Origin of the sequence: Methanofollis fontis, assembly GCF_004297185.1 — an archaeon.
In the GTDB taxonomy this organism is placed as follows: Archaea; Halobacteriota; Methanomicrobia; order Methanomicrobiales; family Methanofollaceae; genus Methanofollis; species Methanofollis fontis.
This window is the reverse complement of record NZ_PGCL01000003.1, coordinates 342,002-397,255: the sequence shown is the minus strand read 5'-3', so window position 1 is coordinate 397,255 and position 55,254 is coordinate 342,002. Positions and strand designations below refer to the sequence as shown.

General features: G+C 58.0%; 59 protein-coding genes and 1 tRNA gene (2 of these 60 only partly in view). 19 read left to right on the top strand and 41 right to left on the bottom strand.

Going from position 1 to position 55,254, the window contains the following annotated elements:
* Window positions 1-1,005 carry the 5' portion of a serine--tRNA ligase gene (gene serS / locus CUJ86_RS08835; protein ID WP_130647200.1) on the bottom strand. The gene continues 273 nt to the left of window position 1, outside the view, so 1,005 of the gene's 1,278 nt are visible here — the first part of the coding sequence; the start codon lies at window positions 1,003-1,005; its stop codon lies beyond the left edge, outside the window.
* Window positions 1,006-1,200: 195 nt separating this feature from the next.
* On the opposite strand from serS, the gene CUJ86_RS08830 reads away from it, so the two are divergent.
* From CUJ86_RS08830 to speD, 12 genes are all read left to right on the top strand, one after another.
* A complete protein-coding gene (locus CUJ86_RS08830) occupies window positions 1,201-1,383 on the top strand; it encodes a hypothetical protein (protein WP_130647199.1) in 183 nt (60 codons plus the stop codon).
* Window positions 1,384-1,696: 313 nt separating this feature from the next.
* Window positions 1,697-3,454 carry a sensor histidine kinase gene (locus CUJ86_RS08825; protein WP_165394846.1) on the top strand — a complete coding sequence of 586 codons (1,758 nt, stop codon included), beginning with the start codon at window positions 1,697-1,699 and terminating at the stop codon, window positions 3,452-3,454.
* Window positions 3,451-5,961: a response regulator gene (locus tag CUJ86_RS08820; RefSeq protein ID WP_130647197.1), complete on the top strand. Its 2,511-nt coding sequence runs from the start codon at window positions 3,451-3,453 to the stop codon at window positions 5,959-5,961. Before CUJ86_RS08825 ends, CUJ86_RS08820 begins: the two co-directional genes overlap by 4 nt.
* Window positions 5,958-6,983: a response regulator gene (locus CUJ86_RS08815; RefSeq protein ID WP_130647196.1), complete on the top strand. Its 1,026-nt coding sequence runs from the start codon at window positions 5,958-5,960 to the stop codon at window positions 6,981-6,983. The genes CUJ86_RS08820 and CUJ86_RS08815 overlap by 4 nt, the downstream gene beginning before the upstream one ends.
* Window positions 6,984-6,985: 2 nt before the next feature.
* A complete protein-coding gene (locus CUJ86_RS08810) occupies window positions 6,986-7,696 on the top strand; it encodes a response regulator (RefSeq protein ID WP_165394845.1) in 711 nt (236 codons plus the stop codon).
* Between the two features lie 107 nt (window positions 7,697-7,803).
* Window positions 7,804-10,038, top strand: coding sequence for an efflux RND transporter permease subunit (locus CUJ86_RS08805; RefSeq protein ID WP_130647194.1), 2,235 nt, complete (start codon window positions 7,804-7,806; stop codon window positions 10,036-10,038).
* A 157-nt stretch (window positions 10,039-10,195) separates the two neighbouring features.
* Window positions 10,196-10,618, top strand: coding sequence for a HAMP domain-containing protein (locus CUJ86_RS08800; protein ID WP_130647193.1), 423 nt, complete (start codon window positions 10,196-10,198; stop codon window positions 10,616-10,618).
* 12 nt (window positions 10,619-10,630) lie between these two features.
* Window positions 10,631-10,855, top strand: a complete 225-nt coding sequence (locus CUJ86_RS08795) for a hypothetical protein (protein ID WP_130647192.1) — start codon at window positions 10,631-10,633, stop codon at window positions 10,853-10,855.
* A gap of 6 nt (window positions 10,856-10,861) precedes the next feature.
* The gene (locus CUJ86_RS08790) at window positions 10,862-11,215 is read left to right on the top strand and encodes a roadblock/LC7 domain-containing protein (RefSeq protein WP_130647191.1); all 354 of its coding nucleotides are present in this window, start codon (window positions 10,862-10,864) and stop codon (window positions 11,213-11,215) included.
* Window positions 11,212-11,916, top strand: a complete 705-nt coding sequence (locus CUJ86_RS08785) for a hypothetical protein (RefSeq protein ID WP_130647190.1) — start codon at window positions 11,212-11,214, stop codon at window positions 11,914-11,916. The genes CUJ86_RS08790 and CUJ86_RS08785 overlap by 4 nt, the downstream gene beginning before the upstream one ends.
* Before the next feature lie 32 nt (window positions 11,917-11,948).
* Window positions 11,949-14,780, top strand: a complete 2,832-nt coding sequence (locus tag CUJ86_RS08780) for a M1 family metallopeptidase (protein WP_130647189.1) — start codon at window positions 11,949-11,951, stop codon at window positions 14,778-14,780.
* Window positions 14,781-15,326: 546 nt separating this feature from the next.
* Complete coding sequence (gene speD, locus CUJ86_RS08775) at window positions 15,327-15,770, top strand: S-adenosylmethionine decarboxylase (RefSeq protein WP_130647188.1); 444 nt, start codon at window positions 15,327-15,329, stop codon at window positions 15,768-15,770.
* Window positions 15,771-16,130: 360 nt separating this feature from the next.
* Here speD and CUJ86_RS08770 read toward each other — a convergent pair whose 3' ends face one another.
* Window positions 16,131-17,543, bottom strand: a complete 1,413-nt coding sequence (locus CUJ86_RS08770; RefSeq protein ID WP_165394844.1) for an aldehyde dehydrogenase family protein — start codon at window positions 17,541-17,543, stop codon at window positions 16,131-16,133.
* A gap of 60 nt (window positions 17,544-17,603) precedes the next feature.
* Between CUJ86_RS08770 and CUJ86_RS08765 the strand changes: the two genes are divergently transcribed.
* Window positions 17,604-18,305 carry a ribonuclease III family protein gene (locus tag CUJ86_RS08765; RefSeq protein ID WP_130647186.1) on the top strand — a complete coding sequence of 234 codons (702 nt, stop codon included), beginning with the start codon at window positions 17,604-17,606 and terminating at the stop codon, window positions 18,303-18,305.
* Window positions 18,306-18,413: 108 nt separating this feature from the next.
* On the opposite strand, the gene CUJ86_RS08760 is transcribed toward CUJ86_RS08765, so the two are convergent.
* From CUJ86_RS08760 to CUJ86_RS08730, 7 genes are all read right to left on the bottom strand, one after another.
* Complete coding sequence (locus CUJ86_RS08760) at window positions 18,414-18,830, bottom strand: hypothetical protein (RefSeq protein ID WP_130647185.1); 417 nt, start codon at window positions 18,828-18,830, stop codon at window positions 18,414-18,416.
* Window positions 18,827-19,909, bottom strand: a complete 1,083-nt coding sequence (locus CUJ86_RS08755) for an MFS transporter (RefSeq protein ID WP_130647184.1) — start codon at window positions 19,907-19,909, stop codon at window positions 18,827-18,829. The genes CUJ86_RS08760 and CUJ86_RS08755 overlap by 4 nt, the downstream gene beginning before the upstream one ends.
* Window positions 19,909-21,798, bottom strand: a complete 1,890-nt coding sequence (locus CUJ86_RS08750) for a beta-CASP ribonuclease aCPSF1 (protein WP_130647183.1) — start codon at window positions 21,796-21,798, stop codon at window positions 19,909-19,911. Before CUJ86_RS08750 ends, CUJ86_RS08755 begins: the two co-directional genes overlap by 1 nt.
* Before the next feature lie 21 nt (window positions 21,799-21,819).
* Window positions 21,820-22,458, bottom strand: coding sequence for an archaeal proteasome endopeptidase complex subunit beta (psmB, locus tag CUJ86_RS08745; protein ID WP_130647182.1), 639 nt, complete (start codon window positions 22,456-22,458; stop codon window positions 21,820-21,822).
* A gap of 77 nt (window positions 22,459-22,535) precedes the next feature.
* Window positions 22,536-23,387 (bottom strand): CBS domain-containing protein, encoded by an 852-nt coding sequence (locus CUJ86_RS08740; RefSeq protein ID WP_130647366.1) that lies wholly within the window; start codon window positions 23,385-23,387, stop codon window positions 22,536-22,538.
* Between the two features lie 20 nt (window positions 23,388-23,407).
* Window positions 23,408-23,833, bottom strand: coding sequence for a universal stress protein (locus CUJ86_RS08735; protein WP_130647181.1), 426 nt, complete (start codon window positions 23,831-23,833; stop codon window positions 23,408-23,410).
* A 32-nt stretch (window positions 23,834-23,865) separates the two neighbouring features.
* Window positions 23,866-24,915 carry an amidohydrolase family protein gene (locus tag CUJ86_RS08730; protein WP_130647180.1) on the bottom strand — a complete coding sequence of 350 codons (1,050 nt, stop codon included), beginning with the start codon at window positions 24,913-24,915 and terminating at the stop codon, window positions 23,866-23,868.
* 51 nt (window positions 24,916-24,966) lie between these two features.
* On the opposite strand from CUJ86_RS08730, the gene CUJ86_RS08725 reads away from it, so the two are divergent.
* Window positions 24,967-25,125: a preprotein translocase subunit Sec61beta gene (locus tag CUJ86_RS08725; protein WP_207231402.1), complete on the top strand. Its 159-nt coding sequence runs from the start codon at window positions 24,967-24,969 to the stop codon at window positions 25,123-25,125.
* Window positions 25,126-25,242: 117 nt separating this feature from the next.
* Here the strand turns inward: CUJ86_RS08725 and CUJ86_RS08720 are convergent, their stop codons facing one another.
* Complete coding sequence (locus CUJ86_RS08720; RefSeq protein ID WP_130647179.1) at window positions 25,243-25,983, bottom strand: coenzyme F420-0:L-glutamate ligase; 741 nt, start codon at window positions 25,981-25,983, stop codon at window positions 25,243-25,245.
* Window positions 25,984-26,704: 721 nt separating this feature from the next.
* On the opposite strand from CUJ86_RS08720, the gene CUJ86_RS08705 reads away from it, so the two are divergent.
* Both CUJ86_RS08705 and CUJ86_RS08700 read left to right on the top strand, forming a co-directional pair.
* The gene (locus CUJ86_RS08705; protein WP_130647177.1) at window positions 26,705-27,061 is read left to right on the top strand and encodes a NifB/NifX family molybdenum-iron cluster-binding protein; all 357 of its coding nucleotides are present in this window, start codon (window positions 26,705-26,707) and stop codon (window positions 27,059-27,061) included.
* 59 nt (window positions 27,062-27,120) lie between these two features.
* On the top strand, window positions 27,121-27,390 hold the full coding sequence (locus tag CUJ86_RS08700) for a DUF1922 domain-containing protein (protein ID WP_130647176.1): 270 nt from the start codon (window positions 27,121-27,123) through the stop codon (window positions 27,388-27,390).
* A 152-nt stretch (window positions 27,391-27,542) separates the two neighbouring features.
* Here CUJ86_RS08700 and CUJ86_RS08690 read toward each other — a convergent pair whose 3' ends face one another.
* From CUJ86_RS08690 to CUJ86_RS08605, 18 genes are read right to left on the bottom strand one after another with little or no spacing between them, the layout of a single operon-like run.
* Complete coding sequence (locus CUJ86_RS08690) at window positions 27,543-28,313, bottom strand: formylmethanofuran dehydrogenase subunit C (RefSeq protein ID WP_130647174.1); 771 nt, start codon at window positions 28,311-28,313, stop codon at window positions 27,543-27,545.
* Window positions 28,310-30,010 carry a formylmethanofuran dehydrogenase subunit A gene (locus tag CUJ86_RS08685; protein WP_130647173.1) on the bottom strand — a complete coding sequence of 567 codons (1,701 nt, stop codon included), beginning with the start codon at window positions 30,008-30,010 and terminating at the stop codon, window positions 28,310-28,312. Before CUJ86_RS08685 ends, CUJ86_RS08690 begins: the two co-directional genes overlap by 4 nt.
* Window positions 30,007-31,302, bottom strand: coding sequence for a formylmethanofuran dehydrogenase subunit B (locus CUJ86_RS08680; protein ID WP_130647172.1), 1,296 nt, complete (start codon window positions 31,300-31,302; stop codon window positions 30,007-30,009). The genes CUJ86_RS08685 and CUJ86_RS08680 overlap by 4 nt, the downstream gene beginning before the upstream one ends.
* Window positions 31,302-31,697, bottom strand: a complete 396-nt coding sequence (locus CUJ86_RS08675; RefSeq protein WP_130647171.1) for a molybdopterin dinucleotide binding domain-containing protein — start codon at window positions 31,695-31,697, stop codon at window positions 31,302-31,304. Before CUJ86_RS08675 ends, CUJ86_RS08680 begins: the two co-directional genes overlap by 1 nt.
* A complete protein-coding gene (locus CUJ86_RS08670; protein ID WP_207231401.1) occupies window positions 31,694-32,299 on the bottom strand; it encodes a 4Fe-4S binding protein in 606 nt (201 codons plus the stop codon). Before CUJ86_RS08670 ends, CUJ86_RS08675 begins: the two co-directional genes overlap by 4 nt.
* Window positions 32,300-32,302: 3 nt before the next feature.
* Window positions 32,303-33,388: a hydrogenase large subunit gene (locus tag CUJ86_RS08665; protein ID WP_130647170.1), complete on the bottom strand. Its 1,086-nt coding sequence runs from the start codon at window positions 33,386-33,388 to the stop codon at window positions 32,303-32,305.
* Window positions 33,385-33,843, bottom strand: coding sequence for an NADH-quinone oxidoreductase subunit B family protein (locus CUJ86_RS08660; protein ID WP_130647169.1), 459 nt, complete (start codon window positions 33,841-33,843; stop codon window positions 33,385-33,387). The genes CUJ86_RS08665 and CUJ86_RS08660 overlap by 4 nt, the downstream gene beginning before the upstream one ends.
* Entirely contained in the window at window positions 33,840-34,229 is a 390-nt protein-coding gene (locus CUJ86_RS08655; RefSeq protein ID WP_130647168.1) for a DUF1959 domain-containing protein, read from the bottom strand. The genes CUJ86_RS08660 and CUJ86_RS08655 overlap by 4 nt, the downstream gene beginning before the upstream one ends.
* Entirely contained in the window at window positions 34,226-34,474 is a 249-nt protein-coding gene (locus CUJ86_RS08650; protein ID WP_130647167.1) for a hypothetical protein, read from the bottom strand. Before CUJ86_RS08650 ends, CUJ86_RS08655 begins: the two co-directional genes overlap by 4 nt.
* Window positions 34,471-35,313 (bottom strand): respiratory chain complex I subunit 1 family protein, encoded by an 843-nt coding sequence (locus CUJ86_RS08645; protein ID WP_130647166.1) that lies wholly within the window; start codon window positions 35,311-35,313, stop codon window positions 34,471-34,473. The genes CUJ86_RS08650 and CUJ86_RS08645 overlap by 4 nt, the downstream gene beginning before the upstream one ends.
* A gap of 5 nt (window positions 35,314-35,318) precedes the next feature.
* Window positions 35,319-35,522 (bottom strand): hypothetical protein, encoded by a 204-nt coding sequence (locus tag CUJ86_RS08640; protein WP_130647165.1) that lies wholly within the window; start codon window positions 35,520-35,522, stop codon window positions 35,319-35,321.
* A gap of 5 nt (window positions 35,523-35,527) precedes the next feature.
* Entirely contained in the window at window positions 35,528-36,184 is a 657-nt protein-coding gene (locus CUJ86_RS08635; protein WP_130647164.1) for a hypothetical protein, read from the bottom strand.
* Window positions 36,177-36,773 (bottom strand): EhaG family protein, encoded by a 597-nt coding sequence (locus tag CUJ86_RS08630; protein WP_130647163.1) that lies wholly within the window; start codon window positions 36,771-36,773, stop codon window positions 36,177-36,179. Before CUJ86_RS08630 ends, CUJ86_RS08635 begins: the two co-directional genes overlap by 8 nt.
* Window positions 36,770-37,222 carry a DUF2106 family protein gene (locus tag CUJ86_RS08625; protein WP_130647162.1) on the bottom strand — a complete coding sequence of 151 codons (453 nt, stop codon included), beginning with the start codon at window positions 37,220-37,222 and terminating at the stop codon, window positions 36,770-36,772. The genes CUJ86_RS08630 and CUJ86_RS08625 overlap by 4 nt, the downstream gene beginning before the upstream one ends.
* Window positions 37,219-37,455: an EhaE family protein gene (locus CUJ86_RS08620; protein ID WP_130647161.1), complete on the bottom strand. Its 237-nt coding sequence runs from the start codon at window positions 37,453-37,455 to the stop codon at window positions 37,219-37,221. The genes CUJ86_RS08625 and CUJ86_RS08620 overlap by 4 nt, the downstream gene beginning before the upstream one ends.
* A complete protein-coding gene (locus CUJ86_RS08615) occupies window positions 37,445-37,681 on the bottom strand; it encodes a DUF2108 domain-containing protein (protein WP_130647160.1) in 237 nt (78 codons plus the stop codon). The genes CUJ86_RS08620 and CUJ86_RS08615 overlap by 11 nt, the downstream gene beginning before the upstream one ends.
* Window positions 37,674-37,925: a DUF2109 domain-containing protein gene (locus tag CUJ86_RS08610; protein ID WP_130647159.1), complete on the bottom strand. Its 252-nt coding sequence runs from the start codon at window positions 37,923-37,925 to the stop codon at window positions 37,674-37,676. The genes CUJ86_RS08615 and CUJ86_RS08610 overlap by 8 nt, the downstream gene beginning before the upstream one ends.
* Entirely contained in the window at window positions 37,913-38,398 is a 486-nt protein-coding gene (locus CUJ86_RS08605) for a hypothetical protein (RefSeq protein WP_130647158.1), read from the bottom strand. The genes CUJ86_RS08610 and CUJ86_RS08605 overlap by 13 nt, the downstream gene beginning before the upstream one ends.
* A gap of 327 nt (window positions 38,399-38,725) precedes the next feature.
* Between CUJ86_RS08605 and CUJ86_RS08600 the strand changes: the two genes are divergently transcribed.
* Both CUJ86_RS08600 and CUJ86_RS08595 read left to right on the top strand, forming a co-directional pair.
* Window positions 38,726-39,748: an AI-2E family transporter gene (locus CUJ86_RS08600; protein WP_165394843.1), complete on the top strand. Its 1,023-nt coding sequence runs from the start codon at window positions 38,726-38,728 to the stop codon at window positions 39,746-39,748.
* Between the two features lie 76 nt (window positions 39,749-39,824).
* Window positions 39,825-40,670, top strand: coding sequence for an alpha/beta fold hydrolase (locus CUJ86_RS08595; RefSeq protein ID WP_130647156.1), 846 nt, complete (start codon window positions 39,825-39,827; stop codon window positions 40,668-40,670).
* Between the two features lie 176 nt (window positions 40,671-40,846).
* Here the strand turns inward: CUJ86_RS08595 and CUJ86_RS08590 are convergent, their stop codons facing one another.
* Window positions 40,847-41,272, bottom strand: coding sequence for a phosphate-starvation-inducible PsiE family protein (locus CUJ86_RS08590; protein ID WP_130647155.1), 426 nt, complete (start codon window positions 41,270-41,272; stop codon window positions 40,847-40,849).
* 109 nt (window positions 41,273-41,381) lie between these two features.
* Here CUJ86_RS08590 and CUJ86_RS08585 point away from each other — a divergent pair.
* Window positions 41,382-41,466: transfer RNA gene (locus CUJ86_RS08585), tRNA-Leu, on the top strand.
* Window positions 41,467-41,698: 232 nt separating this feature from the next.
* Here CUJ86_RS08585 and CUJ86_RS08580 read toward each other — a convergent pair.
* The 12 genes from CUJ86_RS08580 to CUJ86_RS08530 form a co-directional block, all read right to left on the bottom strand.
* On the bottom strand, window positions 41,699-44,950 hold the full coding sequence (locus CUJ86_RS08580; RefSeq protein WP_130647154.1) for a type I restriction endonuclease subunit R: 3,252 nt from the start codon (window positions 44,948-44,950) through the stop codon (window positions 41,699-41,701).
* The gene (locus CUJ86_RS08575) at window positions 44,947-46,710 is read right to left on the bottom strand and encodes an ABC-three component system protein (RefSeq protein WP_130647153.1); all 1,764 of its coding nucleotides are present in this window, start codon (window positions 46,708-46,710) and stop codon (window positions 44,947-44,949) included. The genes CUJ86_RS08580 and CUJ86_RS08575 overlap by 4 nt, the downstream gene beginning before the upstream one ends.
* The gene (locus tag CUJ86_RS08570) at window positions 46,707-46,934 is read right to left on the bottom strand and encodes an ABC-three component system middle component 6 (protein ID WP_130647152.1); all 228 of its coding nucleotides are present in this window, start codon (window positions 46,932-46,934) and stop codon (window positions 46,707-46,709) included. The genes CUJ86_RS08575 and CUJ86_RS08570 overlap by 4 nt, the downstream gene beginning before the upstream one ends.
* Complete coding sequence (locus CUJ86_RS08565; protein ID WP_130647151.1) at window positions 46,931-47,704, bottom strand: HNH endonuclease; 774 nt, start codon at window positions 47,702-47,704, stop codon at window positions 46,931-46,933. Before CUJ86_RS08565 ends, CUJ86_RS08570 begins: the two co-directional genes overlap by 4 nt.
* On the bottom strand, window positions 47,701-48,909 hold the full coding sequence (locus CUJ86_RS08560; protein ID WP_130647150.1) for a restriction endonuclease subunit S: 1,209 nt from the start codon (window positions 48,907-48,909) through the stop codon (window positions 47,701-47,703). Before CUJ86_RS08560 ends, CUJ86_RS08565 begins: the two co-directional genes overlap by 4 nt.
* On the bottom strand, window positions 48,906-49,055 hold the full coding sequence (locus CUJ86_RS11850) for a hypothetical protein (protein ID WP_165394842.1): 150 nt from the start codon (window positions 49,053-49,055) through the stop codon (window positions 48,906-48,908). Before CUJ86_RS11850 ends, CUJ86_RS08560 begins: the two co-directional genes overlap by 4 nt.
* The gene (locus tag CUJ86_RS08555) at window positions 49,052-50,074 is read right to left on the bottom strand and encodes a PDDEXK nuclease domain-containing protein (protein WP_130647149.1); all 1,023 of its coding nucleotides are present in this window, start codon (window positions 50,072-50,074) and stop codon (window positions 49,052-49,054) included. The genes CUJ86_RS11850 and CUJ86_RS08555 overlap by 4 nt, the downstream gene beginning before the upstream one ends.
* Window positions 50,071-52,185 carry a class I SAM-dependent DNA methyltransferase gene (locus tag CUJ86_RS08550; protein WP_130647148.1) on the bottom strand — a complete coding sequence of 705 codons (2,115 nt, stop codon included), beginning with the start codon at window positions 52,183-52,185 and terminating at the stop codon, window positions 50,071-50,073. The genes CUJ86_RS08555 and CUJ86_RS08550 overlap by 4 nt, the downstream gene beginning before the upstream one ends.
* Window positions 52,186-52,748: 563 nt before the next feature.
* Window positions 52,749-53,150: a SpoIIAA family protein gene (locus CUJ86_RS08545; protein WP_130647147.1), complete on the bottom strand. Its 402-nt coding sequence runs from the start codon at window positions 53,148-53,150 to the stop codon at window positions 52,749-52,751.
* A gap of 84 nt (window positions 53,151-53,234) precedes the next feature.
* On the bottom strand, window positions 53,235-53,801 hold the full coding sequence (locus tag CUJ86_RS08540) for a YeeE/YedE thiosulfate transporter family protein (protein WP_130647146.1): 567 nt from the start codon (window positions 53,799-53,801) through the stop codon (window positions 53,235-53,237).
* Window positions 53,798-54,298 (bottom strand): YeeE/YedE thiosulfate transporter family protein, encoded by a 501-nt coding sequence (locus tag CUJ86_RS08535; protein ID WP_130647145.1) that lies wholly within the window; start codon window positions 54,296-54,298, stop codon window positions 53,798-53,800. Before CUJ86_RS08535 ends, CUJ86_RS08540 begins: the two co-directional genes overlap by 4 nt.
* 10 nt (window positions 54,299-54,308) lie before the next feature.
* Window positions 54,309-55,254, bottom strand: the 3' portion of a protein-coding gene (locus CUJ86_RS08530) for an MBL fold metallo-hydrolase (RefSeq protein ID WP_130647144.1). It continues 419 nt past the right edge of the window; only the last 946 of its 1,365 coding nucleotides appear in the window; its start codon lies off the right edge, out of view; its stop codon occupies window positions 54,309-54,311.

The window sequence follows — 55,254 nt, the reverse complement described above, 5'->3', positions numbered from 1 at the left end:
TTTTTTGGCGGCGACGGTCCCGATATCGCCGGTGCAGATCGAGACGACATGGTAGGGAAGACCGAGCCTTTTGAAGACCTCCTCGGCATTGTCCAGCAGTTCGTCGAGCAGATCCCACGAATCCTCGGGTCTGCAGAAGACGAACTGCTCGATCTTGTTGAACTGGTGGACGCGGAAGAGCCCCTTCGTGTCGATGCCGTGGGCGCCGATCTCGCGCCTGAAGCAGGGGCTGATTCCGGCCATCTTCAGGGGCAGGTCCTTCTCCTCGAAGATCTCGTCGAGGTACATCGCCGCCATCGGGTGCTCGCTGGTGGCGATGAGGTACTCGTCCTCGCCGTCGATCTTGTACATCACGTTCTCAAAGTCTGCAAGGTCGGTCACTCCCTCGTACGCCGATCTGTTCATCATATAGGGCGGCATCACCGGAGTATATCCGCGCTCCATCAGGATGTCGAGGGCAAAGCGCTGGAGGGCGAGGTCCATCAGGGCGAGGCGCCCCTTCAGGGTATAAAACCCGGAACCCGCGATCTTTGTCGCACGCTCAAAATCCGCCCAGCCCTTTTCTGCGGCGAGCGCCCCGTGGTTCTGCAGTTCAAAGGCGGGGACCACTGTTTCGCCCCACCGTTTTGTCTCCACATTCTCGGAGTCGTCTTTTCCGACCGGTACGCTCTCGTGGAGGATGTTCGGGATTCGCATCTGGTGATGCGTTATGGCCGCCTGTATCTCCTGGAGTTCGGCCTCGCCCTCCTTGATCTGGCGCGGCAGGTCGGCGGCCTCCTGGCGGAGGGCAGAGGTGTCCTCACCTGCCTTGCGTGCGGCATTGATCTCACGCCCGATGACATTGCGCCGGTTGCGCAACTGGTTTAAATTCGTCTGGATTTCCCTGCTTTTTACGTCGTTTTCGAGCAGTTCGTCCAGCAATCTCATTTTTTCCAGATCCCCTCTCTTTGTCAGGTCGGCCCTGACGATTTCGGGGTGTGTGCGGAGGAACTTCAGTTCAAGCATATGCAACCCTTTTCTCGTATATGGCGCATTGTGAATAAAACTGATTCACGTTTGTGGTTCCAGCAGGGATCTTCTGCACAGATCCCGTCCTTTTCAGGTAGACGCGGGGATGGGCGGGGTGTCTGTCATGATCGGGTGGCGATGCCCTGATCCACAAAACGAATGGAATATACCCTCCGGGTGAGAGGAGGATCTATGTGTCTTTTGCGGATTGTGGGTGCTCTCCTCTTCCTGCTGCGGTGTGTGGTATCGATCGCCTCCATGGTGATCATGATTGTCGGGCCCTTCCGCATCCTGAGTGTCCTTGTGAGGGTGGTGCCCACCTCCTGTGCCGGACCCGCCGCACCCCTCCTGTTTGTGCTCAAAAAGGTTCTCTGAACGCCGGGATCAGGGGGAGTGATCTCTCCTGCATTTCCCCCTGATCGATATGTGGGTGTATTTTGGCCCCAAATTTTGTTTTAATTAGAACCTGGCAGAAATAAATTGTAATTATTCTCTAAATGCGGGCGATTAAAAAATAATCTATATATGTTATTGAGTAAGTTTTACTCATTGTATTGATTATTTTCCTGTGGGCTCGGGCGAGCAGATGGCGCTGCCTCAGATCCGGTGCGGCAAAAAACTGTCGGCCCTCAGGGCTTCAATACGATCAACTGGAATGCCGATAACAGTGCGGAAGGTGGAGAGTGATATGATCCGGTCGTGGTGGAGGAATACCGGTGTCCTGGGGGCATCCGTTGCGACGTTTATCATCGCCGAGGTCATGCTCTATCTCTTCTCTTCTGAACAGGCACTGCTGATTGCAAACCTCCTGTTCCTCGTCATTGTCCTCCTTTCTGTTCGTTACCCGGAGCATGCAACGGTGCTCTCGGGCATCATCGGTTGTGTCTATCTGTGCCTAGCAGTCGTCCTGATCCCGGTCCCTGATATATCCTCCTATATCTCGTTGATAATGCAGGGGGTTGTCTTTGCCTCGGCGGGCACGGTCATATCCTCTTATATCCTGACGCTTGAGAACAGCGATATCAGGTATCGAGAGATCTTTGATCGCGCCCTCTGCGGCATCTGCATCGCCGACCGGCGATGTATGTATCCTCTCGAGTATAACCGCCCTTTTGCCGCCATCCGTGATGGTGACCCCGATTCCCTCACGCGGGAGATCATCGTTGCACTGCAGGAGGGAGGCGGCATGGATGGCGATGACACTCTCTCGACGATCAACAGGGAGATCGCCGTCGGGGAGCAGAGCGGGAAAATTAAACACCTCCTTGTTTCAACCGCCCCCCTTGCCGGCGAACGGATATTGATCCAGTGCACTGACATCACTTCTCTCAGGGAGACGGAAAAAGATCTGAAATTGAGCCAGGAACGTCTCAGTCTGGCGGTGGAGGGTGCTGGTGTTGAAATATGGGACTGTGACCCCATATCGGGCACCATGGAACTCGGCTCTGACCTGACCTCCCTGAAGGATTGGGGAGATGGAGAGGCCTCCATCCCGATTGCGGCATGGATGGGCCGGATCAACCCGGACGACCGTGAGGTCGTTGAACAGGGTATCAGGGATCACCTGGAGGGGAGGCATCCCGAGATCAGATGCGAGTACAGGCTCAAGAATGGCGACGGCGGATGGCGGTGGATCCAGTCCTCCGGACGGGTGACAGAGTGTTCCGATGACGGAACACCCCTTCGCATCACCGGCATTCATCTGGACTCGACTGAATCGGTGACCATCAGGGGGGCGCTCAGGGCCGCAAACCATAAAAATGCCATCCTTGCCGGTATCAGTCGGCATGATATTCTCAATCAGGTTACCGCCATGCTCGGGTATCTCCACCTTCTTGAGGAGCGGATCGTCGCTGATGCGGTGGGAGGGCAATATCTCAGGAGCCTGAGGGATCTCTGTCTGCTGGTCAATCGTCAGACCGTCGTCTCCGGTGAACTCTACGCAATCGGGTCTGTCGATCCGGTATGGCAGAGCCTTGAGGCGGTTATCATGCGGATACGGGCCTTTCTCTCACTCGATGAGATACACCTCAACGAATTGAGAGGAAATGTGGAAATTTTTGCGGATCCGCTATTGTACAGGGCATTTACAGAGATATTCATGAATTCTGTTCAGCATGGTAGGGGCGCACGGTGCATCGACTGCGCAGTCTCGGTTTCGGGTTCCGTCTGTTCCGTTATCATCACCGATGACGGCACGGGCATCCCTGCAGAGAAAAAGGAACTGATCTTCAAGCGTGGATATGGTGAGGGTGCTGGAATGGGTCTTTTCCTCGCCTCTGAAATCCTTTCTGCAACCGGGATCAGCATCTATGAAAATGGGGAGGCCGGTGCCGGGGCGCGATTTGTCATAACGATCCCGCCGGGCTGTTTCAGGACCATCAGTTGTGCCGGGGTTATTGCCGGAGGTCTCGGTACGACGGATGCAACAGGAGAGGTTCAATGACCCGGGACGAGGGGATACGCCTCCTGCTGGTCGATGACGAACCGGCATTTCTGGATCTCAGCTCAATCTTTCTGGGGCGATCGGGATCGTTTCATGTTGATACGGTTCAGTCGCCCCATAATGCACTTGAGCAGTTATCTTCGAACCATTACGACGCTGTTGTTTCCGATTATCTGATGGCTGAGATGGACGGCATCTCATTTCTCAAGGCGGTTCGGTCCTGCGAACCCGACATCCCGTTTATCATATTCACCGGCAAGGGGCGGGAGGAGATCGTGATCGAAGCCCTCAATTCCGGTGCCGATGCCTATCTCCAGAAGGGGGGGGAGCCCGTACCGCAGTATGCCGAACTGGCCCGGACCGTCCGAACCCTTGTCGACAAGAGGAGGGCGTTCAGGGAGCTCTTCGGCGAACAGGAACGGATGAGGGTGACGCTCAACTCCATGGCAGACGGGATGATCATCACCGACACCGACAGCAGGATCACCCTGATCAATGCCGTGGCGCAAAATATCACTGGATGGTCAGAGGACGAGGCCGACGGCAGGGTTCTGTCTGATGTTATGCCTGTCATCCCGGCAGGAGAAGGGGGGTCAGATATGAAGGGCATAGTCACCTTCGTCTCCCGGAACGGTGATCATTTCGATCTCTCCTATACGGTCACGCCCCTCCGAGGAGTGGATGGGGGTCAGGTCGGGAATGCGGTGGTCTTTCATGACGTTACCGCCGAGAAAAAGGCGAGAAAATATCATAAACTCCTCGCCTCGATCGTAGAATCGACCGACGACGCTGTTCTGGTCATGAACGGCGATGGAATCATTCGCAGCTGGAACCGTGCCGCCGAACGGATCTATGGCTATGCTGCTGCAGAGATCATCGGGAAGCAGGTGTCTGTTCTGCTCCCGTCCGGGCAGAACGATGAACACAATCAGATTTTCTCCCGTCTCCACGCCGGTGAGCAGGTGAAACACTTTGAGACGGGGCGGATCAGAAAGGACGGGCAGATGATCATCGTCTCGGTTACGGTTTCCCCTCTCAGGGATGCAGTGGGGAGAGTCACCGCTTTTTCCTCGATTGAACGCGATGTCACGGCACAGAGGGAGGCTGAAAACGAACTCAGGCTGAGCGAGGAAAAATATCGGATGCTCTTTGACAATGCCAACGACGCCATCGTTCTCAACCAGATCCAGCCCGACGGACGCCCGGGGAGGGTAATCGATGCAAACCCCCGGATGCTGGAGATAATCGGTTGTACCCGCTCCGATCTCTGTCAGAGATCGATCCAGGATATTATTGACCGGAATTTCTGGGAGCAATACCCGGATATGGACGACCCCTCCCTTGCACAACAGGGATGCCGGTTCACCGGATCCATCAGGACGTCAGACGGTTCCCCCCTGCCTGTTGAGATTGGCGCCCATCGTTTTGATATGAAGGGGACGCCGGTCCTCCTCAATATAATCAGAGATATATCAGAACGGATCGCTGCCGAACGGGAACTCCGTATTAAAGAGAGCGCAATGGAATCCTCGCTGATAGGGTCCATGATCCTGGACCCGGACGGGAGGATCACCTATCTCAACGGAGCGGCGGCACAGGCATGGGATTGCAGTGATAAACGGGAATTGCAGGGGGCGCTGTTCGGGAAGCCCTTCATTCCGGACGGGGAGTGGGAACAGGAGATCCTGCCGCAGCTCCGCCGTGGTGGCGTCTGGAGTGGCGAGGCGGCGGCACTCTCCTCCGCCGGTCGGGCGTTCACGATCGATCTCTCTGTTTCAAGCGTTCTGGACGCTCCGGATGTCCCGATCTGTTATGTCGTCTCTTTTGCCGACATCACGTCAAGAAAGCAGAATGAACGCGATCTGGAGGCTTCAATTGAGGAAAAATCCATTCTTCTCACCGAGATCCATCACCGGGTGAAGAACAACCTCCAGATCATCTCCGGTATGATCCGTCTTCAGATCAGGGAGATCGTTCAGGAAGAGGCCGCGGCCTCCCTGAGGGAGTGTGAAAACCGGATCATTACCATGGCGCTGGTCCATGAAAGCCTGTATCAGTCCGGCAACCTTGGGGAGATCCGGATGCGTGAGCATATCCGGACACTTGCGGACAATCTTGTGGCCGCGGAGATGTACACATGCCCTCTCCATCTGGAGCTTGATATCGAGGATATCTGCCTGGATCTGGATACTGCCATACCGTGCAGCCTGATCATCAATGAACTCATGACAAATTCCATAAAGCACGCCTTTCTGGACAGTGACGAGGGGAGGATCTGGATATCCATGCACCGGGATCGGCCGAACTGCATCCGTCTTGAGGTGGGCGATGACGGTCCGGGTCTGCCCGGGGGGTTTGATATATCGTCTGCCCGGTCCCTGGGCCTCAGGCTTGTCTACCGTCTTGTCACACAACAACTGGGGGGGGAGATCTCGGTCTCGTCGTGTGACGGCACGACCTATGTGATCCGGCTTCCGGCAATGGATAAGGGAGGGAATGAACGATGAAGGGTTCTAAAATTCTGGTTGTTGAGGATGAGGCGATCGTGGCGATGGCCCTTGAAGATACTCTCATATCCCTTGGCTACACCGTGGCCGGGTCGGTGCGTACCGGTCATGATGCGATTCAAAAGGCCGGGGAGACGCGTCCGGACCTGATCCTGATGGATATCCGGCTTGACGGCGATATGGATGGTGTTGAGGCGGCAGGACGCATTTATGCCCGGTTTTGCATACCGGTCATCTATCTCACGGCACATTCGGACGAAAAAACACTTGAGCGGGCAATGCAGACACAGCCCTATGGCTACCTGATCAAACCCTTCAGGCAGCGGGAGCTCTATGCCGCCATCGAGATGGCGATCCACAAACATCGCATCAGGCAGAAGACCCGTCCTGCTCCGGTTTCTCGGGCTGAAAAAAAACTCGTCGAGGAGGTGAAAGAGGTGAAGGAGTCCGGGGCGACCCCGATCATCCGGGGGATCGATCTTCCCATCTCTGTTGTCTCTCCGGAGTATGCCCTGACCTCATGGAACCGTTCGTTTGAAGGGCTCTGCAGGGCGTTCGGGGCCCCCCTCCCCTCGGCGGGAACCCCGATCTATCGTTATGATCCCCCCGAGGTCTTCGGCACCTCCGGGGAGTACGGGGAGGTCTTCACCAACCGTCAGGGGCGGGTGCGCCGACTCACTGTCGAGAGACGGGGGGTTCCGTTCCATCTTCAAATTTCCCGCCGCCCGGTGATTGAAGATGGGAAGGTGACAGCCGTCGTATCGGTCTACCAGGACATGAGCTACGAGGCCTCTCTGAAATATGCCGTCGTCTCCTGTTCGCAATCTCTGGAAGGGCTGGTAGACACACTTTCATCGCTCAGTGATGAAAATGCATCTGTTGGAATGCCGAACTCTGCCATACTGGATAGGTACATTGAGGATGTGATCTGCGCCGTCTCGCGTCTGGACATCGAACGGATGGGTATTGGCCAGATCGATACCGCCGGAGCGGTATGGGAGCAGAAAATGGAGGAGGGATGAACGTGGCCGGTGAACGAATTCTGGTTGTTGAGGATGAGGCGATCGTGGCGATGGAGCTGGAGGCGGTGCTCCGGGGCTGTGGATATGAGGTGATGGGGCCGGTCGGGCGCGGCAACGACGCCGTCCGTATCGTTCACGACTCCTGGCCCGACCTCATCCTGATGGACATCCGCCTGAAGGGGCCGATGGACGGTACTGAGGCCGCCCGGCGGATTCTGGCCATCCATGACATCCCGATCCTGTTTCTTTCGGCCTTTTCTGACGAGGTCACCCTTGAACGTGCAACGGATACGCATTCGTACGGCTACCTCACAAAACCCTTCAACGAACGGGTGCTCTGTGCAAATATCGCCCTTGCCCTCCGTCGCCACCGCATGCGGATGAAGCGCGAGATCGGGGTGCGTATCCTCCGCTCTGCGATGAGTTTGATGCCGGATGCGGTGATTGCTGCTGATGGTTCTGGCCAGATCGTTGCGGTCAACGAGGCGATGACCGAAATGACGGGTTGGCGCCATGCAGATCTTGCAGGGCAATCCCTTGCTGCCATCATACCCGAACATGCGTCAGGTAATGCGACGGTCTCTCTCCTCACGTCCGACAGATGCGAGATCCCGGTGGGCCTGAAAGCAGCCCCGACGATGGATGATGGGTTGACGGACGAAGATGTGCATCTCATTGTGATCCGGGCGGTCCGGCCCATGCATCCGTCCTGATGGCGGGGTTCGCTCGCCATGCCCGGCCGACTTGTGTTGTCGTCGTCGCAACACTTCTTTTATACTGCCTGCCGCGCAACCTCTGATCCACGTATGGAGGATCTGCAGTGAACTCGCCGTTTCGTGCGATCGCCGATGCGATCGTCGCCCGCCCTGCCACGGTTGCCGCCATTTTCATCGCCCTGCTGCTCGTCAGTCTTTATGGGATGAGCATGGTCACCATGGAGACGGGGTCCGACACCTACCTCGACAAATCAACAACCCGGGGCATGCTCTATGACAAATATTCAGACACCTTCAATTCGGACGCCATCATGCTCATCGTCGAGACCGACGATGTCCTCAACCCGGATGTGCTCGCATATCTCGGCCGCCTGGAGGATGATATCGGAAACGAACGCTATGTTGCCTCCACCTCCAGCATCACCGACCAGATCCGGGCGGTGAACGGCGGCCTGATGCCGACCTCGTACGGGGAGGTTCAGCAGATCCTTGCGGCTGTGCCGCCTGATCTCCTTGAGCGGTATGTGCCGTCGAATATGATGACGATCGGCATCGTCAGGCTGGACCCCGGCACGACACCGGAGCAGCGCGAGAGCATCCTTGAATCGATCAACTCCATCGTGACGATATCCGACCCCCCACCCGGTGTTGAGGTGACGGTCAGCGGTGATGCGGCCTTCAACCAGCAGATGCAGCAGGAGATGGGATCGTCGATGGGCGTACTCATCGGGGCGGCGATGCTCATGATGATCCTCGCCGTCAGCCTCCTCTTCTCCCATGTGAGGTACCGCCTGCTCCCGGTGTTCATCGTTGCAATGGGCCTGATCCTCACCTTTGGCATGATGGGGCTGACCGGCATCCCTATCACGATGACGGTGATCGGTGCGTTTCCGGTGCTCATCGGCATCGGTATTGACTATGCCATCCAGTTCCACTCCCGCTTTGAGGAAGAGATGCGCCGTTCCGACATCCGGCAATCGGTGTTCACGACCGTCACAAAGGCAGGGCCGTCGGTGCTGTATGCGATGCTCTCAACCTCGATGGGCTTTATTGCGATGTGGATCTCGCCCGTTCCGATGATCGTCGGTTTCGGGGTCGTCTGTGTTATCGGTGTGCTGATGTGTTACCTCTCCGCCCTGATCATCGTCCCGACCTTCGGGGTGCTGATCCGGTACCGGCCGAAAAAGGAGGAGACCGCATCGTCTTCCGGTGCGATCGAGTCCTACAACCAGTTCCTCGGCAGTCTTGCGGTGAAGATCGCAAGGAACCCGGTGCCCATTCTCCTCGTGCTTGCCCTCGTGGCCGTCGTCGGCATCCAGATGGACAGCGAGGTGCCCATTTCCACCGATGAACAGACGTTTGTTCCCTCTGATATGCCTGCCGTCGTCGATCTCAAGAAGGTGACCCGGACGATGGGTTCGACCTCGACGCTGCCTGTCTATGTGCGCGGCGACGATGTGGCCTCCCTCGACGCCATTCAATGGATTTATGACTTCGGGGAGTACGAGATGACCCATAATGACAAGGTGACCGGTGTCGAGAGCATCGCCACCGTTGTGCTCCAGTATTCGGGCGGCAGCATGCCTGCAAGCGATGCGGCCCTCAGAGAGGTGCTTGCATCAATACCGGACCAGACCCGCGATCAGTATCTCTCCGGGAATATGGAGGCGGTGCTCCAGTTCTCCCTGATCGATCTCGAGATGGAGCAGCAAAAGAGCCTTGTCGATGAGGTGCAGGGAGATCTCCTCTGGAATCCCCCGCCGCCGGGCATTGTGGCGGATACCACCGGTGACGTCGATCTCTTCACCTATCTGATGGATCAGATTGCCAGGGGCAAGACCCAGATGACGCTCCTCGGGTTCGGGCTCATTCTCGCCTTCCTCTTCCTGGTGTACCGGCGGATTGGAAAGGCTGCATCGCCGCTCATCCCCATCATGATGATCGTCGGCTGGAACGGGCTGATCATGTACGTCCTGGGTATCGACTACACTCCGCTCACCGCCACCCTGGGTTCCATGACCATCGGTGTGGCATCCGAGTACACGATCCTGATCATGGAGCGGTGCTATGAGGAACTGGAGCGGGGGGCCGACATCTTTGATGCCATCGGGCAGAGTGTGTCGCATATTGGAACGGCGATCACCGTCTCGGGTATGACGACGGTCTTTGGTTTCTCGGCACTGACACTCTCCACATTCAATATCATCAAGAACTTCGGGACGGTGACAGTGATCACCGTCGGCTTCTCGCTGATCGGTGCGATACTGGTGATGCCGGCAGTGCTCTCGCTGATGGCCAGACGGTCGGAACCATCCGAAAATTCGGCTGGTGCGGCCTGATCTCTCCCATCCCCTGCCATTTTTTAATCTGTTTTCGTCAATGTCCGATCAAATTCTCCAGTATCGCCAAAAATATTATTAATTTTGTAATTAATTTGTCTTGGCTGGATAAATTAAAAAAGCAACATTTATATCTGGAATGTGCAAATGATCTGCCATGGATGGAATGATCAGGAGCGGGATAGGAGGGGGCACCCTGACTCTCCAGATCCCGATCTTTTACAAACTCTTTGTGAGCATGCTCTTTGTGGCGGTGATCCCCATCGTACTCATCGGCATCATGGCTGCCGGGGATACCGGAGGTATCGTCTCCGCCATCGGTCTCCCGGCAACGATCTTCCTGTTGACACTGACCACACTCTCTATTGTGGTGATGTGGAGCTTTTTCCTTGCGAGCAGCATCACAAGCCCCATCACCCGCCTTTCGGAGGTGGCCCGTTCAGTCTCCATGGGCGACCTGCGCAACGCCGAGGTCAGTGTAATGACCAACGACGAGATCGGGGATCTTGCATCATCATTCAACAGGATGATCAACTCCTATAAGATCCTGGACGCACTGGCGCGTGAAGACGGGGAGTGAGAAAGGATGCGCATGCCGCTGAACGACAGAGTGATCGCTATCCTCGGGGAGGAGGTCGGCCCGTCTGCCAGGGTCGTCCTCTCACGCTGTTCACGTACCTCCCTTGGAAAGACGCCGGACGATCTGGTGCCAACAGATCTCCCGGTGCTTGCTGATGCCGTCCATGCAGCAGTGAGGGCCACCCTCGGGGAGGGGATCGCTGCACGGATCAGGCAGGGTATTCTTGCCCTCAGGTGAGGCGGCATGCAGGGCTCTTCCATGCTGGCATTTGTGCTGAACAGAATTCTTGCTGCCGGGGCGATCGGGATCAGCGTCACCTCGCCCGGGGGAGAGATCCTGGGTGAGGCCGGATCCCGCGATTGGACCGGCATCGCCCGGCTCATCCCGTCAGCCGCCGGCAGCTGGGGGACGCTTGCCGACTCCCTCGGTGCTGAGAATTTTTCCGGTGCCCTTATCGAGGCAGGGACGCACCTGCTCCTTGCGATGCCCCTCCCGGACGGCGGGACACTTGCCGCTATCCTCGAACCTGATGCAAACACCGGGAGGGTGCGGTATGAGATGAGAAAGAATCTGGATCTGATCACCTCGGTCCTATGAACCCTGCACTACCTGAAGGCACCAGCCTTGGAAGTACGGAGGCTCCGCTTCCCTGGATCTTCTCTCATACTGTTCGATTTCTTGGAAAGGTCGACGTCAGCGTCAAGGATGGGGACGGGTTTATCCTGATCCGTCGGGGCGAGGCGGTGGCCTTCTGTTTCCGATCGGCAGGTATGACGCTGCGCGGAAATGCAGCTCGAGAATATCTTGGTTCACAGGAGGCGGTGACATTCACCCTCCGTAAATATACCGGGGACGAGTTTGCGGCGGCGATCCTCTGGTGTCGTGAAAACGGCGTGCACGTCCACGATGCGCCCCTGGAGCGGTCCCCTGGCATATCCCCTTCTCCACCCGTCCAGGAGGTGAAACCGGCGCGGGCAGACCCTCAATCCCTCGACCCGATCTCGGCACTCTCAGGCGAGGCCGGGGTGTTGATGGTCGGTCGCTGTGCCGGTGACGACCTCACCATCTCTTCTGGATCCCGTCCCGCCGGTCTTTCCTGTCGTGCTGTCATCGACGCCGTCGGCGCGGCGGAAACGCTCGCCGCGCCGGAGAGTGTGGGTGGCTTCATTCTTGAAACATCGGGCGGCATTCTTCTTGCCGTCCCCGGAAAGGACTCGACGCTCTGCATCCTCTTTGAAGGTGCCGTTCCACTCGGCCGCATCCGGACCACACTGCAGAACCTTCGAACAGAACAATAATGGGCCGTCCGGCCCCACCACTGGTGAGGCCGATGACCCGTCTTTTTATCTACTATCCTGAAGATTTTGGCGATCTGCCGGTGGATGTCATCCACATGGACCTCCGTTTTTCGGTCCATGACGAGTATACCGATGTCTCATCGAGGATGCATGTGCGGGTGCGGGATGCCGCCGTCACTCGCCTTGATCTCAATGCGCGTGATCTCGAAATTCAGCGTGCCGAGTGTGAGGAATTTCCTGCCCTGACGGAATATGACCGTGGCCGTCATCTCCTTTCCTTCCTCTTCGAGCGCCCTGTCCCGGGCGGGACAGACCTCCATCTTGTCACCGAGACACGCTGCAGACCTACCGATCACCTGCTTGAGGGTCTGTATTATGATGTCACGCCGCCCGGTGCTCCCCCGACCCAGATCACCCAGTGTCAGCAGTGGGGGTTCCAGCGGATCGTTCCCTGCTTTGACGATATGACAGCAAAATGCACCTATCAGACGACGATCATCGCCGACGGGCGGTATACTGATCTCATCTCCAACGGTGACCCCCTCTCTGAAATACAGCCCGGCAGTGGCGGACGGGCATCGATCACCTATTCAAATCTGAAGACGCCGATGGCCCCCTACCTCTTCTTCCTTGGTGTCGGCACCTATGCCTCCTTCAGGAGGGAGTTTGAGTACCCGGATGGCCGGACCTTCCTCCTCGAACTCCTGGTGCCGCCGGGTTCGGACGCCGGTGTCGTCCAATCGGCACTGGAGGTGCTTGCCGACGGGGTGCTCTGGGTCTATCTCTTCACCGGACCGGAGATGTACCGGGACCGCCCTCGCCGCCGCCGCATCTACGACCTCTGCAGGGAACGTGACCTGGCGAAGGCATCCGGCGACCGGGAAACTACTGATGAACTGCGCCGCAGACTGGCCGGGGAGATCAGGGAGATCACGCCGGGTTATGCCTATACCGGAGCGATATACCGCGAGATCGGGATGCAGAACTCAGACTATGGGGGCATGGAAAATGTCGGCAACACCACGATCACCACGAACCGGATCATGCCCGTCCCGCAGATGACCGACCGCGCCTATGAGTACATGGTGCGGGTGAAGGTGCACGAGTATTATCACAATCTCAATGGCTCTGAAGTAACCGGCAAGAGTCCGTTTGAGCTCTGGCTGAACGAAGCGGTGACCGTTCATGTGGAGGACGCATACTTCGCCTTTCTCTTTGGCGATGCCTATGCCCGCCTCCAGACGGTGATCGATCTCGTCGCTCCGGAGGGGGGGACCTTTGCCCTCGATGCCGGGGCGGCCTCGATGCCGATCGAGCCCGACGGTTTCAATGACCCCAATGAACTGATCACCGGCGTCACCTACGTGAAGGCCCCTGAGTTTGTCAGGATGATCGAGCGGATCATGGGACCGGAGGCGTTTGCCCGTGCCCTTGCGCGGTATCATCACCGGTTCGCCCATGCAAACGCCTCACGGCAGGACTGGCTGGATGCGATGGAGGAGGAGGCCAACCGCAGTTTCGGGCGGATGGCCAATCTCTGGCTGAAACAGACCGGTTTTCCGACGCTACGCCTCTCGAGACGCTATGATCCGGAGATGCGGACCTGCACTCTTATCCTGGATCAGGAAACGCCCCATGATGCTGAAACGTGGGAGTTTCCCCTTGTCATCGCCCTGATGGACCGAAACGGCACGCCCCTGGCAGAGCGAACGCACATTGTCACCGGGCGGCATGAGGAGGTGGTGTTCGAAGGGGTCGACCGTCCCGCATTTGTCTCGGCCAACCGGGGCTACTCGTTCTACGGACGACTGGATGACGATGCTTCTGTAGAAGAACGTTTCATGCAGGTCCGTCTCGATTCCGATGTGATCGGCCGGTTCTGTGCACTCCAGGCGCTTGCCGAACGGGAGATGATCGCCCTGCTCGAGGATCGCTCTGCGGTCCCCTCGGAGGGGTTCTGTGACCTCTGGTATGAGTGCGTATCCGACCCTGCCCTGATGGCTGAGGCGGGTGGACAGTTCCTGACGATCTTCGAGACGGTGAACGATCCCCGATATGCCCATCACTATACCGCCCTTTACGAGGCGCGGAGGCGATTGATACACGGTATTGCAGGGCGGCACCAGGACGGTCTCCTGCATCTCTACACCACCTATGCGGCAGCCCCTCAGGGCCGGAGCCCGGCGGCAATCAAGGCCAGGCAGGTGAAATCCGTCCTCCTCTCCACTCTGGCCGCTCTTGATACCGGCGAGGTGCACACCATTATCAGGGATCAGTTTGAGACGGCGGTCTGCGCCACCGACCGCCTTGTTGCCTTCGCCCTGTATCTGGACTCCTCGGCGCCCGACCGTCTCTCCATGCTTGAGTCGTTTGAGAGGGATTCATGCTCCCATCCGGTCTCATGGGAGTCCTATCTGGCGACCGTCGGCGGCATCAGGGCCCCTGACGCCCTGCACCTGATCCGCCGGGCCGCCGCCTCCCCCACCTTCAGGATCGAGCAGTCCAACGATCAAAGAGCTCTATTCGGCCGGTTTGCGCGGAACCGGGCGATCTCTCTTGAGACGGAAGAGGGGAGGGACTATCTTGCCGATGTGCTCTCTGACCTCGCAACGGTGAACGAGTACAATACCGTCGGTGCCCTGGAGGTCTTCGGAGCCCTTGACCTGATGGAAGATGTGTATCAGGCGCCGCTTGTCGGGGTGCTCCTCCGCATCATGCGTTCTGCCGATCCCGTTCAACAGCCGAGCGTCTATAATACGGTGCGGCGTCTTCTCCATGGCGCACCCCGTGCAGTGGAGAGCTACCGCAGGGAGTGCGGCCCCGCCCCGGAGTGTGCGGAGGTGCCGCCGCCGCCTGCCCCCTGACCCTGAAGATGAACAGTGATGTGCATCGACGTCCACAAAATTCTCATATTATTTTTCATACTGAATTCGACAATTGCCGGTCCGATTCAGAATCGCATCCAATATGGCACGATAGAGGATATTTGGTCCAAAAATTCTTTCTTGATTCTTTTTTTGGCAAATTAAAACAGAATTTGCCAGAATGTGGCAAATAAAACCCGTTCATTTGCTTTTTGGTTCGTCAATCTCGCGCCAAATTCAGATCTGGCCAATTATTGAGCGCAGAACCGATCGGGGGTGTGAGCGTCGCCGATCGAATATGGCGATCCGAAAAGCGGTTTAATCTGGGCTTTGTTGGAATTGTTGGCAATATTGGGGACAATATTGGAAATTGACGCTTAATGGTCAATAATATTCAATTATTGCTTCATATTGCTGTCATTATCCGGAACGCTCCAAGGTATCTCGATAGATATGTTTAAATCCTCAATTCGAGTTGTAATTACATCAATGCCTTCCGGTCCGCTCCGGAGGGGGATCGTGATGAACATGACTGAGACCGAGACTATGCATCAGACTGACCTGCTGAATGTGAACGAGACCATGAACTACTGGGACACCCTTTCCGACGATGAGATCATCAAGAAGTTCAAGGAACAGGGATCCTGGGGTCTGTACACCAGCGTTGACCTGAAGGACTGCGACCCGGCGACGATCAGAGACGCCGACAGGATCAAGCAGTTCATCGTAGAACTCTGCGACCTCATTGACATGAAGAGATTCGGCGAACCGACGGTTGTCCACTTCGGCCCGTGCGAGAAGGTCGCCGGCTACTCCATGATGCAGCTCATCGAGACCTCCCTTGTCTCCGGTCACTTTGCGAACGAGACCAACGGTGCCTACCTCGACATCTTCTCGTGCAAGGAATACGGCCCGAAGGTCATGGCAGAGTTCTGCAAGCGCTTCTTCGGCGCCAGCTCCATGACCACCCATGTGCTCTTCAGGGACTGAAAAGCACCTATTTTTTCCCTCACCACACCTTTGACGGTCGAATTTGCCGAACCGTTTATCCGGGAATAGACGTCTGCCATGCCGGAAACAACCTGAAGTCTGAAAACTGATCAGGCATGGCCGTGACCCGATCGTCGAGCGCTCTGTTTTGCGATAGTGCTCCTGCAGGGCGGCACTCCTGCCGGGGAGATCTCCCGCATCTGTCCCCTCTGCAGTATGATTTCCGAACGGATTGAACACTCCCGTCTGCCTCTGTTCGTCGTGGAGAACGTGGTGGAGGCGGGGCACAATTATCCGGGTTTATGCCGGTATGCCCCTCCGGACCCTCCCCCTCAGCAAACCCGGCAGGGGATTGTTCAGTTAGATCCTGACAAGGATCGAGCGCTCTTCGGTATAACGATCAAGCGCTCCGGGGCCGTTTTCCCTCCCGATGCCGCTCCCCTTCACCCCGCCGAACGGGGCCTCGGGCGGGATCTTCAGGTGCTGGTTCACCCATACGATGCCGGCCTCCAGTTCCCGGCAGCCCTGTTCTGTGCGGGAGAGGCTATTTGTCCAGATTGACGCTCCCAGCCCATAGCGTGTGCTGTTTGCCTCTGTGATCGCCTCGTCAAGGGTTTCGACCTCGACGATCGGGAGCACCGGACCGAAGACCTCTTCGCGGAGGGGGAGGGCATCCGGTGAACACCCGCAGATCACCGTTGGGCGGTAGAACCATCCCCTGTCTCCCTGACGTTCTCCTCCGGCGATAATCTCCGCTTCGCCCTTCATCTCATCGACGATCTGCTCGATATGCGTATATCCGGCGGCATTGGAGAGCGGTCCCATTCGAACCCCCTTTTCCATGCCGTTTCCGACAGTGATCTCCTCTACACGCTGTGCCACCCGTTCCCTGAAGCGTTCGGCGATTTCAGAGAACACATATACCCGTTTCACTGCCGTGCATGTCTGCCCGCAATTATAGAACCGGGCCGCCACCGCACCATTTGCGGCCGCATCAAGGTCGGCATCGTCGCAGACGATCATCGGATCGCTCCCGCCGAGTTCAAGGGTGAGATATTTCATTGTCGGTGCCGCCGCCTCGGCGATGTGCCTGCCGGTGTCGGTCGCACCGGTGAAGGACACTTTCCTGACCCCCGGGTGCGTCACCAGCGCTTCCCCGAGCGACTCTCCCGGTCCGGTCACAATATTGAGGACACCCGGTGGCAGACCGGCGCGGACGAAGAGTTCTCCGATGGCAAGTGTCGTCAGCGGTGTGTTGCTCGCTGGTTTGAGGACGAGCGTGTTTCCGGCCATGAGGGCCGGACCGATCTTCCATCCGGCGATGATCACCGGCATGTTCCAGGGCACGATCGCAGCACACACCCCGATCGGCCGTTTTTCCGTGATGATCCGGCCGTATGCCCCGGTCCGGACGGCGTCGCCGCGGAGTGATGAGGCAAGTCCGGCATAATACTCGAGGATATGGGCAAACCCCCTGATTTCGTCCCGTGCTTCTCGCAGGGGTTTGCCCTGCTCGCTCACCAGCAGTGCCGCAAGCCGTTCTGTCTCTTCCCTGACCAGGGAGGCGGTGCGGGTCAGGCGCCCGGCCCGTTCGAGCACGGGCAGGTCCCCCCATCCCCTGAGTGCATCGGCTGCCGCCTCCACGGCAGCCCCGGCATCGTCCGGTCCACCGAGCGGCACCTGATCGATCTCCTCCCAGGTGGCCGGGTTGACCACGCCGAGCCTTCGACCTGCTGTCGCATCGCTCCATGCGCCTCCGATGAGCATCTTCATAATGCGAACAATCCAACTCTAAAAGGGAAAATATGTTTCCCTGGACCCGGAGACCGCACGATGGAATGGACACGCAAACACGAACTCCTCCGTTTTCTCACCCAGCCCCAGATCGGGATCGCAGACATTGACGATGAGGCGCTGCTCCGCTACGACCGGGCGTTCACCCATCGTTCGTATGCCCATGAGCATCCGCTCGGCCCCCTCCCCCGTCCGGACTATGAACGCCTTGAATTTCTCGGCGACCGGATACTCAACTTCATCGTCGCCGAATACCTTGCCTGCACCTTTTCCTGTTCTGTGGGGGCGCTCTCCAAACGGATGGAGGCGACAAAAAACGAGCATCTCAGCACCATCGTCCCGGGCAGCGGTATCGGGCTTGAAGAACTCATCCTTCTCGGCGGCGGTCAGGCGCTCACGCCCTCGATCATCGCCGATGTATTTGAGGCGTTCATCTGTGCCCTCTATCTCCATGTCGGTCTTGACCGCACACGAGAGATCGTGCTCGGTCTCATCGGAGACGACGTCCTCCATTTTGACCTTGGCGAGAATACAATCGGCAGACTTCAGGAGTGGTTCCAGCAGGAGCGTCTCGGCCTGCCGGACTATCTTCCCCTGATGCGGGAAGGCCCGGACCATGCCCCGACCTTTCTGTGTGCGGTCAGCATACCCGGACGGTTCTCGGCGATCGGGAGCGGCCGAAGCAAGGCCGCCGCAAAACGGGAGGCGGCAGGGATCGCCCTTGAATTGCTGGGATTCTGACCTGAAATCAACATAGATGTGGCCGGCCCTGAAATAGCGGCAATCTGTGCCGGTGAGAGCATGGCCTAAAAAGGGTGATCCGTATGTCAGGACCCCTGATCAGCACATCTACTTGTGGATCTCGGGCTCCTCAAATGTCTCCAGTTCGTCGAGGAAGGGCATCAGACCGATCACATGGGGTCTGGCGCCGATCATCCCCACCCCGATGATCTCGATCATGAGGGGGCACTCCTTCAGCCTCAGTTCAAATGAGTAGGGGTCAAACTCCCGTGCGAAGGATAAGAAGGCATCAACCGAGACGAAGGGTCGCTCGGTCTCGGGTACGTTCGCATATTCTGCATCATCAGCGGCGAGGTCGTTTTTCCTGGCCATCTCCTCCTCAAAGTAGACCGCCGCACGGAAATTGTAGCGGCGCTGGAGGCGCTGGAGGTCAAGGATGTCTATTCGCGCTCCGGCCTCGATCCCGATTGAGGCAAAGCGTTCGGCAACAGAGGTGCCGTCCAGGTTCTCAAATGTTTTGCTCATACTCTTTCACCTGAATGTGTGGTTCTGCACCGGCATCTCCCGACAGTCAGGGCCATGCAGGCGGCGAGCACGGTGACGATGAGGAAGGCCGCCGGGAATCCCCGGGCCTCTGCCACCACTCCTGCCATGAACGGCAGAATGGTCATGCCGCCATAGCTCGAGGCATTGAAGAGCCCCATGATCGCTCCCTGATCTGTTGGATGTGCTGATAGAAAGTTGATCTGGGCGATGATCACCACGCCGGCAATCCCGCCGATCAGCACGAATGCTGCCGGGGTGAAGAATGAACACGCCACCGCCACGGCCATCAGCACGGCCGAAGCCCTGATCGTCGGGATCGGAGCGAGACGGACCCGTGAGGAGGCGATCGATGTGACTATCGTGGCGACGTTCATCATCCCGAGTTGCAGGCCGATTGTGGTTGGACTCTCGCCCGTGAACTCCGGGTAGATCGCCGTCACGGCACCGGTTGCGCCGACGAGTATGACTGCCGAGATATACAGCCAGAAATAATCGCGGCCGATGTCGATGAAGTCGGCGGCGCCTCCCCGCACTGCCCCCCCCACATCGACGATTCCCAGGCTCAACAGCAGGGGGAGAAGAGAAATGACGGTAAAAAGGACGATGCCACCGAATATCCCTGCCTGACCGGCAATCCAGCCGGCCCCCACAAGCCCGCCTACAAGCCCGACATTCAGGGCAGCGATAAAGTTGCCGCTCAACCTCTCGTGATCAGGTTGAAGATTGATCCAGGACATCGCCGCCGGAACAAAGAGGCCGGCCCCGATCCCCTCGATAGAACGGGCGGTAAGCAGGATGGACGGATCCGGGAAGAGATAGATCAGCCCGCCGCTCAGCACCGTCAGCAGAAGCCCGCCCTGCATCAGCGGCACCCGGCCGAGACGATCGGAGAGGATGCCGGCGGGCAGCACCGTCAGCATCGCCCCAAAGAAATAGGCAGAGAATATCGCCCCCTGAACGGCGGTGCCGCCTGCGAGGGCGGGCAGCACCGGTACAACGGCGTTCGAGAGCGCCATGATGGCGAAGACGCCGAGAAGGATCGGGAGGCGCTGTTTCATTATACCATACGGTAGGTCTCGAGGTTCATCGGCGAGCGCGTCTCAATATGGAAGCGTTTGTAGATCGAACTCGCCAGATCGATGGTGTTCCCCTCGTCGCCATGGATGGTGTAGACCTTCTCCGGCCGCGGCTGGAGGTGCTGGACAAAACTCATCAGCTGCTTCCTGTCCGAGTGACCGGAAAAGCCGTCGACGGTCTCGATATCCAGCTTCACGACCATGGTGTCCCGTGTGCCGATCGGGATCTCGCGCCACCCCTTCTGGAGGCGCCGCCCGAAGGTGCCGTCGGCCTGATAGCCGACGAAGACCAGGGTGTTGCGCTCGTCGGGTGCGAGGGAATAGAGATATTCCATCACCGGACCGCCGCTGAGCATACCGCTCGTGGTGACGATCACACAGGGTTCGCCGCCGATCACCTTTTCCCTGAGGTCAGGTGAGTCCACCTGAACAAAGCAGTCGGAGAGGAAGGGGTTCATCCCGTCTCTGAAGATCTGGTTTCTTAGATCATTGTTGAGATATTCGGGATATACGGTATGGATGGCCGTTGCTTCCTTGATCATGCCGTCAAGATAGACCTTCACCCGCGGGATGCGCTGTTTGCGCATGCCCTCTTCGAGGGCGAGCATTACCTCCTGCGACCTACCGACGGCGAAGGCCGGTATGATCACCTTGCCGCCGCGCTCGATCGTCCTGTTCACGATCTCATAGAGTTTGTTCTCGGCGATATCACGAGGGGGCTGGAGTGCGTTTGAACCGCCATAGGTGCTCTCCATGAACATTGCCTCGAGCCGCGGGAAGGTCGAGACCGCCGGGGAGAAGAGGCGGGTCTTCTGGTAGTTGAAATCCCCGGTGAAGGCGATGTTGTAAAGGCCGTCCCCGATGTGGAAATGCGCGATGGCCGAACCGAGGATGTGCCCCGCATTGTGGAAGGTGAGTTTGATGTCGGGTGCGATGTCGGTGACCGACCCGTAGTTGAGGGTGATCGAGTGCTTGATGTACTCCTTCACCTCGTTGGAGGTATAGGGTTGCCTGCCGCTGTCCTTCTTGACCACATCAAGGTAATCGAGCTGGAGCATGGTGGCAAGGTCACGGGTCGGCGGTGTGGAGTAGACCGGGCCATCGTAACCATATTTGAAGAGGAGGGGTACGAGGGCGCAGTGGTCGAGATGTGCGTGTGTGAGGACGACGGCGTCAAGGGACGTCAGGGGCGATATTTCAGGAACATACAGATAGGGGGTGCTTGCAGTGTTCCCTGGTTTCTCGCCGCAATCGATCAGCACCTTGCTCTCCGGGGTCGTCAGCAGGAATGCGGCGCGTCCGACCTCCCTGCAGCAGCCCAGGGTGGTCACGCGCACCCACTGGTCCTTCATGATCACGTCACGGTGGATACGCCTTCCGATAGTTCTCAGGAACGTTTTTCGTTCGTCTTTAACTGAGCGCAGGAACTGACGGACCTGCTTGACCGTTGAGCTCTCGATCGGCGGGGTGCGCACGACCTTCGGTGTCCAGCAGGTGTTTTTGGTGATCTCCCTGAGGGTCGCCCCGTTCTTGCCGATGACGACGCCCGGTTTTTCGGCCTCGATCAGCACCTCTCCGGTGTCAGGATCAAAGAAGATATCGGTGATTCCTGCGTTCTCCGGCACGACGCCCTGAATCTTGGTGGCTGCAGTCTCCGGATCTTCGAGAATATTCGGGCGGACAACGATGCGTTTGCGCAGTTCCCGTGCAAGGACCTTGATCAGGTCCTCCTGGTCTGCAAACTTCTTGGGGTCATCGGTGTAGATGACCAGTTCTGGTCCTTCAAACTCGACATCAGAGATGGAGATCCCGGCAGGGACCTTGGCGTTGATCTTATCCCTGAGTTCCTTTAGTCTGTCCTCAATTAACATCAATATCGTCCTAAAAAAGAATTATTGGGTGAGTTCTGGGTTCTTCTGTGTGACCGCAAGGGCTCGTTCTTCATATTTGTCTTTCGTGATCACAACAACGCTGATATCTTCGCCGGATGCTGAGTCCCGGCGCATTGCAGCCTTGAGAGCGCGCGTTGCAAGCTCCGCTGCCTCACTTTCAGGCATATTGGGGTGGTATCGGTCCTCGAGCACGCCATAGGCCATCGGGGATCCCGATCCGGTCGAGACGATCTCGTCCTCTTTCGAGGCGCCGCCGAGGGCGTCCACCGAGTAGACCGACGGCCCCTTCCTGTCCACGCCGCCGACCAGGAGCTGCACATAATATGGATAGTAGCGGTTCTGCTGCAGATAGTTGGAGAGCAGGGTGGCTGCCGCCCCGACAGAGATGGGTTTGCCGTGGCGGACACTGTAGAGGCTGCATTCCACCTGCATGAGGCGGGCGAGTGACTGGGCGTCGCCGACGCCTCCTGCGGTGGTCATGCCGATTCTATCGGCGATCTGATAGACCTTCTTTGCCTTCTTGCTGGCGATGAGGTTGCCCATTGTTGCGCGCTTCTCAGTGGCGAGGACGATCCCCTCATCAAATACAAGGCCTACTGTCGTAGTGCCCTTCATAACTTCCTGATATATCTCAGGCATTGAAATACCCCCTAAAATTACACGCTGAAAATGTGTAAAAGCGTTATCCCTATTACTGATATTGAAAAATTTAAAGGTTATTGATCCTGCTCCATGCAGAGAACCCTGATCAGTTCCCTGTCAAAGAGCATGGCGATGAGACGCTTATCGCCATTGACCACCGGCAGCTGGTCGAGACGGGCCCGTTTCATCATCAGAGCACATTCTGAGATTCCGGCATTCTTGGGGACGGTAATCACGTTGGAGACCATCGCGCCCCGTACCGGTTTTTCCGGGAGCTGCACCTTTGAGACGCCGTAACTCATCACATGCATGTCCCTGATGCTCTCCCATGTCCATTCGTCGTCGTCGGTGCCGTTGGAAAAGTCTGAGACCTCGACCGAGTCCTCGATATGGGAGTTCCTGATCAGGTCCCGTTCTGAGATGATCCCTGAGATCCTGCCCCGTTCATCCATGATCGGGACGGCCTCGACATCAGAGATCTCCATGATCCGCCCGACGAGGGGGAGGGGGGTCTCCTCCCAGAGGGCGAATGTGGTGCTCAGGTAAAAATCCCTGATCTCGTCCTTGATCCTGAGTTGTGCGATGGCTGCAACGAGATCGGCCACACTGATCAGACCGACCAGAATGCCATCGTCGTCCACGACCGGCAGACGCCGGAATGAGTGCCCGGTCATGATGGCGGCCGCCTCCACGAGACTGGCATCAGGGCTGATGACGATGGGCTTCTGCGACATCAGCAGGGCGACCTGTGTCTCCTCGGATTTGCGTAGCAGATCCTTTCTGGTGACGACACCCACAACACGCCCCTTCTCCGTCACCGGCACACCTGAAATGCCGGTATGTTTGAGGATCTTGAGGATGTCATCTCTGTTGCTTGGAATCTCGACTCCTACGACATCCTTTGTCATATAGTCGGAGACCAGCATCTCTGAGGGGGTCAATGGAATTATCTCACCACCATTGTCGTGCAGTGGCTGTTTCTGACGACATGCTCCGATACGCTCCCGAGGAGCAGGCGATCGATATTGCTCTTTCCGCGGGATCCGATTGCGATCAGATCGGCGTTCAACTCTTCGGCAAGGGAGAGGATCTCATTCCCTGCATGGCCATCTTTCAGGTGGGTGATGAGCGAAATCCCGTCCTGTGCGGCGAGATCCTTGCTCTTCTGGAAGACGTCCTGCCCCTCCTTCTCCAGGAGCGAGTAGATGATCTCCCATGTGTTGTCCATGGGGATGGAGGAGAACATACTGGTTTCGACGACATAGATCACATGAAGTTCTGCATTCCAGATTCTGGCCTCTGAGAGCGCAACTTCCAGCGCCTTCATGCTGATCTCTGAGCCGTCGATGGCAACGACGATTTTATGGAACATTCCTGCACCTCACAAAAACGGAATCTGCTATTTTATTCGCAGTCTCGGCATATAACAGTTTCTAGAATCTCTTTCCCCCCAACCCGGCGAACGATTGAGGCGATTGGATTGGTTGAATATTGAAGGGCGGATCTCCGGGCGTCTATCAGGACAAAATGTGCGGGGTTGCCGATTTGTATATCAAATGATCTGCCGCCACCAAGCGAGGCGCCGCCGACGGCAGCGCGCAGGATCCACTCTGGGGGAAGAGGCGAGACCGCATCACAGAAACACATCTCCCTGAGCATGTCTGGCTGAACAAACATCACGTTGTCGGTGCCGAGATAGACCGTACACCCCAGATCCGCCATCGTCTGCAGGGGCGGGTGCTCGGCGCCGCGGGTGACGCCCAGGATCCAGTTCGAGCGTACGCAGACGGCGATCGCTATGCCGGCGTCGGCGATCCGGCGGAGTTGATCCCGCGTCGCATGGGTGCAGTGCACCAGCAGGTCGGGATCATAGGCGAGTGCTCCATCGATATCGTCCGGGTCCTTTTCGCCGGCATGGAAGGCCACCAGTTTTCCTGACGCCCGTGCGCGGCGCACCTGCTCTTCTGCATCTGTCACATCCCGCACACTGCTGATGCCGATACCGTGCGCCTCTCTCTCGCCTCCCTCGCGTCCGAAAATGATCGGCAGGCAAGGTTCGTCCTCGAGCGCCTCTTGAAGGGCGCGAACTCCCTCTATCCCCCCCTCCCTGAAATCGGCGAATCCTGCCGTGCCGGACTCCCGCATGGTCCTGATGCTTGCCTTCATCCCGGCGATCAGTTGTTCGACGGGTGTTGCTGCCAGGATTCGGTGTTTGAGACCATTCGGAGGGGTGACGAGCGCCGCCAGGTCCCCGCCATTGGAGGCGCAGTCCATTGCCACGGTGTCGCCAAGGTGCGTGTGGGCGTTAAAGAACGCCGGAGAGATCCAGACCGGCGGCACTGCTGTCTCCTCCTCGATGCCGGTGATAATGCCGTTTTCCACAATTACAGCCGCCTGAATGGGCTCGAAATTCTCACCTGCAAGAACGGTTCCCCTGTAGACCTGTTCTGGCATGCTGGAGGGTTGGCACCGATTTTATATATAGTGAATGAGAAATTTCTGTACATGGCAAAGAAGAGTGGCGGGCGTCTCGTCTCGTCGGCGGGTCTTGTGAACTATTATGATAGTGAGGACCGCAGGGCAGTCCACATCAAACCCGAATATGTGATGGCCGTCGCTGCTGTGGTCGGTGTAATTATTTTCTTCATGAATACGTTCTATTAACCTTTTTTTCCGGAAGTGATAGGGGCCCTTATGTGAGTGAACGCACGTAAGCAGCCGATATTTCATCTGTTGCCAGCATCCCTATGGGAGGAGGGGGTGTTCCCCCTCTTCTGAAGGTTATTTATTGCACAGTGCTGTTCTGATGATATCCTCGTCCCTGCTGAAATGCAGGCTGTCGTGACCACTCCACTGCGGACAGTTCCTGAATACGACTGCCGGAACACCGTTGTTGCTCTCCCCCATCACAAAATTTGCAAAACCGGCGATCTCGTCGACCACCGCCTCCTCGGTGATCTCGAGGATGTGGCCGAAGAGGTCGTGATCCCCCCTGAAATCCCGGATTGCCTGCATCCCGCTCCATCCGATGGCGACCCCCGCCTGCCCGCGACGGAAGGACCGACCGCAGGTGTCGGTGATGATCACACGCACATCCCTGCCGGTGGCAGATGAAATCCTCTCCCGCATCTCCCCGGCAGCCCCCATCGGATCGGGGGGGAGACGGATGATCATGCCGTCCTCCACATTGGAGTGGTCGATGCCCGCCCTGACCCCCACATGGCCGGTAACGGTCTCGGAGAGGATGAAGGGTGCTTCAAGGATCACGTCAGTCGAATCGTCGAGGACGGCCTGGACAAACCGCGGGTCCTCGCGGGTCTTTGAAGCGATCCTGAGGGCATCCTCCGTCGGTGTGATCTCGTCAAGCCGTCTCAGATAACCCGCCGCCTTGGAGTAGACCGAGGAGGCGAGACAGAGAATATCGCCGTCCTCGAAGGAGACCAGAGTGGAGATCATTTCCGCAAGATTATCGCCCGGATGGATGATCGGCAGCCCTTCTACCGGAATAACCTCGATATGCATATCATAGGATCCGCCTCCTCCGGACTAATAGCCATCGGTCGGTCCGTTCCCTGAACCTTAATATAGCCCTGCTTCGATGGAGATGCACGCGGGCGGGGGTCCGTCCGCGGGGGGGATGGTATAGCGTGGGTGCACGCGGGAAAGAGGAACGTGCCGGGAGAAAGTACGGTCCATCATTTGCCACAGGAGAGCGCCAGAAGGAGGCGGGAGGGGGCCAGATGGAGACTCTTGTCCGGCTTCCGGAGAGCGGGCGACGGGGTCGGTGGCACTGGCACTGGCACTGGTAAATGGATCACCCTTTTTTATTACTCCGTCTTGCCCCGAGGGAGGGGTTTATGTAATTGTGCGCATATGAGTAATAATTGAGGACGGCCTGATGCCGCCTTCAGGAGTGAAACACTATGCCGGGATTTGATGGAACCGGGCCGCGTGGAATGGGCCCGATGACCGGGCGGGGGCTTGGCCGGTGCAGACCGGCGGCGCCTGTCGTATCGACAGCAGCACAGACGCCCCAGGAAACTACCGGGACCGCTGTCCCGCCGCCTCAGAACATGATGTATGGCGTTGGACGGGGCGGCATCCCATGGGGATGCGGATGTGGTTTCTGCGGTGGCCGCGGCCGCGGGCGTTTTGGTGGCCGCGGGCGCTGGTAACTTTTTTTTGTCTCAAATGATAGGTTCAAGACCGAACGGATCCATTGTATAGATACGAGGTTTTACCCATGAAAGTTGGAGTTGCACGGGACGGCACCGAGGTGTCGCAGCATTTTGGACAGTGCGAGGGATATGCGATCTTTGAGGTCGAGAACGGCACCGTCGTCGGTCGGACCGACATCGCCAGTCCCGGTCATTCGCCGGGTGTTCTTCCGGCACTGCTCGCGGAGAACGGGGCGACGGTTGTGATTGCCGGCGGCATGGGCCCGAAGGCGGTCGATCTCTTCTGTGCCCGTGGCATCGAGGTCTACCTCGGTGTTTCAGGCAGTGTCGAGGAGGCGATCGCTCTCTTCCTCAAGGGAGAACTGGTCACCAGCGCCAATGTCTGCAGCCATGACGGTCATGACTGCGGTCACGAACACTAATCATATTTTTCCGTTTCATTGAGGAATCTTTTTTACAGAGCAACGCGCATCTCCCCCTGATGTACCGCGTCATCCGCTGTCCCGGGTGCCTGACCTTCACCTATGTCGACCCCTATCAGCACTGGAAGCTCTGCCATGTCTGCGGCGAGGTGATCGATGCGGGACGAGCACCTGTCTATCTGGAAGCGACCGATCACCGCGATGCGGAGCGACTCATCGTGAAACTCGAGGACTTTCTGGATGAGACCGGAAAAATGGATCTGGATGATGCAGAAAAGACCAGGCTCCGTTCTGAATATGCACGCTGGCTCAGAAGCAGGATGGCCTGATTTTCACCATCGCTTCCCGCATTGGGGGCAGAGCATTGTGACCTGACGGCCGCAGTGGGGACAGTATATGCCCCGGCGAGGATCGTATTCGAGGGGGCGCCCACATTTTCTGCAGTAGGCGGGTTCCTCGTAACCGCATTCGTGCCTGATCATTACTCGAGATATTGATAGCGCCTCACGAAAAGGTTTCCCTTTCCTCTGTTTGCGACATCTCCGGTGAATGAATGAATCTTTTCTCCATCGGAGGCGATTTCTTCTCCTTGCAGGGCAAAGGTCGGCATCATCCCGTATGCGCAGCCGAATACCGTGCAGGTGCCGCTGGTCATATTTCCGCAGGGGCGGGAGCAGTCGCCGCTGATGGTGAGTGTCCCGCCATGCATCTCCACACCCGGCATGTCGCCGCAGTTGCCGTGCACAAACACCTCGCCGCCGGTGAGGTATTCGGCGACAAAATCGCCTGCATTTCCAAAGACCTCTATTCTGCCGCCGGTCATTCCCTTCTTCTCGCCGCGGTAGCCGGATGCACAGTAGTGACCGGCATTGCCCCGACAGATGATCGTGCCGCCACGCATCTCACGCCCGAGCCAGCCGCCGGCATTGCCCATCACCTCAATGGTGCCGGCCTCCATGAAATTTCCGCAATGCATCCCGATGTCGCCTTCGACGGTGATCTGCCCGCCGTCCATGTACTCGCCGATACGCTTCACGCGTGCGGTGTCACCGCGCAGCACCACCTCCACGTCTGCCGGAGATGACGCCTCCCCTTCGATGGCGACCTCGAAGACCTCGTCCAGCCGCCGTTCGCGGTTTCCCTCCCATACCGTGACGTCATCCCCCTTCATCAGCAGTGATGGGACGATCATCTCGGCTTCGATCGGTATCTTCGGGTTTTTACGCGGGCGCATTGTCAGAATGATCCTCATAGGTCTGCCTCGCTCTGCATACGCAGGTTTCTCTGGAGATATTCGTCCTGCACCGGGTAGTTGCTCATCCGCACCGAATACCAGTGGTTGAACATCTCGCAGAAATCGGGGTCCTGTGCAATGTCGCGGTCAGGGCGGATCACCGGGTCCGCCCAGATCGTGGTGTTCTCGCCGTGGACCAGGATCTCGCCGTCCCGCGCCATCGGTCGGCCGCGCTTGATCGTCCACTTCGCCTTTGAGAAGCCCTCGATCACCTGCTCATACTCCTTTGCCGGATCGATCTCCCCGACCTTGAGGGGATAGACGGCGATGTCGGCCTCGGCGCCCAGACCGAGGTGCCCCTTGCCGATATCGGTGATCCCGAGCGCCTTCGCCTGTCCGGCCCGCGTCATGACGGCGATCTCGTTCCAGTCCAGTTCGCGCTCAAGGGAGGGGAGCACCGTCCTCGACCCGGTTTCCGGGTGGACGGTGGCAAACTCCGCGTCCCGATACTTTTTGCTCATCAGCAGGGCGATGATCTCCGGATACTTCACGAAGGGGGCACCGTTCGGGTTATCGGTCGTGAGCATGCACTGCCAGGGGTTCTCGACAAGGAGCGCCAGTTCAAGCCCGATCGCCCACATGATCGAGTTCACCAGGTTCTTCCTGCGGTAGAGCACCGGGATGATCCCGGACCCGGTCTCCAGCTCCACATCGTGGTTGGACCACTTGTTGTGGTGGAGGCGGTAGAGGTTGAACTCCATCGGGCCGTCGGCGGTCATCGTCGTGGTCTTGCCGAACATCACCTGCCCCATATCGATGACGATCTGCGGGCGGTTGTTCACGAGTCCGGCAACCGGTTCGGCCTTTGAGCAGAAGTCCTTCCAGCCCGATCCCCCGTAGCTGTGGAACTGGACATGGGTGGCATACAGCGTCTGGCGTTTATCGTTCAGGTCAGGCACCAGGTTGAAGGTCTCCATGGTGCAGCCGTAATTGCCCGGTTTGCCCAGGTTGTTGCAGTGGAGGTGGACCGAGTGGGGGAGGCGGAGCATCTCGCACGAGCGGATCAGCGTCTCGATGATCTCGGCCGGTGTCACCTCGAAATAGGGGACCGGGTCCCTGATGCAGGTGACGTCCTTGCCCCACCCCCAGGCCTCGGTGCCGCCCGGATTGGTGATCTTGATCCCGAAGCCCTTGACGGCCGAGATGGTCCATCCGACGATGGCGGCGGCGCGTTCGGTATCGCCGTCCCGGATCGCCTCCATCACCCCCCAGTTGCCGTCGAAGAGGGTGTTGGCCATCATGTCCTGGAGCGGGGTGGCCGAGAACTCCTCATGGGTGTGCCGCGCCTCCAGGGGCGCCATTGCCCCCTCCAGCAGGGTGGTGTAGCCCATGATGGCATAGCGGTAGGAGTTTGCATAGGTCGTCGGGACCGAATAGCCTGATGTGGCGTGTTTCACCCCCCTTCGCGCCTCCCTGCCGGCCCGCATGTCCTCAGGGCTCATATAACGCCCGAAGTTCACCTTGGTGCCGCAGACATGAGTATGGGAATCGATGCCACCCGGCAGGGTGAGACACCCGCCGGCATCGATCACCTCGGCGTTCGCCCCGACGTCCTCCACGATCCGGCCGTCGCGGACGGCGAGGTCCATCTGTTCGCCGGTGATGTTGTTGATCGGATCGATCACAAAGGCGTTTTTGATCAGCAGTTCGTTCATGGGTGTTTCACCTCCTTCACCTGCTTGAAGATCCGGCCGATGATCTCGGTATCGGTCGGATAGCCGAGGTCCAGAAACTTCTTCAGGTGGATGGGCACCCCATCCATCCGGTAGGCGGTGCCGGAGGCGTCCATCCCGGTCACCGCCGTCGGTATCTGGCACCGGCAGAGGGGCGTGGTGGCCGTCTGCATCGGATCGATGAGCACGGTCGGGATCTCTGCAAGGTGTTCAAGGCATTGTTTTGGGAAATGGGCGCCTGGATCAGACGCCACGATCAGGCAGGCATCGCACTCCTGCCGCGCCAGGATGTCCACCGCCGTTGTCTCGCCCGGGTTGTAGAAGGCGATCTGCCGGGAAAAATCGACGGCATACGGGTACCCGGTCATCCAGGTGAAGACTTCGTTTGAGCCATAGACATTGTAGTGGCCGCGGAGGGGTGTCAGGGTCCATTTGGTATGGCGGTTGAGTTCGTCGACCAGTTCGATGGCGTTCCTGACATTCTTGTACTTGCCTGGGGCCATCGTGAGCCCGACGCCAAAGAAGAGGGCGCCGAACCGGGCCTCCTTGCACAGCGCCGCCACCCGCACCAGCTGCTCCTTCGTGACGCCGGCCACCGTCTTTGGCACCACATCGGCGCGGCCCCGCACGATCGCCCGCAATGCCGAGAGCACCGCATAATCGCCGCCCGGTTTCACCTGCATGAACTCGTCGGCGATCGAGGCGGTATCGCTCTTCCTGACATCGACGACGATGAGCTTTCTGTCCCTGAAGGCGTTTTCCATGAAAAAGCCGTCGGCATAGGTGGTGTACCTGCTCATGTGCCGGGGATGCGCCTCGGTCGGGTTGCATGCCCAGTAGATGACGAGGTCTGCGCGGTTTTTCACCTGTCCCAGGGTGCACCCCGGGTGACCGACCTCCTGGATGGCCAGGATCGAGGGACCGTGGCAGACCGAGGTGGTGGAATCGATAACGCCGCCGAGCAGTTCGGCCATGGAAACGCCGATGCCCTGCGCCTCACCCTGGGTGCTCGACCAGCCGTACATCAGGGGTCGGTCGGCGTCCAGGAGCACGCCGGCGGCATACTCGCATGCCTCCTCATAGGTGGTGTCCCGCCACCCCCCGCCGTCCCGCATCACCGGGCTTTTTAGACGGTGCTGCCATGCCCCCATCATCTTGTTGCTGCCGAGTGTGCAGGCGTTGTCCACCTGCACCACCTGTCCGTCCTCGGTCTCCACCACCAGGTCGTCGCAGAGGCATCCGCAGAACGGGCAGACCATATCTCTGTGGATCATCACTCCTCCCTCCTGAGGGCGACGCCCCCGATCCCTTCCATCAGTGCCGGGATCGTCGGTACCGGATCGTCGGTGGGTTCGATCTCCACACTGACCGACTTGTAGTCGGGCATGCCGGTGCCATGGGTCTCGCCGTCCAGAACGGCATTGGCGTAGGGGCCGAGGGGGACAAACACCGTCCCCCGCGGGATGCCGTCGTTCGCCTCCACCCTGAGCACCACCGTTCCTGCCGGACCGCTGACGCGTAGCCGTTCGCCGTCCTCGATCTCCAGGTCCATCATGTCCACCGGGTTCATCCTGGCGACTGAGGTCGCCTTCTGATACTCCTCAGAGGTCTTGCGCTCGAGCCCGGCACCCTGTGCGGCCGTCCGCCCGGTATTGAAGACAAACCTCATTCGTCCACCCCCTGCCGCCCCTCGGCGACGCGGGCGATCCTGATCGCATTGGTCGGGCAGACGCTCTCACAGGTCTTGCACCCGGTGCACTTCTCGTCGTGGAGCACCCAGAGGTTGCCGCGGTGGATGCGCATGATCACATCATCGTTTGCCGAGGTGCCGCTCGCCCCGAGCTGCGGGTCGGCCTCCTTGTTCACCGGGCAGGCGACCACGCAGTTGCCGCAGCGTACGCAGGTGTCCGGGTTGACCGTCACCTGATAGCGGACCGAGATCGAGGTGCCGTCGGTGTGCTGGGTGTCGAGGACGCGCCCGGCGTCGAGCACGTCCTCAGGGCAGGCCTCGACACAGAGGCCGCACCTGATGCAGTGGCCCGGATAGATCTTCGGCACCCATGTCTCGCCCTCCCGGACGACCTCGATCGCTCCCGGTGTCGGGCAGATCATCATGCAGGAGAGGCAATGGGTGCACTCCTTCCCGGTCAGCGCCGGATATCCCCTGAAGTAGGGTGGATCTTCGAGTGGAGCGGTCTTTACCAGGAAGAATTTCTTGATCCATTCCCCGCGCAGGAATTCTCTGACGTACCAGACGATTGACAGACCCATCTTTTACCTCTCAGTGCATGCCACACAGGGGTCGGAACTGATGAAGGACGAGGTCACGTCAGCGATGGATCTGGCCCTTTTCAGCATGTAGTGTGAGCATGCGTCAATGTTCATGATGGATGGAGTCTGAATGGCGATCTCCTCCACCCTGCCGTAGCGGTCGGCCTTCACAAAGTAGGTGAGTTCTCCCCTGGGCGCCTCACCCGAGTATCGCATCTCACCACCCTGGCAGATGCCGCCACCCCTCACCAGCCCGTCGGACTTCATTGAAAGCGCCTTCCTGATCAGATTGATGGACTGGATGATCTCCTCGAACCTGACCATGATCCTGGCGTAATTGTCGCACTCGGTCCGGATGATCGGTTTGAAGTCCAGTTTCTGGTAGGTCGGGTGAGATGTGCGCATATCAACATCGATCCCGCTTGCCCGCGCCGTCGGTCCGACTGCATGGGCTTCGAGGGCTTCGTCTCTGGTGAGCACACCAACGCCCCGGCTTCGCAGCCCGATCATCGGTCCGTCTTCAAACATCTGAGTATACCGGCGGATGTTCCGTTCGAGCAGATCGAGGGTCGTCCTGAGAGTGTTCTCGTCCTCTGGCTGCAGGTCGTAGCGGACCCCGCCCGGGATCATGTAGGCGGTGTTCACCCGGTTGCCGGTGATCATCTCGATCATGTCCATGGCATGCTCGCGTTCATTGAGGAGATACATCCCAATGGTCTCATGCTCGATGGTATAGCAATATGAGAAGTTGGCGATGAGATGGCTCTGGATGCGGTCGAGTTCGTTGACGATCACCCGCAGCAGGGCCGCACGTTCAGGCGGTGCGATCCCGCTGATCGCCTCCATCGTCTCGGTGAAGACCATATTGTGGACAACGGAACAGATGCCGCATACCCGTTCAGCAAGGAACATCACCTCCTGCCAGGGGCGACCTTGCATGATCCGTTCGATCCCTTTCTTCATGTAGCCGAGTTCCACCTCGGTGTTATAGACGAGTTCCCCCTTTGTTTCGCATTTGATCCTGATTGGCTCTTTCCAGCAGGGGTGGACCGGTCCGAGGGGCACTGCAACATCGACCGTTCTTTTCATGGTTTTTTCTCCTCGTAGTCTTTGAATACTGTTGGCGCAAGCGAAAGGACCGCTCTGATGATTTCGGTCGGTCTTGGCGGGCATCCCGGCACATTTGCGGCGATAGGGATATATTTGGATGCAGGCGGGTTCACATAACTCCCCTCGCGGTTGAAGACACAGCCCGATACCGGGCAGTTGCCGATGGCGATCGCCACCTTCGGTTCGGGGATCTTCTCCCAGATCGCCGGGAGTTTGTCTTCCCACTGGGGAGTGACGCAACCGATCACCAGCAGGACGTCTGCCTCCCGCGGGTTGTTGTGGACATAGATGCCGTACTGCTCAAGGTCGTAGCGCGGCGAGAGGCAGGCGAGCACCTCGATGTCGCAGCCGTTGCACGAACCTGTGTCCACGTATGCGACATGAATTGAGCGGGAACGCACGGCATTTTTAAATTTCTGGAGCATTCCAGTCATGGTGATATCACTTCCCTGAGCATTGCCTTGCCTTCCCCGACCGCATCATCATGGGCGAGTCCGCCGTCGGCAAGGGATCGTGCCCTGGCATATGCGGCCTCCATCTCCGATTTGGTAAAGACCTGGACATAGCGGACGAAGAGGTCTCTGCCGAGGGCATCCGCGATAGGGTCTTTGCTGTCCATGGCGGAGAGTCCGGCCTCGAACCGGGCAGGCATGTTCTCAAGATTGGACATGTCAAGCCGTTCGATGAGAAGGAGGCGGAGTTTCTGAATTCTGATGCCAAGAAGGGCGGCCATTTCTCTGACCGTCTGGTCCTGACGTTTTCCTATGATCACGTTGTATTTCAGGGGGCGCAGATCCTTTTCATAGAGATATTCAGTCATACTATCCCTCCCAGGGAAAGCAGTCCGTAGATCCCGAATAGCCCGACACAACCCCAGAGCAGTGTCATCTCCATGGTTTTGAGGCGGTGCCCGTTGCCCGTCCAGAGCAGACTTCCGGCAACCGCCAGCAGCAGTGCCGCCGCAAGCGCCCCGACAGATACAGACGGCTGCTCTAACGCCTGGATGAGCAGGATGAGGGCGTAGACTGCGGCTCCACCGGCAATTGCATTCTGGATTACACTCATAATAACACCCCCATGGCGAGGACATAGACCACAATCACGCCCGCCACCCCGATCTGGATGGTGACAGTATCAAAGGGCGAGAGCATCGGCGTGATGGCACAGATAAACGAGAGGGACAGCAGCACAAGGAGCATGGCCACGGCCAGCGCCAACAGGGGCAACGGTCCGATGAAGATCAGGATGAAGGCGTAGATGAGCACGAAGGTCTTGAGGGCGAAGGCCGCCTCAAGTCCTGCACGCCAGACGCCGAAGTGCTCGGTGACGTTCCCGCTTACGATTTCCTTGCTCTCGATGACGGCAAAGGGGCTGTAATGCATCTTTGCCAGGACGACGATGTAAAGGGCGGCGGCCGCCGGCCATATCGCCAGCAGGAGGGGGCCGTGCACCTCCTGCCAGGCGAGGATATCGGAGATCATCAGGGAATCGGTGACCAGATAGACCGCAGCGATCGTGGCGAAGAGCGGTATCTCGGAGGCCGCCGACATCACCGACCTGATGGCGCCGAACTTGCCGTAGGGCGAACCCGACGAGAGACCGAGACCGTGCTCGACGATCTTGTGGATCATGTAGACTCCGAAAAGGAGGAGCAGGCTCTCCCCTGAGAGGAGCACGAAGAAGGCGGTGCTCCATATGCCGATGGCGATTGGCACTACGGCGACGAAGAGAACCTGGCTTGCGGTCTTCGGGATCCAGGTCTGTTTGAAGGAGAATTTCAGGACATGAAGGATCTCCTGCCAGATCGGTGGTCCGGGCCGTCCCTGAATCCGTGCGATCGCTTTCCGGTGGATGCCGTGAAGGAGGAGGCCGGCAAAGATAGCAAAGATCAGGTATTCTATCATATAGATCAGAACCCTATGAACGGGGTATCCCCCTCTTTTTTCGATGCATTCCACCAGAGCCCAAGTAAAACAAGAAATATAGGGAAAATGACGATAATCAGCACTTCCGAGGCCCACAACGGGATAAAGCCAAGGCTCCCCGCAACAGATGCTACAACACTGGCCGCACCGGAGCAACCTGCCATCATCAGGACATTTTGTTTTTTCATAGGCATCATATCGTCAGTACGATCTCCACGATTCGCAGGAACAGGAGCAGGGAACTCACATGGATCATGAGGACATAGGGTGCGCCGGGCGCACGGGTGATCTCCGCCTTTGCGATGTAGAACGGCGCCATCCCCTCGCCCATCACCCCGAGCACCAGAAAGATCTTTGCGATGAGGGGGACGGCCGCTGCGCCGGCGAGCGCCCAGATGGAGAGGGTGCCGGTCGACGCCAGCACGATCGCCGCACCGCCGAAGAGGGGGATGGTAGCGACCATCGCCACAATCCCGTACTGGTAGGCGGCTTCAAGGACATGCCGGTTCTGCACTGCGGCGACAATCCCGATGTTTGTGATCCCGATCATCGAGCTGAATAGAGTGAAGTTGAATATGTCGCCGCTTACCATCGCCCCGAGGGTGGCAAGACCGCAGGCGATCGCCATGAAACGCTGAAACCTGACCTGGTCCTTCGGGATCTCCTTGGCATAATAGGCGTCGCCTCCAAAGACGATATCCAGCGGTTTTTCCGGGAGACTGATGATCGCCAGTAGCGTGAAAAGCAGGGCGAAGGTGAAGAGCATCGCCGTATAGATGCTGAAATAGTTGACAATGTCGCCGAACTCAATAGCCAGGAGTTCTACCCCTTCGACGGGAAGATCAAACATGCTTTCCACCCCGCATGGTGCCCACGAGGGCCATCTTGGCCATCACCTTCAGGAGGATGGCACCGCCTGCCACCATCACTGCAAAGAGCCAGTATGAGGGTGCGATCATGAAGATGAAGAAGGCCGCGATCCAGAGCACCCAGGCGTAACCGCTTGCCGTCTCAATCAAGGCGAAGGCCTCGTCGTGCCCCTTGCAGAAGAACCAGAAGAGGAGGCCGGTACCTGCGACCGCACCGCCCGAGAAGCCAGAGAGGATGATCCCATAGACAACGAGCACGGCCGCGAGGATTGCCGGAGCGCTGTCCATGATCTCGAGGTGCATCAGCCGTTCTGGTGCCTGTTTCAGCCCTTCTTTGACGAGATACACTTCTGAGAGGGCCATCAGTTCAGAGATCCCGACGACAAGACCCGGAAGGATCAGCGCCTCGGCGAGATCGGTCGCTACAAGGGCGATGATGGTGAGTCCGACGATCTCGGCGAGATCGGTGAGCAGGAGCCGGTGGAGATCGTCATTCTCACGGAGCAGGGCGGAAAAGGCGATTGCCGTGGCGATCAGGACGATCGTGAGGACGATCCAGTACGACGTCATCCCTCCCGCCTCCTGAAGAGGAACGAGGCAATTGAAAATGCCGTGAAGAGGATGCTGGTTTCAACGACGGTGTCGAGCCCCCGTGTGTTGTACAGGATCTCGTCGATGATGCCGCCAGGATGGGAGACGATCGTGGTGCCGAGATGTGGGGTGGTGTCGGCAAGGAACTCTGAGAAGGGCGTGAGGTAGGCGGTCACATAGCCCAGGTACGGTGAGTTTTCGGGGTACTGCGCCGCAACGCTTGTGTTCCCGAAGGGTTCGCCCCCGCGGTCATAGGGGTCGAGGCTGCTCGTGCGGTCGATCGCCTTGGGGTAGAGGTCGTCCCCGTGGTAGGTGATACCGGGGAGGGTGAAGAGCCCGATGACGATGCCGACCAGGATGAGCGTAGCATACAGGAACGAGAGGTTATCGAAGTCCGCAAGGATCTTTGAAATTCTGCTGATGATCATGCCGCTTTCCTCCGTTCGACCACTCTGATCATGACAAAGGTCGATATCGCGGTAACGGCGATAAAGGTGAGCAATGCCAGTGTTTCGTCGTAGGCGAGCATCACCAGGAGCAGTCCCCATGCCGGGATTTCGAGGTTGATGATCCGGGTGAGGTAGTTTTTCGGCCGCGGGAATGCGGCGGCGACGGCCCCAATGATCAGCACCGCGAGCCCGAGAGCGAGTTCAGTCTGCATTGTCGTACCTCCCGGTGATGGCGAGCACAAAAATCGTTGTTACCGGTGCGATCAGGGCCACGGCCACGGCCACGTCGAGATAGCCCCGCCCCACGATAAAGGGGACGATGCCGCCGATCATCACCCCGAGGGCGATCAGTTTGCTGAAGGGATCACGTGAAAAAGCGGTCCCAAGGGCTCCAATAAGTGTAATCAAGGCAAGCGCGACCTGTAGGTACTCAATCATGTTGCATCACCTCCGCACGCGCCGATGCGATCGCATTGGCCTCAAGGGTCGAACCGACAAAATATGCCGCTGCAGCCAGAATGGAGAGTGGATGGCTCAGGATCAGCACGATCAGTCCGGCGATCGCGAAGTTCATCACATTCAGGTACGGGAGTTTCCGGTAGGTGTCGGGCTCGATGATCGTGCGCACGGCGGCAAGGAGTGCGATTGCACCGCAGACATAGAGGGCGATCAACTCCGCCACCCCCAGATGCGCCCGAGGATTCTGCTTGCATGCGGGTGGGAAAGCCCCTGGATCGTCAGAATGGCGATCACCATCCCGGCGATGAAATTTTCAGCAGAGAAGCCGAGCAGCACAAAACCGCTGACCATGACGCTCGATAGAACAGCGCCGGTCGTCCCGGCATATCCTGGATCATGGCAAATTCGGTTCCCGATAAATACGAGCACCGCTGCTGCAAGCCCGCCTGGCAGTCCGGCAACATACACGCCGCAGGCAGCGAGGAGTGTCCCGGCCGAAGCATCGGGTGAGGAGACGATGTTGCCCATCATCGTCCCGCCGGGGAGTGATCCGCCCCCTTTCTCTATGGCGCGTCCAATCGCCGAAGCTCCCTTCACACCACCCCTTTCCGGCAGTCTGAAGAAGATATCGACGGCGACGAAGAGCAGCCAGCAGAGAATGGCTGCAACCGGTATCTGCAGAACATCGGTGAGCATCGGAGGTCTCCGGTCCGTATAATGAAAACTCTTTAACCCAATCTATAGCATAAATGTTTTTATCCGCCATTATCTGGGCAGATAAACCGCATTTTCTCTATATGGTTGGTATTTGGTCCCCATCATATAAGAAAATTGATATGTTGTCATATTTGGCAGAAAATGGTGACTTTATGCCTCAATGTCCTCATTGTGCCTGCATCTGTTTGTTTTTCAGGTGCGGTGCACCGGAAGGGGTGGTCAGGAATGATCTGGTTTTTGCGGCGGGACCGTTTCGGAAGGTCCGGCTATCTTTATCAGCGGAGAAACGCCATCTCTGTATATCTCATGGCACCCGATCTACCCCTCCCTGACCGCCTGACCGTCTATCTCGTCCTGGGCATCTTCGCCGCCGGGGCCATCGCCTTCTGGGGCCTGCTCTGGGTGGTGATCCTGGCCGCTTCCATTGCTGTTGTGATTATGCCCCTGCAACGCTGGCTTTCCCGCTCCATCGGCGAGGCGAGCGCCGCCCTGATCTCCACCATAGCAGTATTTTTCGCGGTGTTCGGTGCCCTCGGTTTTGCCATCGGTGTGCTGGCCCAGAATGCCGAGTATCTCTCGGGGATCGTTCAGGGTATCCTGGCATGGATCGATTCTGCGCAGGTGCCCGGCGTGACGAACGGGGTGTCATCACCTGACCTCGCCGAATGGTTTTCCGGCCAGTTTGACGACCTTGGCGAATGGATCTCTGCGATTGCCACACAGGTGCCGATGCTCATCGTCGACCTGATCGTCTTCTTCCTCTCCCTCTATATGTTCGTCTTCAGGGGGGACGCACTTGCAGCCGAGATCACTGCCTCCCTGCCTGTTCGCCTCCGTTCCGCCGTTGAACGGATGACCGTCACCTCGGTGGACACCCTCTATGCGATCTATGTCGTCCATGTGGCGACCTCGGTGATCACCTTCGTCCTGGCTATACCGTTTTTCTACGTGCTCGGCTACGACCACATCCTCTTCTACGCGCTGATGGCGGCGCTCTTCCAGCTGATCCCGATCCTGGGCCCCTCGATCATCATGCTCTTCCTGGGCGCCTATGCCCTCTCCCTTGGCGATATCAGGGGTGCGATCCTTGTCGCCCTCATTGGCTACCCGATCGTCTGCGCCCTGCCGGACCTGTATTTCAGGCCACTGATGATGGGGCGGCGGGCAAGCATCCACCCGGTGATCATGTGGATCGGGTTTTTCGGCGGTCTTGCGGTGATGGGTATCGTCGGATTCGTGCTCGGTCCCCTCTTCCTCGCACTCGGGGTCGCCGGATACCATATCCTGGTGGAGGAGATGGAGGGTGTGAAGAAGACAGCGAATGCCTGACCATACTGGTAACAGAACCCTTTTTTTGCTGATACGGCAGAACCATCTCCATACGTATTCAGGAGTATGAATTCAGATGAAGATCGATATGCTCGCATTGTTCACGGCGTTTCTCTGCCTCTGCCTGTGTGTGACGGCAGGGTGCACCGGCACCGTCGAAGACAGAACGGCAGCGGTGCCTGAGGCGACGCCGACCCCCGTCTCCATCAATGATACGCCGGTCCAGTATGCAGAGGTGAACGGTGTCAGTCTGGCATACCGGGAGTTCGGGGAGGGCGATCCCCTGCTGCTGGTCCCCGGGTTCGGCGGGGTGATGGACGGGTGGAACGAGACATTTATTGGTATCCTTGCCGGGCACTACCATGTCTACACCTACGATCACCGCGCCATGGGCTACAGCGGCGACAATGACGACCCCTATACGATCCCGCAACTCGCCGACGATGCGGCGGCGCTGATGGGGGCGCTCGGTTATGAGAGCATGCATGTCTACGGCGTCTCGATGGGGTCGTCGGTCTCGCAGCAACTGGTTATCGACCATCCGGAAAAGGTCAGGAAACTCGTGCTCTCCTCGCCCACCTACAGCGTGGGGCTGAACGAGACGACGGTGCTCTACGGTCTGATCGTGGAGAGCGCGGAAGACCCTTCCACCCCCGCAGGGGAGCGAAAAGAGGCGGAGGCAAACCTGGTCTGGGAGGGCACCTATGACGGTCTTTCAGGCATTACCAATGACGTGATGCTCCTGGTCGGGACCGACGACGTCCTCACCCCCGATGCGGTGGCCGTACAGATGGCCGGAGAGATCGAGGGTTCGTGGCTTGTGCGCTTCAAGGGCGTCCCCCATGCCGGGTCCCATTATGCGCCGGTGGAGTACGGGGAGATCGTGCTGACCTTCCTGGGGATGGACGAGTCCCCCCTCTGACCCCTCTTTTTTGCACGCTTACATTTCTCAGGAACTGAAGGGATCGCCGGATAGCCTCCACACGTCGAGCGGGCGATTTTCTTCAGGCATCAGGCGGCGCTCATGGGGGTGCAATGGGTCCGAAAAGCGTTCGAGGGGTTTTTTCGGAACGGCCGCCGCTCCTGAAATCCCCTCCTTTATACGGCAGAATCTTCGTTTTTCAGCCGCTTCGCCTTGAGGATGATATAGTAGCCGCCGACCAGGGAGGTGAGCAGCAGGGCCAGACCGATGAGGGGGAGGTCGGATACATCGGTCGAATCGAAGAGGATGATCTTGCGGGCGATGGCGATGATGGCAACGAGCAGGATCACCTCGACGCGCACCTCGTGGTGCTCCACATACGCCCTGATGGTCTCGAGGAGTTCGACACCGATGAGGATGAGCAGGAAGGCGCCGAAAACGCCCAGTATCTCGTGGTTTTCCAGCCTGAACATCCGGTCGTCGATGATGCCGTAAATCACCAGCAGCACGAGTTCGATGACGGCGAAGGCGATCACAACGGCAAGGAGGGCAATCAGGATCCGGTAGATCCACTTCTCATAGGTGTCCAGCAGTTCGAGCATGCGTATGGCTGATGATCTGAAATCGGGGAGTATTTATGTGAGCCGGAATGAATCCCGGTCGGGAATCTTTTTTACCCATGGCGCCATATCATCTGGGCGTCATTTTCAAGCGAGGGTTGCCGAGCCTGGTCAAAGGCGCAGGGCTTAGGACCCTGTCTTATAGGAGTTCGAGCGTTCGAATCGCTCCCCTCGCATCCAAATTCTCTGCCGGTTCAAAATTCAGATACAGTTGGTCTATTCTTTACCGCGTGCCCCGGGTAACGACGCTATGCGGTTTACCCTCTCTTTAAGATGAATGCGGGTGTCTCAGTTGCCCAGTTGGCAGAGCGCGCTATGAGTAAGATAGCCCGTGACAAAAATCACAGTTCATCTCCATAGAAGAGCGGCTCGAGGGTTCAAGGCCTCATTGATTCTTCATTACCCGAATCATGCCGTTGTCCAGTTTTCATAAAACGGCGAGGGGAGCATGGGATACACGCGGTATACATGGCGATAGACTTCATCCGCTCTTGCATCCACATCTTCCTCTGTGTAGTGATCCACCGGCAGACCGGTTGATTCGTTCCAGAGGAAATCGTGGATGGTGAGTCGGACTGCGTCTCGCGTGGCTTCCTTGTCACGCCAGTGATCGATTCGAAGTCTCTCTCTCTTGAGGGTCTTAAGGAGCTCAACGGCGACTTCCTTGATGTGCTGGATTTCAGTGGAAGAAAGGTCCGGCTTCTTCAAAAGATCAAAAACCGCCAGTGACTCCTCATCGAGGCCTTCCCGCACAGCCCGGCTTTCCTCCTCTTCCATCTCGTTTATGAACCGCAGCAGGGCTTCGAATGTCTTCTCGATGGTTGCCCGATCCTTTTCGCGATTATATTCAACTACGATGTCCTCATAGTGCCGTTGGAAGTCCGTCCGCAACGGATTCTGCTGCAGAAGCCGATACAGGCGCTGATCGATAACCTGTTTGAGATTCTGGACGGTTGTTCGTTTCGCTGGACTCCGTTCGAACTCCTGCCAGAGCCGGTCAAAGTCGATTTTACTAATGTCATATGGTTCGGAATCTTCGGCAATACCATCCGGTCGGGTCTCAATCGCCCCATCAACCACCCGGTGAAACTCACGGATAATGTCGGTGATGTCCGCCATATCGCGATCCTTCTGCAGGCTTCTGTAGACGACATTGATCGCGTCGTAATCGCTTCGATGCGCGTTGATCCCCTTCACATTAATGCATGCCTTGAATTTCGTGAACACTGCCCGGCACATCACCTCAAATCGTTTACGCGACTCGTCGTTCTCGTTGGCCGCCTCCTTGGCAGCAAGGATGGCTGCGTTCCGCTGGAAGCTCTTCTTTGAGATGATATCATCCAGCGATGCGCCGCGTTCGGTCAGGAATGAGCGGACGAGCACGATCGCTTCGGCCAGATCGGCCAGAAGATCCTCCTCAGGCTTCGCGGGTTCGATTTGTCCGTCTTTGCCGCTCCGGGAACCATCCCCACGTCCGGCATACGTCGACAGCGCTTTGCGCAGGTTTTTAAGGATGCCGCAGTAGTCCACGATCATCCCGTTGTTCTTGCCTTCGTTCACGCGGTTGGCACGGGCAATGGCCTGCATCAGCGTGTGCGCCTTGAGAGGTTTGTCCAGATACAGCGTCGAGAGGCTCGGAACGTCGAACCCGGTCAGCCACATGGCACAGACAATCGCAATCCGGAACGGGTGATCTCCCTCCTTAAAAGCGTCGTCCAGCGCCAGTCTCTGCATGTTGTGGAACTGAGGCTGCTCCCGCATGAACTCTGGCAGGTCGATCCCATCTTTGATCAGGCGGCGATGCGGGGTAATGTCCAGGTCCCACTTGCGGAACTTTTCGACCTCGCCCTGTTCTTCGCTTACTACGACAACCGCGCGGGTCTCACGCATCCAGTCGATCTGCCGTTGCAGGAATGCCTCTTCCTGCTCGTCGGTTGTCCGGGATGTTTCAGCTTCCAGTCCGGCGATGCGCTCGTCCCAATATTTGCTGATCAGGCCGTGCATCCGCACGCAGGTCACCTTGTCGATGCACACCAGCATCGCCTTGCCGGTTTCCCAGGCCGTCGAATAGTGCTGGACGAAGTCGCTGGCAATCTGGTCGAGCCGCTTGTCGGCGGTGATGATGTGATAGTCCCGCCTGAGTTCCCGCTCCAGCCGCTGTGCCACATCGATGTCATCCGTCTGCAGTTCTTCAAGTTTCTTGGCAATCCGCTCGTTCACGTCGCCGATGGCCACGCCGAGCTTCTCGCCCCGGGCGTCGTAGTACAGCGGAACGGTGGCCTTGTCATCGACTGCCCGCTGGAAGTCGTACGTCGAGATGTAGTCTCCGAACACCCGACGCGTGACTTCGTCTTCGTCCTTAAACAGCGGTGTGCCGGTAAACCCGATGAAGCTGGCGTTCGGGAGGGCGTTTCGCATGTTCAGCGCCAGAGTTCCGGACTGCGTACGATGTGCCTCGTCGGTGATGACAATGATGTCGTCGCGTTGTGTGTAGCCCTCATCCGGATTCACATCCCTATTGAACTTCTGAATCAGCGAGAAAATGTACGACTTATGCTCTGCGAGCAGGTGACTGAGGTGATCGCCGCTGGATGCCCGGCACGGGTCGCGGTCGTTATCAGCCACACCGCACCCGGCAAAGGTCTTGTAGATCTGGGTGTCGAGGTCGTCGCGGTCTGTGAGCACAAGGAAGGTGAAGTTCCCCCCGAGTTTGCGGTGGATCTTCCGTGTGAACAACACCATCGAGTAACTCTTGCCCGCCCCCTGCGTGTGCCAGAACACTCCCAGCTTCCCCTGCCGATTCTTGCGATCCCGGACGGCCTCGATGGCCCGGTTCACGCCGAGGAACTGATGGTTCCGGGCAAGAATTTTCCTCGGCTCGCCGGCCGAATCGTCAAAGACGATGAAGTTCTCCAGCAAGTCCATGAAGGTGGTCTTATCGCATACTCCCTTCAGGAGCGTCTCCATGTCCACCACGCCGGGCTGGTCCTCAGCCAGACGCTTCCACTCATGGAAGTGCTCGAAGCGGCTGGTCACCGAGCCGATCTTGGCGTCTACGCCATTGGCCAGCACGACGAAGGCGTTGTGATGGAACAGGTGCGGCACCGTGTCCTTGTAGTCCTTGAAATTTTTCTCGTAGGCCGCCCGGATATCCTTGCTGACGTTCTTCAGCTCCATGAACAGCAGCGGCAGGCCGTTGACGAATCCCACGATGTCGGCCCGTCGACGGTACAGGTCGCCCCGGACCCAGAGTTCCCGCACGCAGAGGAAGTGGTTGTTCGCGGGTTCGGTGAAGTCAAACACCCGCAGCCGCTCGCGGACCCGCTCGTTCTTGTCGTTCCTGAAGGTGACCTGCACGCCGTCACGGACAAGATCGTACTTCTCGCGGTTTGTGGCGATCATCGACTGCATCGCCCCTGTCGAAACGATCTGCCGCACGGCGTCGTCATAGGCTTCCTCGGGTAATCCGGGGTTCAGCTCGACGAGCTTGGTTCTGAGGGGTCGTGTCAGGACGACGTCCCGGTCCGAAGCGCGGCCCAGCAGGCTGTCCGGCCCGAAGTCCTCGTTGTTATAGGCGTACACCGAGTTCCACCCCAGCTCCTGCTCCAGGTACTCGGCCGTGGTCTGCTGGACGAGGGTGTCCTCGGTGTAGGTGGTCATTTACCGGGCCTCTCGAAATGAATGCCAAGTAAACTATCGGACGGTGTCGCATCTGACAGAGTAAGCTGCACGTGTTGCTGAAAATCAAAGCCTTTGCTGAAGTCTTCAATCGGGACCATATCCGAATTGATAGTGCAGATATACTGGCCGCCAAGAGAGGTTGTTACTTCGTGAGCTCGCTCAAATGCCAGCGCCCGCTGACGACCGTCCACAGAGTCATACATCAGAGTGTCATGGATCAGGAAATCGATTCCATGAGGGATTTGCATTTGGACTTGGAGAACAGCGAGGTCAAAGCAGAAAATCTTCATTTTTCCGATGCCTTCGCTGCCGCTACGTTCGATTTCTACCTGATACTCGTAGCCCTTTTCACCAACATCGATTACCAGTCTTCCAGGAGATTTATAGAGCGCCTGGGAGTGCTCGTTGAACAAACGAACAGCTTCGGACCAAACGCCCACGCGCTGCTCATGATCCTGCTCAGCAGTCTGAACCAATTCCGCCTTTGCTGCCTTGACTTCTCGCTTGGTAGCGGTGAGGTTCTTCATCTCCCTCAACCGAGTCTGAACCCGATCAAGTGATCCCCGTAATTCTACATAGCGTTCTTGGAGTTTGGTGATCTCTTGCAGCGCGCCATGTGTCTGGAGAACTTCCAGCACCTCGGCACGCTGGTCGGTCAACTCCTTAATTTGCTCTTCGCGCTCACTGATAACTTTCTGGATGCGTGTAATCTCGGTTTCCAAGAAGTCGCGTCGATTGGATACAACCCTTTGGTGAAAAACTCGAACATCATCTAATGACCGTTTGACTGCGTCGGGAAACAACAAACCGGATTCTTCGTATAACCGCTCTAGTGACATACCCGCAGGCGGCTTCTCTTCTTTAATGGATTCCTGGTAGCGACTCAAGCGTCGCCTGTAAGTGACGTTACGATTGGCCAAATCATGGATTTCTTGGGTAAAACGGTCTGCGTCCTGTTGCACGGATTCATACTGTGGATGGACCTTGAACGTGTCCAGAGCCTGTTTAGCAGAGGTGGTCTGTTGCTCCAACTGGATACGCTGGGTCTCCAGTTCGCCAACGGTACCAATTGCGCCTTCCATCGCGCCTGTCTTGATAGCTGTCTCAATAGCCTTGACGCCCTCCTCTCGATCCTTCAGGCTCTTCAAACGGGATGGGTACTCCCAGTTCATTCCCAAGAGATAGGCCGTATGGAGTTGCACATCCCAGGTCTGCTGTCTTGCGGTATGCTGAAATGGACTGAGATAGGCGGATGGTCCACGACGAACCATGTAGGAAACAAGGCTCCGGAAGCTGGGCTTATATTTCACTGACCCAGTAGACATGGGGATACTAAAAAGGGCCCAACCGAGAATTTTTCGCCAACGTTCTACCGTATAAATCATCTCACCTGATTTTACATCGCGATCAGGTTGCTCGATCCAGCCCTTAGTAGACCCTTCAACGACGATACGATTGTGTTCAGTCACCGCCCGCGTCACTTTGACCCGGTTACCACCGAGGGTGAGTTCGAGGGTGAATGCCCACTGCTCTAATGGTTCGATCACCAACCCTTTGCCCTTCCTTGCACGGCTGCCCAGACAGAAGTCAATGATCTCGATCAGTGTCGATTTACCGAGGCCATTGCGTGTGTCCTTCTCGGTCGAAGCCTCAGAGCGCTCGGCAAGGATAACATTGAGTCCAGTGGTGAAGTTCACCGTATGGAAAGATGGCTGATTGGCAGATACACTGTGAATCATGACGCCTCCCGCTGGATCATGCCTTGGGAGAGGTTGATGACTCCCGTAATGTGTAAAAGGTCTAATGCCAGCACAAAACGTTCGTAGGTTCCAACAGACGGGTCATCCCGAACCTTGTCCCAGAGGCTGGTGACAGTCTGTGGCTGTTCCAAGCAATACAACAATACGGCGCCGACGCCAAGCAGGGACTGTTCTTCAGAGATGTGCTTCGATGGCAAGATCATTTCTCGAACACCTCACATGTTTCAAACAGGTGGATCAATACAGCCAACCCGGCTGAACGTTGGGCTTGGCGGGTAAAACCTCGCTGGGCAAACCTGCACATCAACTCGAATAGGTCACCGCCTTTGATGCCTTCCTTCTTGAGACACCAGTATTCCTCAAGGAAACCAGCTTTTAGGCGTTCTGGAAATTCAGCATCAGTCTGAGCAACGCTCTCAATGTACCGGGATACTTCACTTGCGACGCCCAGCCCCATCGCGATGACGCCACGTGCATCATCGTCGAGATCGTTCTTCTTGATTTTGTCATCGAGCCCGAGCAGCGAATAATCGGTGGTGACGACAGACGGCTGGATTGTAGTGGCCCACCGCGTTGCCTCCTCCAGTTCCGGGAATCCAACGTCAGCGAATGCATCAAGCATTGCCTGGCGGACCTTTTCCTCGTGCTTCGCTTTGATTTTATGCAGTCTTTCGACCGGATAGGCGTTCTCGCCATGCGGGATGGCGTCGATGGTGGTGTGACAGGTACTGCAGAGATAGATCAGGTTATTGTAGTGGTTGCGTTGCTCATCGGTCATACTGGGGTCGTATCGTGCAGACCTCTTTTTTTTACCATCACCATTATGCTCTCCCGCGATATGGGCAGCTTCACCGACATTGATAGGATAACCCGAATCGCTATCGGGTGTGAGTTTACAATTGCATCCAGGCATTGCGCAGGTGTCGCCACTTCTAAAGGCCAACAGCAGTTTGGTTGCGTAGGTTGCGCTCATACTGCTACCTCCCCGTTCATTAAGCGAGGCAGGAGCAAATCGCGGGCTTGTGTAAGTTGTTGATTCATCAAGGCAAGATTTCGTAACTGATCGCAGATTGGAGCGACTGTATCACTGAACAAAGTCAACAGGGTATGCGGCGGCAGCAAGAACTCTGATTTGAGGAGGAATTTCCAGTCGGCTCGCGGCATCTTCGAGCCTTCGCGAACAGTTTTTGATGCCAAAGCCACAAACTCAGCGCTTGAGAGCAGGAACAGAACGTAGTGATAGAGCTGATTCCCGTTTGGGCGAATCACAATTGCATCTGAAGAAGTGATCCCGTCGACAAGAGCAAAGCCGACTTTGTGGAAGTACGGCCGGATCTTTCCAAAGAGTATGTCCCCTTCCGCGAATTTGTATTTGGTGCTGTCGACATCTGCAGCACTTCCCCAGTCATTCAGTGTGATAGAACGCCGTGGAATGTGCTCAAGCCCGATGTAGACAGTTTCTGGCGGTAGAGTCTTCGGATCGGTTGCGTCGCGGACATCCGTGCAGAGTTCAGAGAGTCGCTTCCTCCCCCACCCCTCCGGCACGCCATCCACGACCCTGACATGTTCATGGCCAGGGAAGCGGAGGTGGACGAACCATTCCCGGTAGAGCAGCCTCGCCGCCTGTTCGAGCAATTGAATCCGACGCTGATTGTTCTCGATGAGGTCGTCGTAGGCGGAGAGGATGGAGGCAATTTTCTTCTGTTCATTGAGATCTGCAGGAACCGTTACTCTGACACGATAGATGCGTTCAGGAGCAGTATGCCGAACCTTCGTTCCAGTAGCGCTGCCGCTTATTTGGCCTCGTACTGCTTTCGTGTTGAACAGGTAGTAGAGGAACTTCTTGTCAATCAGACCATTTCGCTCTTGAATGAGACCTAATCGCTGGTTGTGAAGATATTTCCCACCTTCAGGGATCAAGGCGGAACTTCCGAGAAGACCCGGGCCCTGCTCAGTCATTGCAACGATTAGGTCATCCTCTTCGAGCACGTAGCCTTCAGGAATGTCTCCAGTATAGAACCGGTCTTTGCCGGGACGAACTCGAAAGCCGCCTTCCTCATAGAAGTTGCCAGGCGTGAGGACGATAAATTCGCCACTATCAGAGAAGTGTTGACCTTTAAATGCAAATCCGTGTTTCACATGAATTGCATCCCCGAGGGCAATTTCGCTCCAGCTCACACCGCCACCCCCGCAACATCCCCCTTACCGGCCGCCGCCAGCGACCGCTCCGCTCCGACACGGACACCGACCACGCCACCACCGCCGCTCTCCGGAAACCGTGCAACGCACCGTTGCACAAACTCCCGGCTGCAAGTGCCCCTCATTCCCCGTCCTCCAGAAGCCTCGCGATCTCCTCCGGGCCCGGCAGCTCGTCCCGGAGTTCCCGGGGCAGCTCCCTGACCGTCCGGTAGGTGGCGATGCCGATGGGGCTTATCGAGGACTGCAGGGCGTACTCGACGACGGTGCGGCTCTTCTCCTTGCAGAGGACGATCCCGATCGGGGGATTTTCCTCCTCCTGCCGCTCCTGCCGGTCCAGGGCGGCGAGGTAGAACTGCATCTTCCCGACGAACTCGGGCTGGAACTCGCCGATCTTCAGCTCGACGGCCACCAGGCAGCGGAGCCGCCGGTGGAAGAGCAGCAGGTCGATGAAGTACTCCTTCTCCCCGACCTCCAGTCGGAACTGGCTGCCGACGAAGGCGAAGATGCCGCCCATTACCCGCAGGAACTCCTCGACCCGGGCGATGAGAGCGCGTTCGAGCTCCCGCTCGGAGTGCTCCTCCCCAAGTTCCAGGAAATCGAACGTATACTCGTCCCTGACCGCGAGTTTTGCCTGCGCCCGCAGCTCCGGCGTGAGAGCCCGGTCGAAGTTGGTCTGCCCGAGGAGCGTCTTTTCGTAGCTCTGGTTCTCGATATGGTGGACCAGCACGTTCCTCGACCAGCCGAACTTGCGGGTCATGCGGAGGTAGAACTCACGCTCCAGGGGGTCCTTGCACCGCGCCATGATGACGAGGTTGTGACTCCAGCTGACTTCTCCAACCAGTGGTTGGAGTTTTTCGCTGTCGCGGTACTCCAGGTAGAACTGCCGCATATACCAGAGATTCTGGACGGAAAAACCCCGGATCCCGGGAAACTCCTGCTGCAGGTCGGTCGCCAGCCGCTCGACGACCGACCTGCCCCATCCCTCGTGCTCCTGCCGGCGGGCGATTATTTCGCCGATATCCCGGTACAGCCCGACCAGTTCCGTATTGACCGCCCTGAGCGCCCGGTACCGGGCGGTGAGAATCCGCTCTTTGACCTCGACGAGCAGTGAGCCATACCCTTCCGGCAGGTCCGGAACTGTCATACCCCCAGCTCCTCAAAGTTCTTCTTGATGGTCGCCGCCAGCTGCACCGCCTCGGCGTTGAGACTCTCCAGCTCCACGTGAATCTCGCGTAGCGCTTCCTCGAAGTCGAAGTCCTCGTCCTCTTCCTCGGGGGCGACGCCGACATAGCGGCCGGGAGTCAGGGACCAGTCGTTGGCCTCGATCTCGGCCCTGTCCACGAGCTTGACCAGCCCTTCCACATCGCAGAGCTTCGCATCGGGGAATCGTTCGGTCAGCCAGTGGGCCTGCCGCCAGAAGTAGCGCACCTGCTTGAGCTGCTCCACAGCTACCTGGCGGGCTTCATCGGCGGCCTTGCGGGCGCGGGTGACATCGCGGCCTGACCATGCATTGCTGCCGCGGGCGTCGCATTCGTTCTCGCAGGTGTCGATGAGGCGGGAGGCGAGTTTATAGAGGAGGTCCGTCTGTTTGACAAGGTCGCGGCTGCTATCGACCAGCGGGGCGAGGCGGTCGACCGCTTTCTTGAGTTCTCCGTTGGTGGTCTTCTGTGTCTGCCACGCAGCCTGCTGCCCGGAAATCTCTTTCCGGAAGCCCGCCACGTCTGCTTCGAACAGGGGCATCACATCGTCGAGTTCCGTGAGCGCCTCGGCGTGGGGGCCATCTGCGGGCAGGGTCGCAAGGAACGGCTGCAGTGCCTCCCGCAGCGTGGAAAGGGAACTGATGAACGAAGGAAGCGGCTCGATCGTTTCACCGTCGTCATTCAGGGTGGCGAAACAGCCCTCGGTTTCATCCAGCATGCGATGGCAATAGCCTGCCACGAGATCGAGGTACTTCTCGGTGTGGCCGCGGTAGAGCCAGACGATGGCGAGGATGTTCTGCTCCTGCTCGGGCGAAAAGTCGTAGATCTTGCGGGTGACCTTCCGGTAGATATTCCTCGCATCGATCATCAGCACCTTGTCGCGGTGCTGTTCGGGCCTGTCGCGGTTGAGGAACCAGAGCTCGCAGGGAACCGTACGGGTATAGAAGAAGTTGGAGCGGATGGCGATCATCAGGTCCACATCACCCGTCTCGACGAGTTTCTGGCGGACCTTCGCTTCGCCATGACCGGCACTCGATGCCTGGGAGGACATCACGAAGCCCGCCCGCCCCTGTTCGTTCAGGTAACTGTAGAAATAACTGATCCAGACATAATTGCCGTTTGAGACCTTGCCCTTCTTGTTGGTCCCCGGCAGGCCGAAGGGAAGACGCGGGTCTGTCTTGACCTTGTCTGCGTCGATCTCGTCGACGTTGAAGGGAGGATTGGCCATCACGAAGTCGGCCCTGCCCAACAGTTCGTGGGGGTCTTCATAATAGGTGATGGCCTTGTGGATGTCGCCTTCCAGACCATGGACGGCCAGATTCATCTTTGCCAGGCGGATGGTGGTGGCGTTCTTTTCCAGCCCGTAGAAGGTGAGCCTGTCGACCGGGTTTTGGTGATGGCGCTCGACGAAGCGGGCGCTCTGGACGAACATACCGCCGGACCCGCAGGCCGGGTCCAGAACAGTGCCGGCTTCGGGTTCGAGAACGTTTGCGATGAGCGAGACGAGCGAGACCGGCGTGAAGAACTCACCGGCATCGTGGGCTTTCTGATCGGCGAACTGAGTCAGGAAATACTCGTAGATGCGGCCGAACACATCACCGGAGACCCGCTTGAGCTCATCGGGATTGAGTGTGCGGAGGAGCTGGCCGAGCACGGTGTTGTCCAGTTCCTGGTATTCGCTCTTGGGCAGAACACCCCTGAGGTTGACGTAATCCCCCTCGATGGACTCCATCGCCTCGATGATGGCCCTGGCGCGATCGTCACTGTCCGTGAGAGAGACCAGATAGTCAAACTGCGCCCTGGGCTGCAGGAAGATCGCGCTCTTCTGGGAGAAGTCTTCCTTGGTCAGTGCCCGCGTCTTGCCACCGCGTTTGGGGAGATTTGCCTCAATGGGATCCTTGACCGCAAGGAACCGGCTGTAGGCGTGCCGCAGAAAAATCAGACCCATGACGGGCAGGAAGTACTCGTTGCTTGCATAATTCGAGTTCGCCCGCAGTGTGTCCGCCGCATTCCAGAGCCGTTTTTCGATTGCTTCGATATGTTCAAGTTGAGCCATTTTTTATTCCCTTTTATTCGCTTAACGCTGACAACGATTTATCTGCATGAGATGCGTTGTCTGGCTTTCCTGTCTGAATCAGGCGTCTTCGCAAATAACGATGAATTGATTTAATCGTTTGATATGAGTTAATTTGAAAGATAGGCCATAATATTAGTTTGTTTATCAAAATATTCATATTAGACACCATAAAACTTGCCATCTATTGATGTGTGCTCATTGAATATTTTTGATAGAATATTGTGTTTTTACTCTTTTCACCGGGGATGTTCCACTCAATGTAATTTGCCCTCCCAAAATCCTGTAGATCATACATCCTGTTGTAAGGGCGACCATAATTCCGTTTATTAAAACGAAGATCGGATCGCGGTCGTCAGGTATGAGGTCTATGAGGCGGCAGGTGGTTGCTTATAATCGCCCAGAGGCCGTCATCAATCTCGATGAATGCCACGTCACAGATTATTCGTTATTGGCATTTTGTAATTTTAGAATGAAGATAACAGCATTCACCTGGGATATGCTCGGTGGAAAAAAGGGATTCTATTCTGATCGCCACGGTATCCTCACCGAGGCTCCGGCGCCCGCACCAGGTCCCGCATGCCCTCGCTGACCCATCGCCATGCCTCCTGGCGGTGCTCGGGTTTGAAGAACCGCACATCGGTGCTGGAGAAGAGGAAGAAGGCCGGCTGAACGGAGAGCAACCTTTTTTCCCACTCCTCGCCGCCGATGATCGCCTCACGCTCGACCAGTGAGACCTTGGTATCCTGGATCAGGTCGTCGGTCATGGCTCCGAAATCCTCCCCCTTGAAATCAACGATATCGACCAGCACCCGCACCGTGCCATAGCGTTCGGCCGCCAGGTCGATCGCCGGTATGAACACCTCCATGTAGTCCTCATCCGTGACATCGCCGCTGATCTGAAACCCGATGACGCACCCCGCGCTCTCCGGCAGTATCTCAATCATCTTCTCCCCTCCCTTCGCCCTCCTCCCGGAGGTATGACGGAGGGTAAGGGAATCCCCCGATTAAATAGGTTGCCGCCTCCCCCCTCAGAGACCTGCATACTCCAGCCCGACGAGCACGGCGGCGATCAGGATCACCACCGGCACCACCACCATCCAGGGGTTGAGGTTCAGCAGCTGGGGTATGCTCATGGTCGGAAACTCCCCGCGGTGGAGCACCGACGCCTCCAGGCGCGGGTAGAGCACAGCGAAGATCCCGGCCCCAAGGATGATCCCGCTCACCCCGCCGACCAGGGCATCGAGGGCGCCTGATCCGACGGCGCCGGCCACCGTGCCCGGACAATACCCCAGCACCGCAAAACCGGCGCCGAAGATGATCCCGCCGACCACCGTGGCGCCGACCGAACCGGGCTTGATGTGCAGTTCGGCAAGCCCGGCCCCCCGCATGAGATGGATCCCGACCATGCCGACCGCCACGGCGCTGAGCATCACCTTCACCACGGTGAAGTCGGTGAGCAGCAGCTGCCCGAGGATCACATCGTAGCGCGTCACGCCGCCGATCTGGAGGCAGGCGCCAAATGCGATCCCCATCAGCAGACCGAGGAGGAGTTGCTGCGGTGCGTTCTGGCGGAGGCGCTGCAGGGCGTCGGTCATGGCCCCACCCCGTAGATCAGGAAGGCACAGACGATCCCGCTGACAAAGAAGATGATGACCGCCACCCAGCTCGATATCGCCAGCTGCAGGGTGCCTGATATGCCGTGGCCGCTTGTGCATCCGCCGGCCCAGCGCGACCCGATCCCCATCAGTACGCCGCCGATGATGGCGACCACAAGCCTGAATGGGATATCAGGTCCGAACGCCGCCGCAAATCGTGACGGCACCCAGATCAGGGCGAACTCCCCGGTGACGACCGCCGTGACGAAGGCGCCGATCACGACCCCGAGCACCAGCATCCATTCCCAGTCGATCTGCGGGGCGAATTTTCTGTAATAGGGCCGCTCCCGCGCCGCATCCCCCCGGATGGCCGCCTCGATCATGCCGCTCGTCCGTGCATAGGCCGTCGAACAACCGAGGGGGCGGTCGGAGAGGAGGAATGCGAACCAGCTGATGATGCCGATCCCCACCCCGGCAATATAGGGTGTCGGGTCCATTGCCACCACCTCAGGAGTATCCTGCCGCACGGTAACCGGTGATGCCGCCCGCGGCGTTGTAGACCTCTGAAAAACCCTTCTGCTTCAGGATGCTGCAGGCAAGGCTGGAGCGGTGTCCGGTCCTGCACATCATGATCACCGGCTGATCGGGGGCGAGATCTGTATACCTGGTCCTCAGGTCCATCGCCATGATATTGATCGCACCCTCCACATGATCCTCTGCATACTCCTCAGGTGTCCGCACGTCCACCAGTGTCGCCCTTCCCTCCAAGATCATCGCATGCGTCTCCTCCGGCGAGAGCTGGTGGACATGGTCGGTCGGATACCCGGCCATCACCCAGGCATGGGTGCCCCCCTCCAGGTAGCCGATCGTCCGGTCCAGACCCACCCGGCGGAGCATCGTCACCGCCTCCCTCGCCTGTGCCGGACTGTCGGTGACGAGCAGGATGTCCTTATCGGGCGGGAGCACCCATCCGGCAAAGGTGGAAAAGTTGCCGGCCAGGTCGATGTGGTAACTGCCGGGGATGTGCTGCCCGCCGAAGGTGGCGTAATTCCTGATCGAGACCACGATCGTGTCGTCCTGTTCTGCATGCCGCCTGAACTCGGCGGGTTTCATGCCCCGGATCACCGGCAGGGTGCTGACCTGCGCCGGGCCCTGCCGGTTGATCTCGCTGCACCGGGCGAAATGGTCGGGCGCCGGCGGCATATCCTCGGTGAGCGAGTGGATGAACTCCTCACGGTCGGCGATCGTCAGGGGGGTGTTATATCGGCGCTCATAGCCGATGGTGGAGAACCGCATCGAACCCATCGACCGTCCGCAGAGCGATCCGGCGCCATGGGCGGGAAAGACCATGCAGTGATCCGGCAGGGCGAGGATTTTTGTGTGCAGGTTCTCGTGGAGATGTGCCGCGAGTTCCTGCGCCCGCCCGGGGAACAGGTCGGGCCGACCGACATCG

Excerpts from the sequence above, each read along its gene's own strand:
- CUJ86_RS08830 (WP_130647199.1), top strand. The coding sequence starts at position 1,201 with ATGTGTCTTTTGCGGATTGTGGGTGCTCTCCTCTTCCTGCTGCGGTGT.
- CUJ86_RS08825 (WP_165394846.1), top strand. The coding sequence starts at position 1,697 with ATGATCCGGTCGTGGTGGAGGAATACCGGTGTCCTGGGGGCATCCGTT.
- CUJ86_RS08820 (WP_130647197.1), top strand. The coding sequence starts at position 3,451 with ATGACCCGGGACGAGGGGATACGCCTCCTGCTGGTCGATGACGAACCG.
- CUJ86_RS08815 (WP_130647196.1), top strand. The coding sequence starts at position 5,958 with ATGAAGGGTTCTAAAATTCTGGTTGTTGAGGATGAGGCGATCGTGGCG.
- CUJ86_RS08800 (WP_130647193.1), top strand. The coding sequence starts at position 10,196 with ATGGATGGAATGATCAGGAGCGGGATAGGAGGGGGCACCCTGACTCTC.
- CUJ86_RS08795 (WP_130647192.1), top strand. The coding sequence starts at position 10,631 with ATGCCGCTGAACGACAGAGTGATCGCTATCCTCGGGGAGGAGGTCGGC.
- CUJ86_RS08790 (WP_130647191.1), top strand. The coding sequence starts at position 10,862 with ATGCAGGGCTCTTCCATGCTGGCATTTGTGCTGAACAGAATTCTTGCT.
- CUJ86_RS08785 (WP_130647190.1), top strand. The coding sequence starts at position 11,212 with ATGAACCCTGCACTACCTGAAGGCACCAGCCTTGGAAGTACGGAGGCT.
- CUJ86_RS08780 (WP_130647189.1), top strand. The coding sequence starts at position 11,949 with ATGACCCGTCTTTTTATCTACTATCCTGAAGATTTTGGCGATCTGCCG.
- speD (WP_130647188.1), top strand. The coding sequence starts at position 15,327 with ATGCATCAGACTGACCTGCTGAATGTGAACGAGACCATGAACTACTGG.
- CUJ86_RS08770 (WP_165394844.1), bottom strand. The coding sequence starts at position 17,543 with ATGAAGATGCTCATCGGAGGCGCATGGAGCGATGCGACAGCAGGTCGA.
- CUJ86_RS08765 (WP_130647186.1), top strand. The coding sequence starts at position 17,604 with ATGGAATGGACACGCAAACACGAACTCCTCCGTTTTCTCACCCAGCCC.
- CUJ86_RS08760 (WP_130647185.1), bottom strand. The coding sequence starts at position 18,830 with ATGAGCAAAACATTTGAGAACCTGGACGGCACCTCTGTTGCCGAACGC.
- CUJ86_RS08755 (WP_130647184.1), bottom strand. The coding sequence starts at position 19,909 with ATGAAACAGCGCCTCCCGATCCTTCTCGGCGTCTTCGCCATCATGGCG.
- CUJ86_RS08750 (WP_130647183.1), bottom strand. The coding sequence starts at position 21,798 with ATGTTAATTGAGGACAGACTAAAGGAACTCAGGGATAAGATCAACGCC.
- psmB (WP_130647182.1), bottom strand. The coding sequence starts at position 22,458 with ATGCCTGAGATATATCAGGAAGTTATGAAGGGCACTACGACAGTAGGC.
- CUJ86_RS08740 (WP_130647366.1), bottom strand. The coding sequence starts at position 23,387 with ATGCTGGTCTCCGACTATATGACAAAGGATGTCGTAGGAGTCGAGATT.
- CUJ86_RS08735 (WP_130647181.1), bottom strand. The coding sequence starts at position 23,833 with ATGTTCCATAAAATCGTCGTTGCCATCGACGGCTCAGAGATCAGCATG.
- CUJ86_RS08730 (WP_130647180.1), bottom strand. The coding sequence starts at position 24,915 with ATGCCAGAACAGGTCTACAGGGGAACCGTTCTTGCAGGTGAGAATTTC.
- CUJ86_RS08725 (WP_207231402.1), top strand. The coding sequence starts at position 24,967 with ATGGCAAAGAAGAGTGGCGGGCGTCTCGTCTCGTCGGCGGGTCTTGTG.
- CUJ86_RS08720 (WP_130647179.1), bottom strand. The coding sequence starts at position 25,983 with ATGCATATCGAGGTTATTCCGGTAGAAGGGCTGCCGATCATCCATCCG.
- CUJ86_RS08705 (WP_130647177.1), top strand. The coding sequence starts at position 26,705 with ATGAAAGTTGGAGTTGCACGGGACGGCACCGAGGTGTCGCAGCATTTT.
- CUJ86_RS08700 (WP_130647176.1), top strand. The coding sequence starts at position 27,121 with ATGTACCGCGTCATCCGCTGTCCCGGGTGCCTGACCTTCACCTATGTC.
- CUJ86_RS08690 (WP_130647174.1), bottom strand. The coding sequence starts at position 28,313 with ATGAGGATCATTCTGACAATGCGCCCGCGTAAAAACCCGAAGATACCG.
- CUJ86_RS08685 (WP_130647173.1), bottom strand. The coding sequence starts at position 30,010 with ATGAACGAACTGCTGATCAAAAACGCCTTTGTGATCGATCCGATCAAC.
- CUJ86_RS08680 (WP_130647172.1), bottom strand. The coding sequence starts at position 31,302 with ATGATCCACAGAGATATGGTCTGCCCGTTCTGCGGATGCCTCTGCGAC.
- CUJ86_RS08675 (WP_130647171.1), bottom strand. The coding sequence starts at position 31,697 with ATGAGGTTTGTCTTCAATACCGGGCGGACGGCCGCACAGGGTGCCGGG.
- CUJ86_RS08670 (WP_207231401.1), bottom strand. The coding sequence starts at position 32,299 with ATGGGTCTGTCAATCGTCTGGTACGTCAGAGAATTCCTGCGCGGGGAA.
- CUJ86_RS08665 (WP_130647170.1), bottom strand. The coding sequence starts at position 33,388 with ATGAAAAGAACGGTCGATGTTGCAGTGCCCCTCGGACCGGTCCACCCC.
- CUJ86_RS08660 (WP_130647169.1), bottom strand. The coding sequence starts at position 33,843 with ATGACTGGAATGCTCCAGAAATTTAAAAATGCCGTGCGTTCCCGCTCA.
- CUJ86_RS08655 (WP_130647168.1), bottom strand. The coding sequence starts at position 34,229 with ATGACTGAATATCTCTATGAAAAGGATCTGCGCCCCCTGAAATACAAC.
- CUJ86_RS08650 (WP_130647167.1), bottom strand. The coding sequence starts at position 34,474 with ATGAGTGTAATCCAGAATGCAATTGCCGGTGGAGCCGCAGTCTACGCC.
- CUJ86_RS08645 (WP_130647166.1), bottom strand. The coding sequence starts at position 35,313 with ATGATAGAATACCTGATCTTTGCTATCTTTGCCGGCCTCCTCCTTCAC.
- CUJ86_RS08640 (WP_130647165.1), bottom strand. The coding sequence starts at position 35,522 with ATGAAAAAACAAAATGTCCTGATGATGGCAGGTTGCTCCGGTGCGGCC.
- CUJ86_RS08635 (WP_130647164.1), bottom strand. The coding sequence starts at position 36,184 with ATGTTTGATCTTCCCGTCGAAGGGGTAGAACTCCTGGCTATTGAGTTC.
- CUJ86_RS08630 (WP_130647163.1), bottom strand. The coding sequence starts at position 36,773 with ATGACGTCGTACTGGATCGTCCTCACGATCGTCCTGATCGCCACGGCA.
- CUJ86_RS08625 (WP_130647162.1), bottom strand. The coding sequence starts at position 37,222 with ATGATCATCAGCAGAATTTCAAAGATCCTTGCGGACTTCGATAACCTC.
- CUJ86_RS08620 (WP_130647161.1), bottom strand. The coding sequence starts at position 37,455 with ATGCAGACTGAACTCGCTCTCGGGCTCGCGGTGCTGATCATTGGGGCC.
- CUJ86_RS08615 (WP_130647160.1), bottom strand. The coding sequence starts at position 37,681 with ATGATTGAGTACCTACAGGTCGCGCTTGCCTTGATTACACTTATTGGA.
- CUJ86_RS08605 (WP_130647158.1), bottom strand. The coding sequence starts at position 38,398 with ATGCTCACCGATGTTCTGCAGATACCGGTTGCAGCCATTCTCTGCTGG.
- CUJ86_RS08600 (WP_165394843.1), top strand. The coding sequence starts at position 38,726 with ATGGCACCCGATCTACCCCTCCCTGACCGCCTGACCGTCTATCTCGTC.
- CUJ86_RS08595 (WP_130647156.1), top strand. The coding sequence starts at position 39,825 with ATGAAGATCGATATGCTCGCATTGTTCACGGCGTTTCTCTGCCTCTGC.
- CUJ86_RS08590 (WP_130647155.1), bottom strand. The coding sequence starts at position 41,272 with ATGCTCGAACTGCTGGACACCTATGAGAAGTGGATCTACCGGATCCTG.
- CUJ86_RS08580 (WP_130647154.1), bottom strand. The coding sequence starts at position 44,950 with ATGACCACCTACACCGAGGACACCCTCGTCCAGCAGACCACGGCCGAG.
- CUJ86_RS08575 (WP_130647153.1), bottom strand. The coding sequence starts at position 46,710 with ATGATTCACAGTGTATCTGCCAATCAGCCATCTTTCCATACGGTGAAC.
- CUJ86_RS08570 (WP_130647152.1), bottom strand. The coding sequence starts at position 46,934 with ATGATCTTGCCATCGAAGCACATCTCTGAAGAACAGTCCCTGCTTGGC.
- CUJ86_RS08565 (WP_130647151.1), bottom strand. The coding sequence starts at position 47,704 with ATGAGCGCAACCTACGCAACCAAACTGCTGTTGGCCTTTAGAAGTGGC.
- CUJ86_RS11850 (WP_165394842.1), bottom strand. The coding sequence starts at position 49,055 with ATGAGGGGCACTTGCAGCCGGGAGTTTGTGCAACGGTGCGTTGCACGG.
- CUJ86_RS08555 (WP_130647149.1), bottom strand. The coding sequence starts at position 50,074 with ATGACAGTTCCGGACCTGCCGGAAGGGTATGGCTCACTGCTCGTCGAG.
- CUJ86_RS08550 (WP_130647148.1), bottom strand. The coding sequence starts at position 52,185 with ATGGCTCAACTTGAACATATCGAAGCAATCGAAAAACGGCTCTGGAAT.
- CUJ86_RS08545 (WP_130647147.1), bottom strand. The coding sequence starts at position 53,150 with ATGATTGAGATACTGCCGGAGAGCGCGGGGTGCGTCATCGGGTTTCAG.
- CUJ86_RS08540 (WP_130647146.1), bottom strand. The coding sequence starts at position 53,801 with ATGACCGACGCCCTGCAGCGCCTCCGCCAGAACGCACCGCAGCAACTC.
- CUJ86_RS08535 (WP_130647145.1), bottom strand. The coding sequence starts at position 54,298 with ATGGACCCGACACCCTATATTGCCGGGGTGGGGATCGGCATCATCAGC.